This is a genomic window from Bradyrhizobium sp. Ash2021 (genome assembly GCF_031202265.1).
In the GTDB taxonomy this organism is placed as follows: Bacteria; Pseudomonadota; Alphaproteobacteria; order Rhizobiales; family Xanthobacteraceae; genus Bradyrhizobium.
The window spans coordinates 2,839,340-2,896,258 of record NZ_CP100604.1 but is presented as its reverse complement, the minus strand read 5'-3'; the positions used below and the strand labels follow the sequence as shown (position 1 = coordinate 2,896,258).

Here is a 56,919-nt window from a genome sequence, read left to right as displayed (position 1 = left end):
AGCGGGGATGCCGAGCTATCAAATTGCCCATCTCGGCCTCGGATACGTTCCTGAGCACCGCGATATTTTTCCAAGCCTCACCGTACGTCAAAACCTGATGCTCGGCATCAAGGACCCGCGCAAACCCGGCAAATGGCGGCTCGACGACATGCTGCAAATGTTTCCTAACCTCGCGGCGCGTGCGGATACCGCCGCCGGTGTCATGTCGGGCGGCGAGAAGCAGATGCTGACGATGTGCCGCACGCTGATGGGTGACCCTGAACTGATCATGATCGATGAGCCGACTGAAGGGTTGGCGCCCCTCATCGTTCATCAGGTCGGCGACCTGATCGCAGAAATCGCACGACGCGGGGTGGCTATTTTGCTTGTCGAACAGAAGCTCTCAATCGCCATGCGGATATCGCACCGCGTTTACGTGATGGGCCACGGTCGCATCGTTTTCGAGGGAACACCCGCGAATCTGACAAGCAACGCCGCGGTCCGAAAAGAATGGCTGGAGGTTTGAGCTAGACGCCTCGATGCCCGCGAGTAGAGTGGAGTATGAATGCCAGTCATATCAGTCAATGGAATGGAGATCGCATACGACGACAGAGGTAACCGGGACAATCCGGCCATCCTGCTCATCATGGGCCTCGCCACGCAAATGATTGCCTGGCCGGAGGCGTTCTGCGACAGCCTCGCCGCCCATGGCCTCCGGGTTGTCCGCTTCGACAATCGCGATGTTGGGCTGTCGACCAAGTTCGAGGCTGCGCCGCCGGTCGACCTCGGCGCGGTCCTGCAGCGCGTGATGGCTGGCGAGAAAATCAATCCGCCTTACGACCTGACTGATATGGCCGGTGATACCATCGGCCTAATGGATCGCTTGGCGATCGAGAAAGCCCATGTTGTCGGAGCGTCTATGGGCGGCATGATCGCGCAGATCGTGGCGGCAAAACACCCCAATCGCGTAAGAAGTCTGGTTTCCATCATGTCGTCGAGCGGCGACCCCGGTCTGCCGCAGGCGAAGCCCGAAGCGATGACCGCGATCATGCTAGCCCGTCCGGATGGCAGCGACCGCGAGTTGGCAACTGAGCACGGCATGAGGATCTACAGGGCGATCGGCAGTCCGGGCTTTCCGACACCGGACGACGAATTACGAGCCAAGGTCGGCGCGGCCTTCGACCGATCCTACTATCCAGCAGGAGTAGGCCGGCAGTTCGCGGCGATCGTGGCGAGCGGCTCGCGCGTCGAGATGCTCCAGAAGCTTTCCGTTCCGACTCTTGTCCTTCACGGTGCTGACGATCCGCTCGTTCCCGTCGAAGCCGGCCGGCATACCGCAGCCCAAATTCCGGGTTCGACCCTAACGGTTATTCCCGGAATGGGCCATGACATTGCCACCGGCCTCATTCCCATTCTCGTCGAAGCGATCGCCACGCATTGTCGGGCGGCAGATGAACAATCGAACCCGGCAATCATCATGGAGAAGAGCAACTAGCCTTGAGTGCGCAGCCCGACTGGACACCGCGATTGAGGCTCATAAACGGATGGGAGGATACCATGGACAGGTTGTCAGCTCTCGATGCCAGCTTTCTGTACGGCGAAACACCGGAATCTCCAATGCATGTTGCCGGCCTGGCAATCTTCGATCCACCCCCCGCGGATAGCGACGTTTTCGCGGCGTTTCGTGACCATCTCAAGGCCCGGCTTCATCTCGTTCCTTTCTTCGAGCGCAAGCTGGCTTTGACGCCGATCCAGCTCGATCACCCGGTCTGGTTCACGACGACAATCTTGATCTTGACTATCATTTCCGCCACGTTTCGTTGCCGAAGCCAGGAACACGCGGGCAACTCGAGACCCTGGTTGCGCGACTGCACATGATCCTGCTCGATCGCGCCCGACCGCTCTGGCAGTACTATGTGATTGAGGGTCTGGAGAGCGGTGGCTTCGCCATCTACATCAAGATGCACCACGCCGGTATCGACGGCGGCGCGGGCATGGCTGCGCTTCCCGTCATATTCGCTACCTCACCCGATCCCGAACCCGCACAACCGCCCTCCCCGACAGCCAAGGACAGCAGGACTCCCGAGCTCTTCGAGCTGATCAGCGATTCCTACGCGAAGTTTTTCACCCAGCAGCGGGAGTTCTACCAGTCTTGGCCCGATATCGGCAAAGCGATCGCGAAGGTGGGACAACGCGTTACGGAGGATCTGGCGAACCCACCTCGCTTGCTTCCGCTTGCACCGAAAACCCTTCTAAATGCGTCACTGTCGAGCCAGCGATCATTTGGAACCTGCACCATCTCGCTTCGTGAAGTGAAGGCTGTAGCCAAGCTGACAAAGTCGAAGGTGAACGACGTTGTCATGACGATCAGTGCGGGCGCACTGCGCCGTTATCTGGAAACCAGGAGCGCACTTCCCGATGGGCCGCTGATCGCAGCGGTACCGGTTTCGCTGCGAAAGGCCGGCAACGCCGATATGAACAACCAGGTTACGGCGATGCTGTGCAATCTCGCTACCGACATTGCCGATCCGATACGCCGCCTGGAGGCGATCGTCGCCTCATCGACCGATTCCAAGAAGCGGCTCGAGGACATTCGCGACGTCATTCCGACCGATATGACCTGGCTGGGCGCGCCAATCATCATCACCGGCATGGCACGGTTGATGGGAGAAGCCAAGCTTGCCGAGCGACTGCCGGCCATCGTGAACGTCCTGATTTCGAACGTGCCGGGGCCGAGAGAAACGCTCTATTGCGCAGGCGCGAGCATGATCAACTACTTCCCGGTCTCGATTCCATCGAACGGCAGCGTCCTCAATATCACCGTCCAAAGCTATTTGGATAATCTCGATTTCGGGTTGATCGCCTGCCGAACCGCCGTTCCCGACATCGAAAAGCTGGTGGATTTCTTGGCAGATGAATTTGAACGCTTGAAAATCGCAGCGAGCAGAGAAGGGCCAAAGGTGAAAAAGATCGAAATAAAGGAAGCGAAGGCCGCACAGCGGTCGGCCTGAGTCGCGGTGGCCGGCCGTTCCCCGATCGGACGACGCGTTATCGCTTGCGCGACGATCCACGTGGGGTCGAAAATAGAACAATCACAAGGGAGGAAGCCATGGCTGATAGCGTTTATAAACTTATCGAATTGGTCGGCACCAGCACCGAGTCCTGGGAAAAGGCGGCACGGGTTGCTGTAGAACGGGCTTCGCAAAGTCTGCGAGATCTTCGCGTGGCCGAAGTTGTCGAACTCGACATGCAAATCACAGATGGCAAGGTCGAGGCCTACCGGGCGAAGGTCAGGGTTTCTTTCAAATACGAAGGCCAGCAGTAGTTTTCGACGCTGCAAACGTTGCCTCCGGCCGGTTCAATTCGTGAGGCCATCGATTTGCGGATGATGATCGCGGCATTCACGTGCAACGGCGATGAGTGAGCGGACGAATGAAAAAGAAAGATGTTCTCAAGCAGTATACGACACCGATTGGTGCGCCGGCGTTCGTGCAGGGTCCACATCGGTTCAAGCGGCGGGAATACCTTAACATCACCTACCGGACCGACCGCGAGGCGCTCGAAAACCTGGTACCGGAACCACTCGAAATCGATCAGCCGCTGGTTCGGTTCGAAGTAATGAAAATGCCCGACACGACCGGGTATGGCGCCTACGTCGAATGCGGCCAGGCCGCAGTTGTGCGCATGGGCCAGGAGCAAGGCGAATTTCTGTTGGCAATGTATCTAGATAATCTTCCGGCGATCGCCGCAGGCCGTGAACTCAGCGCTTTTCCCAAGAAGTTGGGGTCGGCAAAGCTCTTCGTCGATTCCGATACACTAGTACCTCGACACAGTGATTATGACTCTTTGGATGTAATTGGATAAGCGCGGCCCATTTTGGCGCGGGCTTTTTCGGTTGTGAACATCCATTTGATGCGGGCAGCGGTGGCGTTTCGTTGCTGCTCCCATGCGGCGATTTCGCTGATCAGACGCTTGGGATCGTCGATTCTGCGGTCCAGGCACTGGCCGCGGAGGACGCCGATCTCGATCTCGACCATGTTGAGCCAACTGGCATGCTTGGGGGTGTAGTGGAACTCCAGCCGGCGCAAGATGCGCCGGGCTTCGGCGGGTGCGAATGCCGCATAGAGGGCGCCGGCTGAGTGGGTCGATAGGTTGTCCTGCACGACCCGGATGCACGCGGCATCGGGATAATGGACATCGACCAGTTCGCGCATGCATTGGGCGTAGTCTTCCGCCGCCCGTCGCTCGGTGACCTTGACCTTGCGCCAGGGCCGGTGCACGTCGACGCAGACGAAGAGATTGACGGTGCCGTTGCGGCGGTACTCACAATCGTAGCGTTCGAGTTGACCCGGCTCGGCCGGGATCGGCTGGCGCACCTCACCGATAAGTTGGACCGGGCTCTCGTCGAAGCAGACCACCGGCCGGCCGGGATCGGGCGTTTCGGCATAGAGGTCGAGCACGTCTTCCATGCGGGCAACGTATTCGCCGTCGACCTTTGGAATGCACCACATATCCTTGCGCCATGGCTTGAGGCCGTTTTCGGCCAGCCGCCGCCGCACCGTCTCGCTCGACAGGCTGTTGTGCCCGGTGAGCTTGACCATGGCGTCGGCCAAAAGCTCCAGCGTCCAGCGGGCGCGACCCTCGGGAGGGTTTGCGCAAGCCGTTGCCACCAGCAGGGCTTCCTCCTTGCCGGTGAGCTTGCGCTCTGCCCCAGGGCGAGGCTCCTCGCTCAGCGCCCGTTCCAGATTGCCTTCCACGAAGCGCCGCTTGGTCCGGTACACAGTGGAACCGCCCACTGCCACGGTGCGGGCAATCTCTTCATCGCTGCGGCCAGCATCAGCCGCCAGCAGAATCTGGGCGCGCTTGAGCTTGCGGGCGGCTCGGGTGCCTTTGCTCAACATCACGGTGAGTTCACAGCGTTCGGCTTGGCTCAATTCGACCCGATAACGTAGATTCATCTCGACCTCCCTGTCGGAAGACCGGACGAATCGACAAATGAATCAAAAATCAGGCGCCGCTCGCAGCCCCAGCGATCGAGGCTTCACCGAAAAGCAAGGTCAGTACCTGGCTTTCATCTACACTTACTCGCACATGTTCCGACGCGCGCCCGCCGAGACCGACATGCAGCGCCACTTCCAAGTAAGCCCGCCCTCGGTCCATCAGATGATCGTGACCCTCGAACGAAATGGCCTCATTCGGCGTCAACCCGGCGTCCCAAGGAGCATCCAAATCCTCGTTGCTCCAAACCACCTGCCCATCCTAAATTGGCTCAAAATCAACCAGTCAGAACCACTGTGAGTGTTCTGACTCATTCATTTGCATCCCGCTTTTGCGATGGCGAGCGCTTTTTTGGCTCGGCGGTGCTTTGCGAGGATGGATTTGGCGCTGGCGGTCCACTTGAAGGGCTTTGGGTTTTGGTTTCGATGCTCGATCCACTCGTCAATCGCGGTCTTGAGTTCGGTGACGTCGTTGAAGGTTCCTCGCCGGATGCGCTGGCGAGTGATTTCGGCGAAGAGCCGCTCGACGAGGTTGAGCCAGGAACAGGATGTCGGCGTGAAGTGCAGTGTGAAGCGTTTGTGTCGCGCCAACCAGCGCTTCACGGCCGGCGTCTTGTGGGTGGCGTAGTTGTCGAGGATCAGATGCAGATCGAGATGTGCGGGCGTCTCGCGGTCGATTGTTTTCAGAAACGACAGGAACTCGTCTGCCCGATGGCGTGCCAGACATTCGCCGATGACGGTACCGGCCGCCACATCGAGCGCGGCGAAGAGTGTTGTGGTGCCGTTGCGCTTGTAATCATGGGTCATCGTGCCGGCACGGCCCTTTTTCAAGGGCAAACCCGGCTGCGTGCGGTCGAGTGCCTGGATTTGGCTCTTCTCATCGACGGAAAGCACCAGCGCCTTCTCCGGCGGATCGACGTAAAGGCCGACGATGTCCTCGACCTTCGCGACGAAGTCGGGATCGTTGGAGATCTTGAAGCTGCGCACGAGATGCGGCTTGAGGCCGTGTTCGGCCCAGATGCGCTGCACGCTCGTGTGGCTGATGCCCATTTCTTCCGCCATCGACCGCACGCTCCAGTGCGTGGCATTGGCGGGACGCTCCTTCACGGTCTTCTCGACGACCTTGAGCTTCATGGCAGCGCTGAGCGGCTTTCGGCCAGGCGGCTTGGAGCGGCCTTTGATCAGACCATCGACGCCGGCCTCGGCAAAATAGTCCTGCCAGCGCCAGACGGTGGTCTTCGAAACCCCGACCTCACGCATAATCGCCACGACGCCATGACCGTCCGCCGTCATCAGCACGATCCTCGCTCGCTTGGCGATCTTCTGAGCCGTGTTTCCATCGGTGAGCAGTTGCTCCAGTTCCCTGCGAGCCTTGCGATCAAGTACAATCAAGTCATTTCCCATGCCGCGAGTGAATCATGTTCGCGACAAGTTGGGATTCAAATGTCAGTGACAGAACACTAGTAGGCACCCTGGATTATGGCGTCCTTAGGGTTGCCACCGCCACGATGGGATACAAGCACAAACCACTCGATCTCGAAAAAGCACGCCAGGAAGTCGGCGTTCCGACATTCATGCTCAAGATCTTGCCGGGTTACTCCGGACGGCCGCGCATCTGCGAACTGGTACGCACCCAGATCACCAATGTGACGGTCCAGGGTGCCTGGATCGGGCCTGCCCGACTGCAGTTGTTCGAGCATGCGCTGGCGCCGTTTGCCGATTTGCCTGTGCGCGAGATCATCTCCGCCAGCCACATTCTCACTGACCTGACGTTGTCACCGGCGACACTGATTTACGATTATCTTGCCGAGCCGGCCAACGCCCCCGGCGAAGCAAAATGAAGTGAGCATACCATGAACGAGACCGCTTCTTCGGATGTTCTAGAGCGCTACTCAACAGTTGCCGTCATCGGCGCGGGCGTAATCGGGGCGTCGTGGACCGCGGTTTTTCTTGCACACGGTCTTACGGTAATTGTCAACGATCCGCGCGATAACGTTGAAGCGGTCGTGAATGATTACATTCGCAAAGCCTCTCCGACGCTCAGGGCTTTACGCCTGTCTACCGAAGATCTGACGAGGAAATTGCGTTTCGAGGCCGACCTTGATCGCGCTGTCGCCAGCGCTGATCTCGTGCAGGAGAATGGTCCGGAACGGGTGGAATTCAAGCAGGACTTGTGGGCCCGCATCGAGCAACACGTTCCCGCACACGCGCTGCTGCTCTCAAACGGGAATATCCGCGGACAAGACCGGAGACTTTCGGCGATTTCCCCCTCAAGTTCGGCGATCCGGGAGTCCAGAGACGAAATCGAATGCGCGAAAAGCCGGGATTTCCGGCCTATTCTCGCGTGTCTCGGGGAGCCTGGTCGAACGCCAGACTGACTGGCTGGGGCGGGAGGGATCGAACCTCCGAATGGCGGAATCAAAATCCGCTGCCTTACCGCTTGGCTACGCCCCAACGTACCGTTCAGGGAACGCGTGGGACGACCGTCGCCCAGGTTCCGATCCGGTAACGCCGGTCTATAGGGGGAGTTGAGCCATTTCAACAGCCCGGAGGGTGAAATTCGCTCAAATCGGCCGGGAGGGTTTAACCCGCTATAATGGCGGGTTTTGGCGCCGGAACGCACCGAAAGCGGCCGGCCCCGGGCCGTCGTCCCGGTCCGTCCCGGATTTTGCCCTACGGAGAGTTGAGGGCGCGCCGGTTTCATGGGAAGACGGCGGCCAAATGTTCCGTCGGGAGTAACGCCATGACCTACCGCGCGCCGATCAATGACATCCTGCTCGCCCTCAATCACGGCGCCGGCCTGGAGGCGGCGCTCGCGGCCGGCCATTACGGCGATTTCGACGGCGACATCATCGCCGCCGTGCTGGAGGAAGCCGGCAAGTTCGCCAGCGACGTGCTGGCGCCGCTCAACAAGGTCGGCGACGAACACGGCATCAAGCTCGACGACGGCAAAGTGACGACCGCTCCCGGCTGGCCCGATGCGTACCAGCGCTGGACCGCGGCCGGCTGGAACGCGGTGTCGGGTCCGGAAGCGTTTGGCGGCCAGGGCCTGCCGCTCGCGATCAACGCCGCCTGCACCGAAATCTGGAGCGCGTCGAACGTCGCTTTCGGTCTCTGCCCGCTGCTGACGCTCTCCGCAATCGAGGCGCTCGACGCCCATGGCAGCGAGGAACTGAAGAAGATCTATCTCGAAAAGCTCGTCACCGGCGAATGGACCGGCACCATGCAGTTGACGGAGTCGCAGGCCGGATCGGATGTCGGCGCCTTGCGTAGCCGCGCCGAGCGCGCCCCCGACGGCAGCTATCGCATCAAGGGCACGAAGATCTTCATCACCTATGGCGACCACGACATGACCGATAACATCGTGCATTTCGTGCTCGCGCGACTGCCCGATGCGCCTGCCGGCACCAGGGGCATTTCTCTCTTTCTTATTCCAAAATTCCTCGTCAATGCCGACGGCTCGCTGGGCGCGCGCAACGACATCTATGCGAGCGGCGTCGAGCACAAGCTCGGCATGCATGCTTCCCCCACCTGCACCATGACCATGGGCGACCATGGCGGCGCGATCGGCTACCTGGTCGGCGAGGAAAACGCCGGGATGCGCTGCATGTTCACGATGATGAACCAGGCGCGGCTCGGCGTCGGCCTCGAAGGCGTCGGCGTGGCCGACCGCGCCTATCAGCAGGCGCTGGCCTATGCGCAGGAGCGCCGGCAGGGCCGCGCCGTCGGCAAGGAGGGCAACGGGATGGATCCGATCATCGTGCACCCCGACATCAAGCGCATGCTGATGCAGATGCGCAGCCTGACCGCGGCAGCGCGCTCGATCTGCTACGCCACGGCGGTAGCGCTCGACATTTCCGTGCGCGCCAAGGACGCGAAAGTCCGCGCCGACGCCGCCGCGCGCGGCGCGCTGCTGACGCCGGTCGCAAAGGCCTTCTCCACCGACATCGGCAATGAAGTGGCCTATCTCGGCGTGCAGGTTCACGGCGGCATGGGATTCATCGAGGAGACCGGCGCGGCGCAGCACTACCGCGACGCGCGCATCACCGCGATCTATGAGGGCACCAACGGCATCCAGTCGATCGACCTCGTCACGCGCAAGCTCGCGGCCAATGGCGGCGCATCGGTCTGGGCGCTGCTCGACGAGCTCTCCGCCATCGTCAAGCAGGTCGAGACGTCGAACGATCCCGCCTTCGGCACCACGGGCGCGAAACTGCGCGACGCGCTGGGATCGCTGGAGCGCGCCAGCAAATGGCTGCTGGAGCGCGTCACCTCGGCCCCGAACGATGCGCTGGCCGGTGCGACGCCCTATCTGCGCCTGTTCGGCTCCACGCTCGGCGGCTGCATGCTGGCCGGCGAAGCCCTCGCCGCGCGCAGCGATCGAAACGGCAGCGATCCGCAGCGCTACGTCGCGGTGGCGCGGTTCTTTGCCGAGAACATCACCGTGCAGGCCGGTTCGCTGGAGAAGACGGTGACCGACAGCGCCGACGCGGTGAACGGCGCCGACGCGGTGCTGCTGGGGTAATTTCCTCGTCATTACGAGGAGCCAACGGGTCGCGCGAATGCGCGCCCGATGACAGGCTCCGCGACGAAGCAATCCATTCTCTCTCAACCACAATTTGCGGTGCGAAATGGATTGCTTCGCTTCGCTCGCAATGACGGTCAGTATTCCAGGCATGGTCTCGCGTTCCCGCGGCACTATGCGCCCGAGTCTTGCATGATCGTTTCGCCCCCTGAGAACAGAGGGCGCAGGGAAAGCCGGGTGCGCGCTGCACCCGCGGTCTCGCGTGCAAAATGTGCACAAGAACACGCACACGAGCATACAGGTTCAGCGGAGAGCATCCGGCCTTCCCTGCGCAATGGTTTTACGGCTTACTTCGCGCTCTCCCCGGTGAACGGGCTTTCTTGCCACCGTCGCCCCTGAGAAGCGTTTGCTTCTCAAGAACTTGACGCCAGCGTCGGGGCGTCAGGACCACACGACTTCGCCGTCCGCATCAGCCACGCTCGTCAGTCGCAGCATCCGCGTCCACCGCATCCCACCGCGCGTTTCGTGACGATCGCGAGCCGCCCCTCTTGTCGGGTGAGACGCGCGGAGAAACACCACTGATTTGCCCGACGCGACAAGCGGAATATTTTTTCGAAGGGGGCTGGACAGGTTTTTTTGATTTGCCCGTCGGGCAGATTTTAGCATCAGTCCGTAGTCCGTAGGGGAATTGCACTCGATAGATCGAGGCGGACTCCGTGCGGGCCGCCGGCGAGCGCATTGCATTTCGCTCCGTCGGCGCTACCGGAGGTTGCAGTCTGTTCCAGAACCGGCTGCCTCCGACGGCATCGCACAACCCTTGGTTTCTCCGCTGGAACATTGACACCTGGCTGATTGCAGCCTAGCTTTTTGCCGCCTTCGTGGTCTGTCGGCCGTCAATTGGACGGCATATTGGTCAGGTGATCCAGATGGCATCAGACATTTTTGCAAAGATCGGGGACATCAAGGGGGAATCCCTCGACGACAAGCACAAGGACGAAATCGAGGTGCTGTCGTTCTCCTGGGGTGTGGCAACGACGGCGACCGTTGGTGGTGGCGGTGGCGGCGCCGGCAGGGCGACCTTCCACGATCTTTCCTTCACCCACACCATCGACAAGGCGTCTCCGCAGCTGATGCAGGCGTGCGCGACGGGTACGCACCTGAAGGAAGCCACCATCACGCAGCGCAAGGCGGGAAAAAGCCAGCAGGAATTCCTCATCATCAAGATGAACGACATCATCATCACCGGTGTCTCGCTCGCCGACAGCAGCGGCGGGTCAGGGTCGGAGAACGTGACGCTCGCCTTTTCCAAGATCGACCTGGAGTACAAGCCGCAAAATCCCGACGGGTCGCTCGACGCAGGGGTCCATTTCAAGTTCGACATCAAGGCCAGCAAAGCCGGCTAGGACCGCATTCGACCGGAGACGGGCCGAGGACTGCCCGGACAGCTCATGGAGCCGTCAGAATTATCGACGCATGAGTTGACGCTCGAAGAGGCGGTTTCGGTCGCGATCGTCTTGCAGAAAAGCGAGCAGCTCGCTGCCGCCGGCGAGGTCTACCGGCGCGTGCTCGACACCGCCCCCGATCATCCCCGCGCGCTGCACTATGCCGGCGTGCTCGCCCACCAGCAGGGGCGAAACGAGGAAGCCGTCGCGCTCATCGAACGAAGCGTCGCACTGGTGCCGGATCAGGCGGACTGGCACAGCAATCTCGGCATCGTCTTTCAATCGGACCAAAGGCTGGACCCCGCCATCGACGCGTACCGGCGTGCGATCGAAATCGATCCCGGACACGCCAATGCCCACAACAATCTCGGCGTGCTGCTGCGCGCAGTCGGACGGCCGGTCGAAGCGGAGGCCGCCTATCGCGCAGCGATCCGGGCGGCCCCCGAGCACATCGACGCCTACGCCAACCTCGGCATTCTGCTCAACGGACTGAAGCGAACCGAAGAGGCCGCAGCGTGCTACTGCAAGGCGATCACGCTCCGGCCGAAGCATCCCGAAGCGCGCAAGCTGCTGGCGCTGGCGCACTGCACGCTGGGTGAGGTCGACAAGGCGACCGAGATCCTCGAGCAATGGCTCGAAGAGGAGCCGGACAATCCGGTTGCGCGGCACATGCTGGCGGCCTGCACCGGCCGGGACGTGCCTGAACGTGCGTCAAATGGCTTCATCGAGACAACCTTCGACGGTTTTGCAGCGAGCTTCGAAGCCAAGCTCGCGCGGCTGTCGTATCGCGCGCCGGCGCTGGTCGCTGCCATGGTGGAAGATTGCGGCCTTGAACCTTTGCATCGCCTCGACGTGCTGGATGCCGGGTGCGGAACCGGCCTTTGCGGCGCGCTGATCGCGCCTTTTGCACGCCGGCTGGTCGGCGTGGACCTGTCCGAAGGCATGCTGGCGCACGCAAAGGACAAGAACGTCTACCACGCCCTGATGAAAGCCGAATTGGGCGAATATTTGCGCGACAACAGCGAAGCCTTCGACCTGATCGTGTCGGCCGACACGCTGGTGTATTTCGGCGACCTGAAGGACATCGTCGCGGCCTTCGCGGAAACACTGCGCCCGAATGGGCGTTTGGTGTTTACGCTCGAGCACGCGACCGGAGACCGCGCCGATGCCGGTTACCGTCTGGAGTTGCACGGCCGTTACAGCCATACCCAGGCCTATGTGGAGCAATTGCTGACGTTCTCGGGCCTGCAGTCGAAGATCGTCCCGGCCGAATTGCGCATGGAGGCAGGCGCGCCGGTGGCGGGGCTGGTGATTTGTGCGACGAAGCCGGTTTCAGCTCCGTGACGGCTCCCTGCACGTTCGCGTTCATTTCGAAGGAGACGATTCGAAGATTTCCTGGTTTCGCGGAATTTATTATCGGGCGGCGCTTTGCGCCGAGGCTGACGAAACCTATTTTGGAAAGCCGGACGTCAGCTACGTTTCGCCGGCTCGCAAAGGACGGCCATACCTCAAGGGAAGCACGAAGCGCAACAGTCGCGCAATCGTGTCTTTGGTCGAGCGCGGCGGCAACGTGCGATCGTTCCATGTTGCGGTGGCGGACAAGGCAACGGTTGCCAAGATCGTCACCGATAACGTCTCACACGAGGCGCGGCTGCACACGGACGAAAGCAAGCTTTATCACGGTGCGGATCAGCATTTCGCTTCGCATGAGACCGTGAAGCACAGCGCCAAGGAATATGCGCGCGGCGACGTGAACACGAATAGCGTTGAGGGCTTTTTCTCAATCTTCAAGCGCGGCATGAAGGGCGTCTATCAGCATTGCGACGAAAAGCATTTACACCGCTATCTTGCGGAGTTCGATTTCCGTTACAACCACCGCACCCTGCTTGGCTATAGCGACGGGGAACGCGCGGCCCTTGCCATCAAAGGCGCAGAAGGCAAGCGGCTGACGTATCGTCAACCTCGTTTCAAAGTCATTCCATTTTAAGGCGCGGCGCTTTCTGCGCTGGCGCAAAAAGCGCCTTAAGACTCGGCGCAAGCGGCGAATCACCCTAAAGTAGTTACCCCGGGACGTTGGAAGCGTCCCGGGGCATAAACTTAACCGCCGATGCAGGGCGGTGCGCTAATCGCGCTTTATCTATCGTCGCGTTCGCGATTCACGTCAAGCCTTGCGCGGCCATCAGGGGTCAGTCCGATGGTGGCAGAAGTATTCGCTGGAATAGGCGCTCTTAAGACCGCGTTCGATATCGCGAAGGGACTTAAGGACATCGACGATACCGCCCGCCGCAACGCGGCGGTTATAGAACTTCAGGAAAAGATCCTGTCCGCACAACAATCGCAATCTGCGCTGGTTGAGCGCGTACACAACCTTGAAAAAGAAGTGGCTGGCTTTGAACAGTGGGAAGCTGAGAAGAAGCGGTATGCGCTGACCGACTTTGGAGGGAATTCTTTTGCTTATGCCTTGAAGCCGGAGGCATCCAACGAAGAACCTTCGCATCGCATATGTCCCAATTGTTATGAGAAGCGACAGAAGTCTATTTTGCAGTTCAAGTTTCGTTCGGCTGCAACTGGACGCGACAAATGGCAATGCAGCGGGTGTGACAAAGAATTTGAATTTGGCCATCCGCAACCCTTCCAGCCAAGACGCGTAGTGGTGTGATAAGGCTTGGACTTCCTTTGGCGCAACGCACTACGCTTATTTGGCGGTTTTCTTTTTCGTCACCCGCTTCTTGATGGGCACCTTGATAGACTTTAGCGGCTTTGCCGGCGTGTTGAATGCGCCCTGTAGCGCAGCCTTGAAGCGGCGCTCCGTTTCAGCGCGGCTGTATTGATCGGTTGGTTTTGTCGCCATGTCTCAGCCTTTGTCGGTCATACAGGATAACCACCTTCGGGCGATTGGCGCTGTCGTCGTTAATTGGCAGGCCATCGAGATGGTAATGGAACTGACGATACTCGGACTTTATGAGATAAGCCCTGATCGCGGGCTCGTAATCACCAGCAACCTTAGCTTCCAAAACAAGCTGACGATACTGCGAATCCTGGCATTGCGGGGAGCCGTCGCAGACAAAGCCGAAGCGGACAATCTCGCCAAACTACTGGAACGAATCGAAAAGGCTAGTATCCAGCGCAACGGGATAGTTCACGGCCTTTGGGGATCTAGTCCAGTTCAAGGGTTGGCAGAGCGAAAAGCAATCCGTGTGCGCGGCCGACGCTTGTCCGCGGTCTCTGAAAAGGTTCCGCTGTCGGAAGTTGAGGGTATCGCGCGCAATCTTTTAGATTTGCGTTTTGATCTGTCGGCCTTGGCAGTGCGTATCGGCGTGCGCCCTGAACTTACGGCGCGCGCGCCGGTCGGATAGCTGTCGAGAAGCGCCCAAATATCTTCAGCCACAGTGATTTGCTTGCGTGCGCTCATACGCAATCGAAAGCTCCAAATGATACGCCGTCAAGCGAATCGAAAAAGCGCCGCCACATACTAGCACTGGGCCTTGGGGTTGCAGGTATATAATTAGGAATATCTTCTTAGATACGGCAGAGCGAAATGGTACGGGCTTTTCGGTTTGATTTGCATCAAATCGGGAGGCCGTTGCCGCCAATAAATTGACAGGCAAAAGACGGCGGCGGCGTTGGCGCGACTGCGGCTTCACGGAGGAAGCGGAGACATGACCGAGATCACCCAGTTCATGGTCGTGCCGTGCGACTACGTCGATGGCGAGATCGTGGCCGGCGATCCCATCAGCTGCGCGAGCCCCGCCGAGGCGATCCAGCGCGCGCAAGGGCTCTGGAAAACCTTTGGCCATGCGGGTGCGGTCGCGTTCAGCCGCACCAGCGATTTCGAGATCGGCATGTTCAACGTCAGGAAAGTGCTTCGGCGATTTGGACACGTGCCCAGCGAATATTGATGTCCGGCTACCGCGCACCTCGCTACTGGGCGTTCAGAATCGTAGGATGGGTAGAGCCAACGGGTCGCGCGAATGCGCGCCCGATGATAAACTCCGCGAAACCCATCGCCTTCACTGCATCTGATGGGTTTCGCTGCGCTCTACCCATCCTACAGGCTACTGGATACAGACGGAGCCCGGAATGCCCCGGAGTCCGGGAACTCCGCCAACCGTAGCTGCGTCTCCTACCCCTGAGACCGTTCGGTATGTGCAAAACCTATATCGGTTTCGGACGGCCAGCTTTGACCTGGAGCAAATGACCGCAAATCTACTCAGGCGCCGTCAGTTTGACGATGGGTGAGGCCAGCTGCTCGAGCGTAACCACCTCGCGCAGAAATTGTCGGAGCGGCTTGGCGTTGGGAAAGCCGCCCCAGAGCGCCCCTGCCGGAACGTCACGCATCACCGAGGATCTCGCCGCAAGCCGGGCGCCGCTTCCGACAGTGATGTGCTGGCGAATACCGACGCGGGCGCCGAGCACGACGAAGTCTCCCAGGGTGACGCTGCCACTCAACCCGGATTGACCGGCGATGATGCAATGACGACCGATAACAACGTTGTGGGCGATCTGGACGAGGTTATCGATCTTGGTCCCCTCGCCAATAACCGTATTGCGAATCCCGCCGCGATCGACCGTCGTCCCCGCCCCGATCTCGACATCATGTTCAATCGCGACAATGCCGACCTGCGGCACCTTCAGATGTCCGGTGGCGCCCATGATGAAGCCGAACCCGTCCTGGCCGATGTGGCAACCCGGATGAATAATGACCCGATCGCCAATGATCGCATTCGTGATCGAACTGCCTGGACCGATCGAACAGTTCTGTCCGATCCGGACGTCCGGCCCAATGACGGCGTTGGCCCCGATCAACGTTCCAGCGCCGATGCTGGCCCGAGGTCCGATGACAGCACCGGGATCAGCGGTCACACCGCGCGCGAGTCGGGCGGAGGCATGGACGGATGCGTTCGAGGCGATTCCGTCGGTCTCGAACAGCGACGCCGGCCGCAATGTATGAGGATGGAGTTCGCGCGCCACCAGCACGAAGCCTTTATAGGGCTCCGATGTCAGCAATACGACCAGTCCGCTCGGCACAAGAGACTGGAAATGCTGGTTTATCAACACGGCGCCGGCCCGCGTCGAGGTCAGCGCCCCGGCAAATTTCGCGTTATCCACAAAGGTCAGGTCGCCCGCCTCTGCAAGGTCGATCGGCGCGACATTCGTCATTCGCTGTGCGTGGTTTGTGACACCCTGAAGCTCGGCGCCGGTCAAGGCCGCAATCTCGCCTACCGTTAGCCCGGGTGAGTGACGTACGAATTGCGGCTCGGTCAAATCATTCATCCCGGTAACGCGATCCGCAGCATCGCCCAGCCGACGAGAGCATGAGTTGCGTCCCGGAGCAACGTCGCAGATCGATCAAGGCGGAAGTCCGTCGGGGCGCATGAGGCAATGACGGAGTCCCGCGTGACCGGCGATCGTAGCAATTGTGGCACGATCATTTCCGGATGTTTCCGCTTGAAGCACGCGGGGTGAGTTAGGGCGAAGCCGTAACCCGCCAAAATACATTGCGACAGGTTTCGCGGAGTTCATCACCGGCGCGCATTCGCGCGACCCGCTGGCTCTGCCCATCCAGCGAGTGTTGCATTCACCCCAGCGGCTTCAGCCCTGCCTCGATCGCCGCGCGGCGCGGTTCGAGGAATGGCGGCAGCGCCAGTTTTTCGCCGAGCGTGTCCATCGGCTCGTCGGTGGCGAAGCCCGGGCCGTCGGTCGCGATCTCGAACAGGATGCCGTTGGGCTCGCGGAAATAAAGGCTGCGGAAATAGAAACGGTCGATCTCGCCGCTATTGGGCACGCGAAGCTCGGTCAGCCGCTGCGTCCAGGCGTGATACTGCGCCTCGTCCGGCGTGCGGAACGCGACGTGATGCACGCCGCCGGCGCCCTGCCGCGCCACCGGCAAATCCTTAGCCCCGATCAGATGCAGTTCGGCGGCCGGACCGCCCTCGCCCATCGCAAACACATGGACCTGCGCGTTCGCATCAGGCGCGGCATAATCGCGCAGGCGGCGCATGTTCATGACCCCGGTCAGCACGTCAGCGGTCCGCGCCAGGTCGTGCACGTTGAGCACGATCGGACCGAGCCCGCGAATCTGGTGCTCGGCCGGCACCGCGCTGCGCTCCCACGGCGCGGCCGGTCCGACCCCGCCATCATCGACCAGCACCAGCCGCTGGCCCTCGCCATCCTCGAACGGCAAGGTCAGCCGGCCGTCGACTTCGACGATATCGCCGCTGTGCCCGCCCGCCTGTTTCAGCCTATCCCGCCAGTAACCAAGGCTGTTTTCGCCCGCGACGCGCAGGCCGGTGCGCGAAACGCTGTTGCTTCCGCGCCGCTCGGGGGCGGCCGGAAAATCGAAAAAGGTCAGGTCGGTCCCGGGGTTGGCTTTGCCGTCGGCGTAGAACAGATGGTAGGCGCTGACGTCGTCCTGATTGACGGTCTTCTTCACCAGCCGCATCCCGAGCAGGCCGGTATAGAACGCCAAATTCTCGCGCGGCTTTGCGGAAATCGCCGTCACATGGTGAATTCCGGCCAGCTGCATTGCATAATCCTTTAAGGTTGTTTCCCCGAAAAACCGGGCGCGGGCAGTTGGGCCTTTGCAGGGATCATGTAGGATAGCAGCTGATGACTCGCCAGCGGCGCCGTCGCCGCATGTTTCAGGGACAGCTGCATGACCGCGCATGTCATAGTCACCGACGAAGCCGCCGCGCGCGTGATCCGGCTGCGCCGGCCCGAAAAGAAGAACGCGATCACGCAGGAAATGTATCGCGAGATGAGCGATGCGATCGACAAGGCGCAGAACAATCCGAATATCCGCTGCATCATCATCACCGGCGGCTCCGGCGTGTTCACCGCGGGCAACGACATCGAGGATCTCCTGCACGAGGGCACCTCCAGGACCGACCCGCCGCGCGCCTCCAACCTGGTCAAGTTTCTTTATTCGCTGGCGCACAACGTCAAGCCGATCGTCGCGGCCGTGGACGGCGTCGCGATGGGCATCGGCACCACCATGCTGTTCCACTGCGATTACGTGCTCGCCAGCAAGACCGCGACGTTTTCGACGCCCTTCAGTAATTTCGGCCTGGTGCCGGAGGGGGCATCGAGCCTGCTGATGCCGCGCAGCATGGGTCAGCAGCGGGCGTTTGCGATGCTGGTGATGGGGCGCACCATGACGGCCGACGAAGCGCGCGTCGCCGGCTTCGTCAACGTCGTGGTGGCGCCCGGCCATGCGGAGGTCGAGGCGCGCAAGGTGGCGCGCGAGATCTGCGCACTGCCGGCGGAAGCGGTGGCGATTTCGCGGCGGCTGTTGAAATTGCCGCCCGAGGACGTTACCCGCCGGATCGATCAGGAGAACCATCTGTTCACCGAGCGGATGCGTTCCACCGAGGCGATCTCCGCCTTCCAGGCGTTCGTCGCACGCACGAAGGAGTGAACGGCTGCGTCGCAAAAATGTTGTGCCGCCGCTCCATGGTCACGTCATGAGATGCTTCCGCCTTGCGCTCCTCGTCGCCGCAATCCCGTCGCTCGCCGCCGTCGCCACCGCCCCCTGCGACGCCCAGACCGCCGCGCCGGTCGAATTGCGGATTCTCGCGATCAACGATTTTCACGGCAACCTTCGCCCGCCGCCGGGCGGAATCAGAATCGCCGATCCCAACGACCGGACCAAGAAGATCATGGTGCCCGCGGGCGGCGCCGAACGTATGGCGACGCTGGTCAATCAGCTCCGCGAGGGTCACAGCAATACGATCTTCGTCTCGGCCGGTGACCTGATCGGCGCGAGCCCGTTCCTGTCGGCGATGTTCCACGATGAGCCGACCATTGAATCGCTGTCGATGATGGGGCTGGCGCTTTCCTCCGTCGGTAATCACGAATTCGACGAGGGCAAGGACGAGTTGCTGCGGATGCAGAACGGCGGCTGCCATCCGGTCGACAAGTGCCAGGGGCCGCACCCCTTCCCCGGCGCCAAATTCCACTATCTCGCCGCCAGCACGATCGACACCGGCACCGGCAAAACGGTGTTTCCGCCTTACGAAATCAGGACGTTCGAGGGCATCCCGGTCGCCTTCATCGGCCTGACCTTGAAGGGCACGCCGAACATCATCTCGCCGGTGAGCGCGGCCGGGCTCGAATTCCGCGACGAGGCGGACACGGTGAACGCGCTGGTCCCGGAATTGAAGGCGCGCGGTGTCGAAGCCATCGTGGTGCTGATCCATGAAGGCGGCACGCCGACCGGCGACTACAACGAGTGCCCGGGCATTTCCGGCCCGATCGTCGACATCGTCAGGAAATTCGATCGCGCCGTCGATGTCGTGGTCTCCGGCCATACCCATCAGGCCTACGTCTGCGAGATCGACGGACGGCTGGTCACCTCGGGCGACAAATACGGCACGCTGGTCACCGCGATCGATCTCAAGCTCGATCCGGTTACGCGCGACGTCGTCAGCGCCAAAGCCGACAACACCATCGTTCGCACCGCGACCCTTGCCAAGGACGCCGAACAGACCGCGTTGCTCGAAGCTTACGACAAGGTCGCAGCACCGCTCGCCAACCGTCCGGCAGGTTCGGTGACCGACACGCTGTCGCGCGTCCCCAACAACGCCGGCGAGAGCCCGCTCGGCGACATCGTCGCCGATGCGCAGCTGGCCGCGACCAGCGCGGGGGCCAACGGCGGCGCCGTGATGGCCTTCACCAATCCGGGCGGCGTGCGCACCGACATCGCCCGGAAAGAAGACGGCCGGGTCACCTACGCCGATATCTTCGCGAGCCAGCCGTTCCGCAACCAGCTGGTCACGCTGACGCTGACCGGAAAACAGATCAAGGACATGCTCGAGCAGCAATGGCTTGACCCGAAACGGCCGCGGATTCTGCAGATCTCGAAAGGATTCGCCTACGCCTGGGACAGCGCCAGGCCGGATGGCGATCGCATCCTCGCCGATCGGATGTCGCTGAATGGGACACCGATCGATCCCGCGGCAAGCTATCGCGTGACGGTCAATAATTTCCTCTCCGTCGGCGGCGACGGCTTTACCGTGTTCAGGGACGGAAAGGCGCCACAGTTCGGCGTCTACGATGTCGATGCGCTGGATATCTATTTCCGCATCCATAGTCCGGTCGCGCCCGCCGCGGCCGATCGGATCGTCCGGATCAACTGACCCCGGCGCGCGCGGCCCGCCCGGGGCTCTTTCCGAGCGGCTGATGACCGCCTAGATTAGCCGCTCCTCGCACGGGCGTTTCGTACGCCGGGATCACGCATGACGCTTCTTCTGACCCATCCCGCCTCTCTCGACCATCTCACGCCGCCGGGACATCCGGAGCGGCCCGACCGGCTGCGCGCGGTTGGCGAGGTGCTGGCGGAAGACCGCTTCAGTCCGCTGGTGCGCGGCGAAGCGCCGGAAGGCAACCTCGATCAGGTCATGCTCTGTCACGACGGACACTATGTCGAGGAACTCCGGCATATCGCGCCTTCGAGCGGCCTGATCTATCTCGACGGCGACACCTCGATGTCGCCGGGCACCTGGGAAGCGGTGATGCGCGGCGTCGGCGGCGCGGTCGCCGCGACCGACGCCGTGATGTCGGGGACCCATCACAATGCGTTCGTCGCCGTCCGCCCTCCCGGCCATCACGCCGAGATCAACAAGCCGATGGGCTTCTGCTTTTTCGACAACGTCGCCATCGCCGCGCGTCACGCCCAGCGCAAATATGGCATCGGCCGCGCCGCGATCGTCGATTTCGATGTCCATCACGGCAATGGCACCCAGGATATCTTCTGGGCCGATCCGACCGTGATGTATTGCTCGACGCACCAGATGCCGCTGTTTCCCGGCACCGGTGCCTCCGGCGAGCGCGGCGAGCACGACACCATCGTCAATGCGCCGCTGGCCTCCGAGGACGGCGGCCCAAAATTCCGCGCCGCGTTCGAAAACCTGATTCTGCCGCAGTTGCAGAAATTCGGCCCCGAACTGATCATCATCTCCGCCGGCTTCGATGCGCATTATCGCGATCCGCTGGCCTCGCTCAATCTGAGGGCGGAGGATTTCGGCTGGGTCACCCGCAAGCTGATGGATCTCGCAGCGACCAGCGCCGGCGGCCGGGTTGTGTCGGTGCTGGAGGGCGGCTACGACCTGCAGGGGCTGAAAGAGTCGGTTGCCGCGCACGTCACCGCATTGATGGGCGCGTGAAACCCCGCCACAATACGCCCGTAAAAATTCGCTTGATTCTATGCCGGGAAGAGCATGATCCGGACCTGGAAGGCCTCGTTAGCGCAAAGTGGGAACCGGTTTTCCCTCGCGACAAACGCGAAAGCGTTTGCGCGGAGATCATGCTCCAACTGAAGAGATCGCATCCGGGAACGAAATATGGCCGAAAACACCCAAGTGGACGTCAAGAAGCTGAGCTTCGAGCGCGCGATCGAGGAGCTTGAAACGATCGTCAAGCGGCTCGAGGACGGCAAGGTGCCGCTGGAGGAATCGGTCGCGATCTATGAGCGCGGCGAGGCCCTGAAGCGGCGCTGCGAGGAACTGCTGCGGCAGGCCGAGGCGCGCGTCGACAAGATCACCACCGACGCCTCGGGCCAGGTGACCGGAACCGAGCCGCTCGACGTTCAATAGCGCAGGCCGCGCTGCAACAGTCGAGAACATTCGGCGAATCCAGCGTCCGCCATCCCCGACGAGGGCCGAAATAGCTCTTGGCGCGTTCGATGGGCTGCTATAGTCCCGCCACCACCCCGGGGGGACTACGTGCGCGTTCAGCACCGACACATCATCTATATTCAGGGATACGATCCGCGCGGCCTCGCGCAATACTACCGCATGTTCCGGACCGAACTGCGGAAATTCGGCCGGCTCTATCAGCTTTCGGCCACCATCAGCCGGCCCAAGGTCGCAGCCGATGACGAGATCGCGTCCTGGACGATCGAGACCAAGGCGGACGACTGGCAGACCCACACCGCTTACGACTTCCTGCAGTTCGAGGACTTCATCCAGCGCGACCTCGCCTCCCCGATCTGGCGCACGGTGTTCCACTCCGTGTGGATCTACTGGCGGCTGGTCTTCAACGGCACCATCGCGCGGTTCACCAGGGCGAACTGGCGGTTTGCGACCTTTATCACCTACCCGCATTTCGTGCTGCTGTTAGAGGCCATATGCGCCGCAGGCATCGCCTTTGTGTTCCAGAAAGGCCTCGACGCGCTCGGCATCCCCGGGCTTATCAGCATTGCGGCCGCGGCCGCGATATTCGTGGCCCTGCTCGGCACCGTCCTGAAATACACCGAAAACAGCACCTATGTGCTCTATCTCCTGTCCGACTGGATCTGGACCTGGGAATTCTCGCACCGTCAGCGCCCCGAATGGGACCAGCGCATCGACCGCTTCGCGCAGCATCTGGTCGACGTCGCGCGCGCCAGCGAGGCGGAAGAAATCGTCATCGTCGGCCACAGCTCCGGATCGTTCCTGGGAACTGAAATGCTGGCGCGCGCGCTCAAGCTCGATCGCGCCTTGGGGCGTCATGGCCCGCGCCTCGTGCTGCTGACGATCGGCGGAAATTTCCCGATCGTCGGGTTCCATGCTGCCGCACAGGGTTTCCGCGATCATCTCAGGCTGCTGGCGGTCGAACCGTCGATCGACTGGATCGACTGCCAGGCGCGCAAGGACGTGATGAACTTCTACCAGTTCGATCCGATCAAAAGTCACGGCATCGATGTCGGGAGCGCCGGACGCAACCCTACCATCGTGCCGGTCCGTTTCCGCGACATCGTCAAGCCCGACCATTACGAGAGCTTCCGCTGGCAGTTCTTCCGCGTGCATTTCCAGTTCGTCATGGCCAACGAACGGCCGAACGCCTACGATTTCTTCATGATCGTCTGCGGACCGATCCCCCTGAGCGAACGCATGGCTGCCCCCGACGCAGCGCTGGCGATCGCAACCGGCGACCAGGCTGCCCGCGAATGCGGCTGGAAAATGATCGAAACGGCCACAACCGTGGCTTCGGATGCCGCCGAATTGGGCGAGCTGGAACCTTCGGCGCGCCGCAGCGGTTAAAAAATCGAGATTATTCAAACCTTCCTCGGGGAACCCGCCGGTTTCGCGGGTTGGCTTTGGCTGCCGCTTTGGTGTAAAGCTTGCAGTTCTATGGGCTGTTGAGAGCAGCCTGCCGCTGATTTCCGACGGCAGTAAGCACTTCAAAAGCCTAAGAAAACTGGCCGGGAAGGGTAAAGCGACCCACGTGATGCATATCACATGGTTCGATCCGGAGTGCATCCAGGCGTTCAAATCAGGCACCGGCCTGCCGAGATGGCACCCGGTGTCTGGATTTTTCACTGCGCGGTTAATGCGCAACCCATCTCGCGTTGGGCCGTTCGTCCCGACATGTAAAATTGGAATATCGCTGTGACCACATTCAGTAAAACGCCGCTTCTCGACACCATCCGCACGCCCGACGACCTTCGCCGGCTCAAAATCGAGCAGGTGCAGCAGGTGGCCGACGAGCTGCGTCAGGAGACCATCGACGCGGTTTCCGTGACCGGCGGCCATTTCGGCGCCGGCCTCGGCGTGGTCGAGCTGACCACCGCGATCCATTATATCTTCGACACCCCGCGCGACCGCCTGATCTGGGACGTCGGCCATCAGGCCTATCCGCACAAGATCCTGACCGGCCGCCGCGACCGCATCCGCACGCTGCGCACCGGCGGCGGATTGAGCGGTTTCACGAAGCGCACCGAGAGCGACTACGATCCGTTCGGCGCCGCGCACTCCTCGACCTCGATTTCGGCCGGCCTCGGCATGGCGGTGGCGCGCGACCTCTCCGGCGGCAAGAACAACGTCATCGCCGTGATCGGCGACGGCGCGATGTCCGCGGGCATGGCCTACGAGGCCATGAACAACGCCGGCGCCATGAACTCGCGGCTGATCGTCATCCTCAACGACAACGACATGTCGATTGCGCCGCCGGTCGGCGCCATGAGCGCGTACCTGTCGCGGCTCTATTCGGGCAAGACCTACCGCACGCTGCGCGAGGCGGCCAAGCAGATCAACAAGCGCCTGCCGAAGATCATCGCCAACCGCGCCAACCGCGTCGAAGAATATTCCCGCGGCTTCATGATGGACGGCGGCACGCTGTTTGAGGAACTCGGCTTTTATTATGTCGGCCCGATCGACGGCCATAACCTCGACCATTTGCTCCCCGTGCTGAAGAACGTTCGCGACATGGAGACCGGCCCGATCCTGGTCCACGTCGTGACGCAAAAAGGCAAGGGTTACGGTCCGGCGGAAGCGGCAGCCGACAAATACCACGCCGTGGTCAAGTTCGACGTCGCCACCGGCGCGCAAGCCAAGGCCAAGCCGAACGCGCCGGCCTACCAGAACGTGTTCGGCCAGAGCCTGGTCAAGGAAGCCGAGAAGGACGAAAAGATCGTCGCCATCACCGCGGCAATGCCGTCCGGTACCGGCGTCGACATCTTCAACAAGGCGTTCCCGAACCGCACCTTCGACGTCGGCATCGCCGAGCAGCACGCGGTGACCTTCGCCGCCGGCCTTGCCACCGAAGGCTACAAGCCGTTCTGCGCGATCTACTCGACCTTCCTGCAGCGCGGCTACGACCAGGTGGTCCATGACGTCGCGATCCAGAGCCTGCCGGTTCGTTTCGCGATCGACCGCGCCGGCCTGGTCGGCGCCGACGGCGCCACCCATGCAGGTTCCTTCGACAACGCCTATCTCGGCTGCCTGCCGAACTTCGTCATCATGGCCGCCTCCGACGAGGCCGAACTGGTGCACATGGTCGCAACGCAAGTCGCTATCAACGATCGCCCGAGCGCGGTGCGCTATCCGCGCGGCGAAGGCCGCGGCGTCGAAATGCCCGAGTTCGGTGTGCCCCTGGAGATCGGCAAGGGCCGCATCGTCAAGCAGGGCAACAAGATTGCGCTGCTGTCGTTCGGCACCCGTCTGGCCGAATGCGAAAAGGCCGCCGACGAGCTCGCCGCTCACGGCCTTTCCACCACCATTGCCGACGCGCGCTTCATGAAGCCGCTGGATGTCGAGCTGGTGCTGAAACTGGCGCGCGAGCATGAAGTTCTGCTCACCATCGAAGAGGGTTCGATCGGCGGGTTCGGTTCGCATGTCATGCAGACGCTGGCGGAGCACGGCATGCTCGACGGCGGCTTGAGGATGCGTGCCATGATCCTGCCCGACGAGTTCATCGACCACGATTCGCCGAATGCGATGTATGCCCATGCCGGCCTCGACGCCAAGGGCATCGTCGCCAAGGTGTTCGACGCGCTCGGCAAGGATTACAAGGCCGAGACGGTCAAGCTCGCCTGACACCGGCGGCGCTTCGGTTGCGATTGAATCGGAACCGAAGCTCAAACTTTTTTGATGCGTATTCTTGACGCGAACCGGATTCCACCCCCGGATCAGTCCGAGGGCATGCTTCGCTCGAAAACGCGATGGGCCATGAAAATCTATCTGGCAGGCCCCGATGTGTTCCTGCCGGACGCGCTTGAGATTGGACGGCGCAAAGCCGAGATCTGCGCGCGTCACGGGCTGATCGGACTTTATCCGCTCGATAACGCGGTCGACGTGTCGACCCCTGAGGCCTCGCTCACGATCTTCAAAGCCAATGAGGCAATGATGGAGGCGGCCGACGCCATCATCGCCAATTTGACGCCGTTTCGCGGCCCCAGTGCCGACGCAGGCACCGTCTACGAACTCGGCTACATGGCGGGCCGCGGCAAGCTGTGTCTCGCCTACAGCAACGACCCCTCGTCATACAAGCAGCGCGTTGCGCGCCGATATGACGTAAAAACATCGCCCGATGGCCGCCTGATCGACCCGGAGGGACTGACGGTGGAAGATTTTGGCCTGCCCGACAATCTCATGATGATGCACGCGCTCGATCTGCACGGTTGTCCGCTGGTCGCGCCAAAGATCGCGTCTGCGGATCTCTGGCATGATCTCACCTCGTTCGACGCCTGCGTTCGCCTCGCCGCGGATCGCGCAACAAGCAAATCGGACCGAAATTGACCAACAAGCGCGAAATCGAGCCAACTCCCCGCAAGCGCGCCGACGTCGTGCTGGTCGAGCGCGGCCTGTTCGAAAGCCGGGCCCGGGCGCGGGCGGCGATCGAGGCCGGCGGCGTGGTCGCCGACGGCAAGCCGGTGCTGAAAGCCTCGGAAACCATCGCCGCCGATGCGGAATTGTCGGCGCAGCCCGCGCATCCCTATGTCTCGCGCGGCGGCGTCAAGCTTGCGGGCGCGCTGGAGCAATATCCCATCGACATCGAGAACCATGTCTGCCTCGACGTCGGCGCATCGACCGGCGGCTTCACCGAAGTATTGCTGGCGAACGGCGCCAGCCTCGTCTTCGCCGTCGATGTCGGTCACGGCCAGCTGCATCCTTCGCTGCGCAATCATCCCCACATCGTCTCCATGGAAGCGACCGATATCCGCAGTTTCGAGGGCAAGCGCCTGCCCGCCCGGCCCGACATCGTCGTCATCGACGTCAGCTTCATTTCACTGAAAGCCGTGCTGCCCGTGGCATTGTCGCTGGCGGCCGCACCGATGAGTCTTCTGGCGCTGATCAAGCCGCAATTCGAGGCGTCGCGAAAGCATTCCAAGCACGGCATCATCCGCAATGCGATGGTGCATCAGGAAATTTGCGACGACATCACGGCGTTCGCGGCTTCGCTCGGATGCACCGACATCCAGGTGTTTCCGTCCTCGATTACCGGCGGCGACGGCAATATCGAATTCTTCCTCGGCGCGCGCCGTGGCTGAGCACCTCGTCATCGATCATGTCGGTCATTTCGGCGACGGCGTCGTGCGCGCCGGCGGCGAGAATTTGTATGTGCCGTACACGCTTGGCGGCGAGACCGTCGAGGTGGCGCCGGTACCGGGCCATCCCGACCGCCGCCGTCTGCTGCAAGTCGAGCACGCAAGCCCGGAACGGATCACGCCGTTCTGTCCGCACTTTGCCATCTGCGGCGGCTGCGCGATCCAGCATTGGGAAAGCGGGCACTACCGTGCCTGGAAGCGCAATCTGGTGGTCGAGATGCTGGCGCAGGCGAAGCTCGATTGCGAAGTTCATCCGCTGATCGACGCCCACGGCCTCGGCCGGCGGCGCGTCACCTTGCACGCGCGGATGGGGACGCACGAGGTGCTCAAGGTGGGCTTTTCGGCGGCAGGTTCCCACGACATCATTCCGGTCGACCGCTGCCCGATCCTTAGCCCCGGCCTCGACGGCGCGCTCGATGCGGCATGGGCGCTGGCCGAACCGCTGATATCGACCGGGAAGCCGCTCGACATCCAGATCACGGCGACCGACACCGGCCTCGATGTCGACGTGCGCGGCTCCGGTCCGGTACCCACCAAAACCATCGCGACGTTATCGCGCGTGGCGGAACAGCATCGCCTGGCGCGGCTGACGCGCCATGGCGAACTGGTGCTGATGCGGACGCCACCGGCGATCACGGCAGGCACCGCGCAGGTGATCCTGCCGCCGGGCTCGTTCCTGCAGCCCACCGTCGCCGGTGAGGAGGCATTGGCCGCGCTGGTGGCGGATCATTGCGTGCGCGCCAAATATATCGCCGACCTGTTTTGCGGGGTCGGACCGTTCGCGCTTCGCCTGGCCCGGAAGTCGCGGATCGCGGCCTTCGACAGCGACGCCGGCGCGGTGGCCGCGCTGCAGAAGGCGGCGGCATCGACTTCGGGATTGAAGCCGCTCAAGGCGGAAGCGCGCGATCTGTTCCGGCGGCCGCTGATGCCGCAGGAACTGCGCGACTACGACACCGTCGTGTTCGATCCGCCGCGGCAGGGCGCGCAGGCGCAAGCAACCCAACTCGCCGCCAGCAAGGTCGCGACATTGGTCGCGGTGTCCTGCAACGTCGCGACCTTCATACGCGACGCAAAAATCCTGATCGACGGCGGCTATACAATCGAAGGCGTCACTCCGGTCGACCAGTTTCGCCACACCCCGCATGTCGAGCTGGTGGCAAGGTTCGCGCGCAAGCGCTGAACGCGAGCGAAGCCAGAGCGTGATGGCGTTCCGTTTACCTCGCCCCGCTTGCGGGGAGAGGTCGAAATTCGCGATAGCGAATTTCGGGTGAGGGGGACCATCCGCGAGTCCGAATGCGCGGATAGAGCCCCTCACCCCAACCCTCTCCCCGCAAGCGCGGGGCGAGGGAGAAGAGAGACCTTCCCCGTATCAATTCCTGAAATCCAACCCGATGTCGAGAACGCTGACACTATGGGTCAGCCAGCCGATCGAGATCAGGTCGACGCCGGTGGCGGCGATCGACGGCGCGGTGGCGGGCGTGATGCGGCCGGAAGCTTCCGTCACCGCGCGGCCGCCGACCATCGCGACCGCCTTGGTCAGGGTTTCCGGGTTCATGTTGTCGAGCAGCACGGCATCGACGCCGTGATCGAGCGCCTCGCGGAGCTGGTCCAGCGTATCGACCTCGAGTTCGATCTTGATGAGATGGCCGACGCCTTGTTTGGCGCGCTTCAACGCCTCGGTGACGCTGCCGGCGATCGCGACATGGTTGTCCTTGATCAAGACCGCATCGTCGAGACCGAACCGGTGATTGCTGCCGCCGCCGACCCGCACCGCGTATTTCTCGATCGCGCGCAAACCCGGCGTGGTCTTGCGCGTGCAGACGATGTCGGTCCTGGTGTCACGGACCGCCGCCACAACGCTTGCGGTTGCGGTCGCGATGCCGCTGAGGCGGCACAGCAGATTCAGCGCGACCCGCTCCGCCGTCAAAATGCCGCGCGCCGGGCCGGAGATGGTGGCGATCACATCGCCCGGGGCGAGCGCTGCGCCATCGCCACGTTCGACACGCATCTCGATCGCCGGATCGATCAGCTGAAAGGCCAGCCGCGCCAGATCGAGGCCTGCGACCACACCGGGCTGCCGGGCCACCAGGACCGTCGTCGCGCGGTGCGCCGCCGGTACGATCGCATCGGTGGTGAGATCGCCGGCCCGGCCGAGATCTTCAAGCAGCGCCATGCGAACCAAAGGCTCGATCATGACCGTCGGGAGCGGCGAAGGCGTCATGATGTTTCCTTAAATCAGATGACCGGGTCGGGAACGAAGTCCCTCGCCGCCTCGAGGGCATCATCGAGGCGCAGCGTCGATCGCCGCGCGGTGTCGGCGTGTTCGGGAAAATCGGTGCGGGCATGCGCGCCGCGGCTTTCCCGGCGGCGCAGGGCTGACATCACGATCATCAGGCCGACGATCGCGGGATCGCTTGCCGCCTGGTGCGAGACCGCGAGCGGATAGAGCGCCCGAGCCGCCGCGCGAAGGCCGTCGGCATCGCGCAAGACGCCGGCGGCCCGCGACAGGATCGGACGAACCGAAGCTGCATCGCTGCGGATGGCGCTGCCATCGGGCAGCCGCGGCTGGCGCCGCCTGGCCGACGCCGATGCGGCGATATCCTGCGCGACCCAGCTGCCGCACACCGCCGCTTCAAGCAGCGAATTGCTGGCGAGCCGGTTGGCGCCGTGCAGGCCGGTGCAGGCAACCTCGCCGCAGGCCCAGAGCCCGTCGACCGACGTCCGCCCGCGCGGGTCCACGGCAATGCCGCCCATGTGATAATGCGCGGCGGGGCGGATCGGGATCGGCTGCGTGACCGGATCGATCCCGGCTTCGCGGCAAAGTGCGGTGATGGTCGGAAAACGTCGCGCGACGTCCAACCCTGCGACGTTCCGCGCGTCGAGAAACACCCGGTGTCCGGCCGCCAGATGCCGCCACACCGCGCGCGCCACGACGTCGCGCGGCGCCAGCTCCGCGCCGGGCTCGTTCGCCATGAAGCGGTCGCCGCGCTCGTCGACCAGGATCGCGCCCTCGCCCCGCACCGCCTCGCTGATCAGTTTGAGCGGAAAGGATTGACTGTCGAGCGCGGTCGGGTGGAATTGAATGAATTCGAGATCGGCCATGGCGGCGCCGGCGCGGGCGGCCAGCGCGATGCCCTGGCCAAAGGACGCGGCGGGATTGGTGGTGTGCAGGAACAGCCCGCCGATGCCGCCTGTCGCGATCACGACGCGATCGGTGGCGAACACGACCGGTCCCTGCGCGGTCTCGCAGAGAACCCCGCGCACGGCGTTGTCGTCGACGATCAGGCGCCGCGCGGCCGTCGCCTCGCACACGGTGAACGACGGCGTCTCGTCAACCTTGCAGGCCAGCGCGCGGATGATGTCCCGCCCGGTCCCGTCGCCGCCGGCATGGACGATGCGGCGCCGCGAATGCGCGGCCTCGAGACCAAGAAGGATGTTGCCGCCGGCGTCGCGGTCGAATTCGACGCCGAACCGCACCAGTTGCTCGATCGCCGCCGGCGCCGACGCGAGAATGGCGGATGCGACCGCCTCGTCGCAAAGCCCGTCGCCGGCGGCCAGCGTGTCCTTGAGATGCAGCGACACGTCGTCGTCAGCGCCGAGGCTGGCGGCGACGCCGCCTTGCGCGAGTGTGCTGGAGGCCTCAAAACCGAGCGGCGCCATGGTTACGAGCAGCACCGGTTGCGGCGCCAGCGCCAGCGCGGCCGTCAATCCGGCGAGGCCGCCGCCGATGATCACGGCCGCGCCGTCGGTATCGTGAATGGCTGTCATTTTACCTCCAGCATCCGCTCGACCGCGAGGCGAGCGCGCACGGCGATGCCGTCGTCAATCGTGACCCGGTGCTGCATCGTCTCCAGCGCATGGCGGATATTGCCAAGCGTGATCCGCTTCATGTGCGGGCAGAGATTGCAGGGCCGGATGAATTCGAGATCGGGGTACTGGATCGCGATGTTGTCGCTCATCGAGCATTCCGTCAGCAGCACCACGCGCGGCGGGCGCTGTTTGGCGACATAGGAGGATATCGCCGCCGTGGAGCCGGCAAAATCGGCCTCGGCCAGCACCTCCGGCGGACATTCGGGATGCGCGAGCACGACGATGCCCGGATGATTTTCGCGCAATTGCCGCACTTCCTCGGCGCTGAAGCGCTCGTGCACCTCGCAATGCCCGGTCCAGGTGATCACCTTGACCTTGGTCTCGGCGGCAATGTTCCTGGCGAGATATTCGTCGGGCAGCATGATGACGCGCTCGACGCCGAGCGACTCGATCACGGCCCGAGCATTGCCCGACGTGCAGCAGATGTCGGATTCGGCTTTCACCGCGGCCGACGTGTTCACGTAAGTCACGATCGGGACGCCGGGATAGCTTTGCCGCAACAGCCGGACGTCTTCGGGCGTGATCGAATCCGCCAGCGAACAGCCGGCGCCGCGATCCGGGATCAGCACCGTCTTGGACGGATTGAGCAGTTTGGCGGTCTCGGCCATGAAGTGAACGCCGGCGAGCACGATGACATCGGCTTCGACAAGCATCGCCTCGCGCGCCAAAGCGAGACTGTCGCCGACGATATCGGCCACGCAGTGGTAGATCTCGGGCGTCTGGTAGTTATGCGCGAGTATAACCGCGTTGCGGTCCCGCTTCAGCGCGAGGATCGCATCGATATCGCCTACGAAGGCCGGCCATTCGATCGCGGGGATCGCATGGCTTACTTTTGCGTAGAGCTGATCTGAGCTGAATAGTTCCATTGCCGGCACCATAGGTTATACTCCAATCGAGTACATGCCTTATGATGATATTGAGTATAAGCCTTGTCAAGTGGCAATCGGCAATTTGCTCCCGGTGATGGCGCGTTCGGCGAATACCGCGCGGCGGAACCGGAACAATTTTGCCGGACGGCCACCGGTGTCGAGGCTCATTTCGCCAGTCTCCTCAACCAGTTCCTGCCCTTCGATCAGGCGGCGGAAATTCTGCTTGTAGAGCAGCCGTCCGGCCAGCGCCTCGATGCAGCGCTGCAATTGCAGCAGTGTGAACGTCTCCGGCATCAATTCGAACACCACCGGATGGTATTTGATCTTGGCCCGCAGCCTTGCAATGCCGGTGGCCAGAATCCGGCGGTGATCGAGGATCATGGCATGGCCGGGAGCAGCGACGGTCTCCTTGTCAGGCACCGGCGCGGAAGCACGGCCGCGCAACGCCTCCGGAATCAAACCCGCCTCGTAGAGAAGTTCGTAGCGCTGCAGAACGAGATCCTCGTTCCAGGCATGGTCGTCGAACCCGAACAGCATCGCCGCGCGTTGCCGGCGCACCAGCCGCGCGGCCTTGTCCGGCGTCGCCGACACAAAGGCCATCAAGCCTCGCCGCAGCGTTTTCTCGATCAGCGGCGGAGGCCCGAGACGATGATCCTCCCAGGGGAAGTAGTCATACCAACTGCGCCAGCTTGCCTCATGTTCGCCGGCGGCCGGCTGCTCACGCGTGAGGCCGAGATAGCTGACGGAAATGACGTGCCTGGCGGTGACGCCGGCGCGATCGCGGTCGGCGAAGGTGTACAACTGCTCGACATAGCCCAATGGCAGCCGGGTTTGCCGCTCGACCCAGGCGCGCAACCCCGACTGCAGCGAGCGATGCGCCAGTTCGAACGGGCCGGAAGGCAGCGCGGACTGATCCTGGATCGTCAGCACACGCGGTTCGCCCGAGGTCACGGCCACCAGTACCGCGACCAGTTCGGCCGCAATGCCATGTTCGGATGGAGCCTTCGCGCGAATCATTTCCGCCCTGGATTTGGTACGGTCACGATGATCCACGGTCCCGCCATCGACGGCAAGGGCGCGATCGCGCGAAAGCCGCACGCGATGCCTGGTTCGGTCAGGCAGCGCGCCGGCTCTCGCTCAGTTCGTGATATGCGCCGTGGTCACCGCGTGATTGAACATGGCGTTCAAGGCAGCCGTGATGTCGGCGGGGGTGTTGGCGGTGTAGAAGTAGCTGCCCGCCGCGTCGGCCGGCGACGAGCAGTCCGACAGGCTCTTCGCGATGCCCGTGGTCGCGGTGCCGATGTTCCAGTTGGCGTAGTCGTCTTCGTCGCCGGCAAAGGATGTGTTCACCGGGTTGATCGGCTGGTAGGGAATATAGAGCACGGAAACGATGATGCCGCGGCTCTTGAGAGTCGTGCAGATGCCGGGGTAGGCGTTGACAGTGTCAGATAGCACGGTGGCGTGGTTGCTGCCGTGCCAGTTGCCGTTGGGAACGTCTTTGTACTGGTTGTCTTGAGCGCCGTCGGTGACGAGAAAGACGTAAGGCTGCGTATTGTTCGAGGCGCTGCCGTTGCCGACGCTGGCGATCAGGTTGTTGATGCTGTTGAGCGCATTGTCGATATGCGTGCCGCCCGAGCCAAGATTTACGTTCAAATTGGTATCAAGCTCCGTGGCGAGATTTGCGGCGGCATAATTGATGGTGCCGGGCGTCGTAGAACTGCCGTTGATAGTTGAGGTCAGCGGGGCATAGCTCTTGTCGATATCCTTGATGAAGGGGTAGAGCCCGATCCGGAATTGATTGGTAACTATCTTCTTCTTTTGGGCCAGGGCGAGCAATCCGTCCACGCCGTTCGCGGCCACCGTAGCGTTCAAGGCAAAGCCGACCGCGTCGAGGCGCAACTGGATGCAGTTGTCGGTGCCCGCGGTCGGGCAGGACGAAACCGGCGGTAGTGCAGCATTCAGCGAATTGGGCAGGCCGGAAACCATCGTAGACGGTAGCTGCCAATACTTGTTGTAAAGAGGCGAATTCTGGTCCTGGTTTTTATAAAGATACTTTCCTTGTGGACTTTGCAGCGTGAGGAGATTTGTGTATCCGCTCGGGCTCACGCGCGAAATCAGATAGCCGAGACAGTAGCCGTTCGTTGGGTATCCTTGGGTCCCGCTGTCCGTGCACGGGCCATTTTGCTGCGAAAAATGGCAGGCCAAGGTACAGCCGGTCGGATATTGTGCATAGTTATCCGGGCTGAGGTACTGCAACCGCTTGGCTTCGGCCGTTGTCGACGGCAACCCCATCGATCCCGAAACGTCCAGCGCCAGGTAAAAATCGAGATAGGGCGGCAGCGAGGCGCTCGATTTCGAGACGCCGGTCACCGTCAGTTTTTGAAACCCAACCACCCTCATAAAGTTGGTCGGCACGTCGGCACTGAACGTGACGCTGGAAGCCAGCTTGATGCCGGTCTTTGTGACAGTGCTGGTACGGGTCAGATTGTTGTAACCGGTGATCGAGCCCACGTTGCCGTCAAAGACGTTGTTGGCCTCGGTGACGCCGGCCGTAACCGAGCCATCGCCCGTCATTGCCGCGGCCGCGGTGAACCCGGCCGAGTTCTTGGAAAGCGAGGCAACACTGGCGGCGTCGGCCGCGGATTGCAGCTTCGCCCTCATCCTGGTCGCCATCGAGTAGTCGACCGCGCAACCCATCGCCGAGATCAGCGGTACCACCGCGATCCCGAAAATCATCGCGACATTGGCGCGTTTATCCCTGCGGAAACGGACGATCAGGCGAAAGAAACTACGCATGTGAGGGGCCTATCCGGTTTTGAAATCCGGCAATTTTTACCGCTAAAGAATTAAGCGTGGCTTATCGCGATCGACGAAAGACGGATGATTGCCTAAGGAAATGGCACACTGTATTGCCATGGCGAACATCATGCCGATCCGTTTCGCCTTTCGGCATGCGATCCGGCGAGCCCCCGCCGCAGGTTGCGGCAGCTGGTGCCGGCGCCGCCAAAGGCGATCGTTCCGGCCTTCAGGACATGCTGCCGAGGAGAAATTCGGAGCCCTGTCATATTCATTTTACGGTCGGATTTGTATGGATAGACGTAAGGGTCGGGAGGTTAACCAAATCGGAATCGACGTCGCTTCGCGGAAATCGCCGGATCGTCTATTGCAACTGCGAACGATTCGCATAAGCGCCGATGAAGAACGGCGCCTCTCCCGGCTACGGCTTTTGACGCGATCATCGGCAACTCCGGACGGAGGAAATCGATTGCTTCATTTCCTTGCCGGCAGCGCGCCGACATGATTGCGGTGATGCCTGCGCTGCAAAAAATTCACACGATGAATCGCCGCGGCCGACCCTGGAAGGACGTATTCGCGGACGCCGGGCTCGATCGGGCTCGCACGCGACAGCCGTGCAGTCACGGCGGACACGATGACGATGACGAATTCTGGACAAGGCGGCAGTGATGACCCTTCAAGAGATTCTGTCGCCGAGATTGGGGCAGGCGCTGCGGCCCAACGTCTGGGACGCCGTCGCGCTGGTGCTCGTGATCGGCGCCATGGTGCTGATCGTCTATGGCGGCGAGCAGACCGCCCTTCCCTTGTCGGCGCTAGATGTTGATCCGGTAACGCTCGATCCGGCGCATCTGCCGGCCTATGCGTTGCGGACGACCATGCGGATGCTGCTCGCCATCGTCTGCTCGATCATCTTCACCTTCATCTATGCGGCCCTTGCCGCCAAGAGCCGCCGCGCCGAGATGGTGCTGATCCCGCTGCTCGACATCCTGCAGTCGGTGCCGATCCTCGGCTTCCTCACCTTCACCGTGGTGTTCTTCCTGAATCTGTTCCCCGGCCAGGTGTTCGGCGCCGAACTCGCCTGCGTGTTCGCGATCTTCACCAGCCAGGCCTGGAACATGACGTTCAGCATGTATCAGTCGATGCGCAATGTCCCGAAGGACCTGGAAGAGGCGTCGCAAAGCTTTCACCTCAGCGGATGGCAGCGCTTCTGGCGGCTCGACGTCCCCTTCGCCATGCCGGGCCTGATCTGGAATACGATGATGTCGATGTCGGGCGGATGGTTCTTCGTGGTGGCGTCCGAAGCGATCACGGTCGGCAACACCACGGTCACGTTGCCGGGTATCGGCTCCTATGTCGCGCTGGCCATCAAACAGCAGAATCTCGCCGCGATCGGCTACGCCCTCCTGGCCATGTTTCTCGTCATCCTCGCCTACGACCAGTTGCTGTTTCGCCCCGTGGTGGCCTGGGCCGATAAATTCCGCTTCGAGCAGACCGCCTCGGCGAGCGCGCCGGCATCCTGGATGCTCGACCTGTTTCGCCGGACGCGCGCGTTTCGCGTCCTGACTTACCCGTTCGCGGCGCTCAACAAGGCCATCTCGAATTTGCACATCGGGCTTCCAGGCCGATTCAAAACGGCAACGAGACGCGGCCGCCAACCGTCACGCATCGTCGACGCCGTCTGGCTTGCCATCGTCATGGCATGCACCGGCGACGCGGCCTGGCGGATCTATCGATATCTCTCGGCGACGTTGGGCCCATCGGACCTGTTCAGCGCCGTCGGATACGGCTTCATTACGCTGGCGCGTGTGATCGTGCTGATTGCGCTGGCGACCCTGATATGGGTGCCGGTCGGGGTCTGGATCGGACTTCGGCCGAAATTGGCCGAGCGAATCCAGCCGCTGGCGCAGTTCCTGGCCGCGTTTCCCGCCAACCTTGCCTTTCCGGTCTTTGTGGTGATGATCGTTCGCTACGGCCTGAACACCAACGTCTGGCTCAGCCCGCTGATGATCCTGGGCACCCAGTGGTATATCCTGTTCAACGTCATCGCAGGCGCCAGCGCGTTCCCGACCGATCTTCGGGAGGCTGCCGGCAGCTTCCATCTGAAGGGATGGCGATGGTGGATCAAGGTCATCCTGCCCGGAATTTTTCCGTACTACATCACCGGTGCGATCACCGCGTCGGGCGGGTCATGGAATGCCGCCATCGTCGCGGAGGTCGCAAGCTGGGGCGACACCCATCTGACGGCTACCGGCCTCGGCGCCTATATAGCGACGGCGACCGAGACCGGCGACTTCCCCCGGGTCGTCCTCGGCATCGCCATCATGTGCGTGCTGGTGACGCTCTTCAACCGGCTGTTCTGGAGGCCGCTCTATGCCTTCGCCGAACGCCGTCTTCGCCTCGGCTGATCAGGAGAAACCGATGCTCGATCAACTCAATCAGGCCAGCCTGCTCGACATCCGCGGCGTCTGCCGGTCATTTCCGAAAGGCAGCGGCGAGGAATTGCTGGTCCTCGAAAAAGTCGATCTGACGCTCCATTCCGGCGAAATCGTCGGCCTGCTCGGGCGGTCCGGCTCGGGCAAGTCGACGCTGCTGCGGATTATCGCCGGCCTGATCGCGCCGTCGTCGGGCGATGCCAAATGCCGCGGCGAGACGATCATGGGACCGCCGAACGGCGTCTCGATGGTGTTTCAGTCGTTTGCGCTGTTTCCCTGGCTAACGGTTCTGCAGAACGTCGAACTGGGACTGGAGGCGCTTGGAATCGACAGCGTCGAACGCCGCACGCGCGCTCTGGCGGCGATCGACCTGATCGGTCTCGACGGCTTCGAGTCCGCCTACCCCAAGGAATTGTCGGGCGGGATGCGCCAGCGCGTCGGATTTGCGCGGGCGCTGGTGGTTCATCCGGACCTGCTCTTGATGGACGAGCCGTTTTCGGCGCTCGACGTGCTGACCGCCGAGACGTTGCGTACCGACATGGTCGATCTCTGGATCGAAGGCCGGTTGCCGATCAAGTCGGTGCTGATGGTGACGCACAACATCGAGGAAGCGGTATTGATGTGCGACCGCATTTTGGTCTTCTCGTCCAATCCCGGCCGGATCGCGGCCGAGATCAGGGTCGACCTGCCGCACCCGCGCAATCGTCTCGATCCGGCATTCCGGCAGCTGGTCGACAGCATCTATGCCCGCATGACGCAGCGCGCGGAGGCCAAGACGCCGGCCATCGAGGGCATCCCCGGCAGCGGCGTCGGCATGATCCTCCAGCACGTCTCGTCGAACGTGCTATCGGGCCTGATCGAGACGCTCGCGGGACCACCCTATGCAGGGCATGCGGACCTGCCGGTGCTCGCCAACAGCCTGCAACTCGAAGCCGACGAAATATTCCACCTCGGCGAATCTCTGCAATTGCTGAGATTTGCCCAGCTGAGCGAAGGCGACCTCATGCTGACGGACGCCGGCAAGCGCTTTGCCCATCTTGAAACCGACGCCCGCAAGAAACTGTTCGCCGAACATCTCATCAACTATGTGCCGGTGATGGGCCTGATCCGCCGCGTCCTCGACGAGCGGCCTTCGCACTCGGCGCCGGTTGCGCGCTTCCGCAACGAGCTCGAGGACTACATGGCGGAAGATCAGGCCGACGAAACGCTCAAGACCATCGTGTCGTGGGGACGTTACGCGGAACTGTTCGCCTATGACGAGCAGTCGGAACTGTTCAGCCTGGAAAATCCGCACTAGCTGGGGTGTGGACTCATTAGCACGCAGCCAGATGCGGATTGATGCGAGCTTGATGAAGGCCGCCCTCTAACCATGTAGCAATCGCGGGTCCTGCGAGAACCAGTATCCTTGAAGGTTCCATGAGAGTACTTTGCGAGACAGGGCAACGGAGGCAATAAACATTGCGCGCAACAATCGCGTCAATCGTCGCCATGCCGTTTATATTTTCTCGGGCAACGGCATTTGACACTCGAAAACCAGGAGCCCTGATTGTCGCAATACAAGTTGATAGTTTGCAGGGAATGCGATTGGCTATTGCCACAACTCCGGCTTTATCCAATGAAGTAACTTGATCGCCCGGAAGGCTGTTTGCTGTCGGGCAATCAAATTTCTGTTCTGGACGGTACATTGATCGAAAATCCAGCAACCACTGCTGCCGAGGCAGCGCGACAAGCTCCGCAGGGTAAGCTGCAAACGCTCGGTCTGTCGGCGCTCGGTATCGTATTCGGCGATATCGGGACCAGCCCTCTTTATACGTTCAAGACCATTCTCGGCGCCACCGAAGGCCCTCCCGACGCAGATATTATCCTGGGCGCGCTTTCGCTCGTGCTCTGGACTCTCTTCATCATTACAACGGTCAAATATGTCTCGTTCGCTATGCGCGTCGACAATGACGGCGAGGGTGGCATTCTGGCCTTGATGGCCTTGTTGGGAGTTAAGAAGCAACGGCGGCCTACCATCGTGGCGGTCGGCCTGTTCGGGGCGGCCCTGATCTACGGTGATGGGGCGATTACGCCGGCGATTTCGGTGCTGTCGGCACTGGAGGGCCTGAACATGGCGACTCCGGTATTTCAGTCCTATGTTGTTCCCGCCGCGGCGGCGATTCTGCTCGCGCTGTTTGCCATCCAGTCACGGGGAACAGCAGCGATTGGCTATTATTTTGGTCCAATAATGCTGCTCTGGTTTGTCGCCCTCGCGTTGATGGGAATTTCAGGCATTGTCCAGCATCCTTCCGTGTTCGCCGCGCTCAATCCTGTCTACGGTCTGTCGTATCTGTTCTCACATGGGGGCACCGGCTTTCTGGTTTTGGGCGCGGTGTTTCTCTGCGTCACCGGCGCCGAAGCTCTCTATGCTGATATGGGTCATTTCGGCAGGGGCCCCATTACACTGGCATGGTTCGCGGTCGTCTTCCCCAGTCTGATCCTCAACTATGCCGGGCAGGCGGCGCTGGTTCTTGAAGGTGTCCCGACGGACGGCAATATTTTCTTTCGGCTTTGTCCCGGGGGGCTCCTGATTCCGCTCATCGCGCTGGCGACAGTAGCGACGATCATTGCCAGCCAATCGATCATAACGGGCGCTTTCTCGATGACACGGCAGGCAATCCAGCTCGGCTGGCTGCCAAGGCTGCGGATCAAGCAGACCTCATCGGAAGGTTACGGCCAGATTTACGTCGGTGTCGTCAACTGGCTGCTGATGTTCGTAACTCTCGGGCTCACAATCGGGTTTGGCAAATCCGACAATCTGGCGGCTGCCTACGGCATCGCGGTTTCGCTGACGATGCTGATGACGTCGGCACTGCTTTTCATTGCGATGCGCGAGGTCTGGGGCTGGAGCATGTTAGCTGCCGGCTCTGTTGCAGCCTTCTTTCTCATCGTCGATAGCGCCTTCTTCCTTGCTAACCTGACAAAGATTGCCGAGGGCGGATATGTGCCGCTTATCCTGGCTATCTCTGTGTACGGCTTGATGTGGATCTGGCATCGCGGAGCGGCGGCCGTGATGGCCCGAATGCATGATTTTCTGATCCCGGTCCCGGAATTCATGAAGGATATTCAATCCAAAGGCATTCCACGCGTTCCCGGCACGGCCGTGTTCCTGACCCGGACCGAGCGCGATACGCCGCCGGTCATGGCCTGGCACGTCAAGCATAACCGTGCATTGCATGAGCATCTCTTCGTACTGCGCGTGGAAATCCAGTCGGTGCCGTGGGTCGCGGCCGGCAACCGCATGACAATCGACGAAGTCGCGCCAAATTTCTGGCGTGCGGAAACGCGTTTCGGCTTCATGGAGCGCCCGCATATTCCGGAACTGCTTACGGCCGGCAAGGCGCTGGGATGCACCATCGACCTCGACGACGTGACCTATTATGTGGGCCATGAGACGGTGGTCGGCCGCGAAGACGGCATGGGCTTGCCTGCCTGGCAGGAGCGGTTCTTTGCCGTGATGGAGCGCAACGCCGTCCATGTTAGCGACTTCTTCAGCCTCCCCAGCGATCAGGTCGTTGAGATCGGGCGACAGGTTTCAATTTAGACACCACGACAAGGTTTTGCGCGGCGCGAAACCGGCTGCCCCTCCCATCGAGCCGCCAACCAAGTTCGATCTCGTCATCAATCCCAAGGCTGACCAAGGCCAACGTCCGCCGACCACCTTGCCTGCCCTACGCTGGCAACGGACTTATCGCCCCCAGCGGTCCTGCCAGATCTTCTCGCCGATCAGGCAGCTGACGCGCGGCTCCTTCTCGGCCACCGGCACGACCTTGTGTTCCGGGGTGCGGCCCGCGACTTCGAGCAGCAGCTTGGTGCGGATCGCCTCCTTGAACTTCTCGCGGTCCTTGATCGCCACCACGAAGGAACCGGGGCCGCCGATCACGCAGTCCTCGTAATAGAAGTCGAGATTGTCGATATCCATGGTGGAATAGGACGGCTCCTTCACCATGATCGGCAGGCCGTTGATGACGATGCCCTTCTCCAGCGCGGCATCGCGCGCCTGCACCACCGGGCCGCCATTGTTGTTGGGACCGTCGCCGGAAATATCGATCACGCGCCGGATGCCCCGATGCGGATTCTCGTCGAACAGCGGCATCGCGAAATTGATCGCGCCCGAGATCGAGGTGCGCGACGCCCGGCGGATCGGGGTTTTCATGATTTCGTTGGCGACGGCGTCCGCGGTTTCGGGGCCGTCGATCACCCGCCACGGGATGATGATCTTCTGGTCGCTGGACGCCGCCCACTCGAAATAGGTCACCGCGATCTTGCCGTTCGGGCCGGTCTTGAGCGCCTGCAGGAACTCCTTGGAAACGAGGGCCTGCGCGTAACCCTCGCGCTGGATCGCCAGTTCATCCATGTCCATCGAATAGGAGACATCGACGGCGAGAGCCAGTTCGACATCGACGGAGGGCGTGGCTTCCTTGTCGGCCAATCGATGGCCCGGCTGCACCGCCGGGCGCGGCGCTGCCACGCCGGCGACATCGCCGCCGGCCAGCACGCCCGCGACAAGCACAGCCCCGATCGAGACATACCAGCGCATAGCGGCCCTCCCGTCGTCTGGCCGCAATGGTGACATGCAAGCCAGGCTTCGAAAAGCGGGAAGATGGGCCGTCCCTACACATTCAAGTCACCTGCAAGTCACCTGCAAGTCAATCGGCTTGCCTTAATTTCGACGAGGCTTCGCCATCGCCGCCGCTGTTCCGCCGAATTGAACCAACCGCAGCGCCGGGCACACTGAGAAGAGCCGGTTCGATGCGCAGGATTTTCCATGAATAAGACAGCCTTTCGCCGCAGCCTTGCGGCCCTCGGAATTGTCGCCCCAATGCTGCTGATGACGGCCGGCGCGTCAGCCGAGACGTCGCAGCAACGCGACTGGTGCTACGGCAAGGGCGACGTCACGCCGGAGATGCAGATCTCGGGCTGCACGGCTTTCCTGCTCAGCGGCCATCATGCCGATGCGGCGACGGCCGATGCGTACAACAACCGCGGCGTAGGGCATGCGGCCCGGGACGATTGGGTTCGCGCGTTGTCCGACTACTCGACCTCGGCCCGGCTCGACCCGACCGTGGCCTCGACATTCTATAATCGCGGCCTCGCCTACCTGCACACGCAACATTTCGATCAGGCGATTGCGGATTTCGACCAGGCGATCAAGCTCGATCCTGCGCTGGCCCAGGCCTTCAGCGATCGCGGCATCGCCTATCGCAACAAAGGCGAGTATGACCGCGCCATCGCCGACTACGATCAGGCGATCACACTGAACCCGAAATACGCAACCGCGTTCAACGGTCGCGGCACCGTGTATTACCACAAGAAGGATCTCGATCGGGCCATCGCCGATTTCTCCGAGGCGATCCGGCTCAACGCCAAATCCGTCCGGGCCTTGAACAACGGCGCCCTGGCTTACTACGACAAGCAGGATTACGAGCGCGCGGTCGCCGATTACGACACCGCCATCGGCCTCGATCCGGAAACGCCGCTGGCGCTTTACGGCCGCGGCCTCGCCAGGCTGAAGCGAAACGACGGCAAAGGCGCTGAAGCCGACATCGCGGCGGCGAAAAAGCTCGACCCCGGTGTGGTCAAGGATTTTGCCGCCGTGATCGCACGATGACCCCGATCTCGCCCAGGGCCTGAGGCCTGCCGGGGCGACCGGCTTTGCGGCGTTGGCCCTGTCATGCGATACAAGTCCCCGGAATCGGAGGGCATCATGGTTCGTAGCGGCATCGCGGCTTGCGCATTACTGCTGGCCGTCTCAAACGGGGCCAAAGCGGAAACGCCGGCCGAGCGCGGCAACTATCTCGTCAACACCATCATGGCCTGCGGCAACTGCCATAGCCCGCGCGATGGTGAAGGCAAGCTGATCGCCGACCGGGCACTGTCCGGTGGCCTCTCTTTCACAACGCCGGCCTTCGACGCCACCGCGCCGAACATCACGCCCGACGCCGAGACCGGAATCGGAAGCTGGAGCGATGCCGAGATCAGGCGCGCGCTGGTCGAGGGCATACGCCCGGACCATGGCCATCTCTCCGGCGCTGCGCTGGCCGCGATCATGCCGGCCAATTTCTACAAGGCGCTGCTGCCGGACGATCTCGATGCCGTCATCGCCTATTTGCGCACCGTCAAGGCGGTCCGGAATCAGGTCCCCGATCCCGTCTACAAGGTCCCGGTGCGTCGCGATCCCTATCCGGACGCCGATGCGGGTTTCAGTAAATCCATGTTCGTCGATCCGGTCCGGCGCGGCGCCTATCTCGTCACCATCGGCCATTGCATGGAATGCCACTCGGCATGGTCGCGCGGCGTGTCCGATTTCAAGACCGGCCTTGGCCGCGGCGGCAGGGTTTTCCCGCTGCGCGAGGGCTCGCCGGATGGTACCGCAAGCAGCACCGCCGCCAACATCACATCGCATCCAACGGCCGGTATCGGCGCGTGGACCGACGCTGAAATCGTCCGGGCTGTTACCGAAGGCGTCGCGCGCGACGGACGGCCGCTGAAGCCGCCGATGGCTTATGGCTATTACGCGGCGCTCAAGGGCTCTGATTTGGCCGATATCGTCGCCTATTTGCGCACCGTGCCGCCGCTGCAATGACGGACTGCAAAACCGCCGGTTCCACGGCCGGCAGGAAGGCGATATTCTCGTCGAACAACCGCAAGGCGCCAGGAGGTGCCTGGAATGCCCGAGACCGTCGTCACGCCGAAAACCAGGGTCAAGACCAAGACCGAACGGCCGCGCCTGCACAAAGTCATCCTCGTCAATGACGACTACACGCCGCGCGAATTCGTCGTTACCGTGCTGAAGGCGGAATTCCGCATGACCGAGGACCAGGCCCACAAGGTCATGATAACGGCGCACCGGCGCGGCGTCTGCGTGGTTGCGGTCTTCACCAAGGACGTCGCCGAGACCAAGGCGACGCGCGCCACCGATGCTGGCCGCGCCAAGGGCTATCCGCTGCTGTTCACGACCGAGCCGGAGGAATAGCGCGTTCGGGCGCGGCCCGAATCGCGTGCAGCGAAATCCGCGACGGACGCTGCGCTGCCGACCCCAAAGCTTTCTTGGCAACGACCACTTTACGTATCCGTTATTTGTCTTTACCACTCATGATAGACGTTCGCTGACCGAGAAACAGACCCGCAAGGCCATCATACCGCACGCCGCCGCTGACGATCCGCGGCCTTCACCACCGACATTGTCGAGACCAACGCAACACGCACGACCGGCGCCGGTCGCCGGAAGCTATCTGCTGCCGTTCACAGGGGGAACAAAATGGCCATGAAGAAAATCGTCGCGACCACATTGCTGCTGATCTCGACGCCGGCGATGGCCGGCACATATATCGCTCCTGTCGTCCACGTCGCCCCGATCGTTCATGTCGCGCCGGTCGTTCATGTCGCTCCTGTCGTTCGCGTCAATCCCGCCATTCGTACCAATACGGTAGTGAAGCCCGTCGGCCAGCCCGTCCTGCATCAGCATCATCATCCGCGGCCACAGCCCGTCGTCGTGTATACCGCTCCCCAAAATCAGAAATGTGTGGAGCAGAAACCCGGCTCGAAGGAATGCGCGAAGAAGTGAGCGGCGGCCGCCGGCGTCAGCTCGCCGGCGTTTCGTCGACCAGGCCGTAGACCCGCGCGGCCTTTGAAAAGCCGGCAACCGGAAACTCACCGAGGTCGCTCCAGCCGCCCCGGCAGATGCCGGCAAAACCTTCCGACGCCACCACGGTGCGATGGAGGCGGCTGGCGATCTTTTCCAGCCGCGCGGCGAGGTTGACGGCCGGGCCGATGCAGGTGAAGTCGAGCCGGTTGCCGCCGCCGATGTTGCCGTACAGGATTCTTCCGACATGCAGGGCGACGCCGAAGCGAAAGCGTTCGACGGCTTCGCCAATCGGATAATGCATGTCCGCGACGCTGGCGCGGGATTCGTGGGCGGCTTCGAGCACGCGCGAGCAGACCTGCTGCTCATCGCCGACATATTCATCGATCGGAAAAACCGCGAGCAGCCCGTCTCCCATGTATTTCAGGACTTCGCCGCCATGCGCGCGGATCGCGGCTACCTGGCAGTCGAAATAATTGTTCAGGATGTCCACGATGGTCTCGGCCGGCAACCGGTCCGACAGCGCGGTAAAGCCGCGCAGATCGGACAGCCAGATCGCGGCGTTCATCGTCTCGGTGTGGCCGCGCCTGATCTGGCCGCCAAGAATCCGCTCGCCGGCGCGGTTGCCGACATAGGTATCGAGCAGGCTTGCGGCGGTACGCGTCAGACTGAAGATTTCGATCACGCGCGCCAGCGGCGTCACGACCTGCCGTAGCGCCGCCAATTGTTCATCCGTGAATCCACCCGGCTGCTTGGTGGTCCAACTCGATGCGTTGACCGTTCCATTGATGAATGGCAGCGGCATCGCAACGTAATCCGTTACACCCTCGGCGCGCATTTCCTCGACGATCGGGAAGCGCTTGCTCGCGGGATCGTCGATGCGGGCGCGAACCTCCAGCCCCTGCTGAAACACGATGATCAGCGGGCTGGTGCGGAAATCCGGCGACTCCAGAATCTTGTAATCGACCGTGCCGAGCTCGACCTCGGCGCCCGGCTTCCAGATGAAATTGCGCCCGTAAATATCTGGATGCAGGGTGCGAACGAAGATGCCGACACGCCAGAGCGGCAGGCCTGCCGCAACCATCCGCTCGCAGGTTTCGGCCATGAACCTGCTGGGGCTGGCTGCGGATCTCCCGCCGTCGATCAGCCAGTCGGTCAGCTTCTGCAGTTCTGATGCATTCATGACGCCGGTATTTGCCGCGCAAGTGCCGCGCGCGTCAAGACGACCGGAACGCTTGACGTTGCGGCAATGCAGCCCGTTAGCCGACCTGGCCGCGATGCCGCAACAGATGATCCGCCAGCACGCAGGCCATCATGGCTTCCCCGACCGGCACCGCGCGGATGCCGACGCAGGGGTCGTGACGGCCCTTGGTCATGATGTCGGTGTCGGCGCCCTTGCGATCGACGGTCTGGCGCGGGGAGAGGATCGACGAGGTCGGCTTGACGGCAAAGCGCACCACCACCGGCTGGCCGGTGGAGATGCCGCCGAGCACGCCGCCGGCATGGTTCGACAGGAAGCGCGTGCCGTTATTGCCGGTCCGCATCTCGTCGGCGTTCTCCTCGCCGGATAATTCCGCAGCGCCGAAGCCGGCGCCGATCTCGACGCCCTTCACCGCGTTGATGCTCATCATCGCCGCGCCAAGCTCGGCATCGAGCTTGGCGTAGATCGGCGCGCCAAGGCCGGGCGGTACGCCTTCGGCGACCACTTCGATGACCGCGCCGATCGACGAGCCGTTCTTGCGGATGCCGTCGAGATAGCTTTCGAAGAACGCAGCCTTGTCCTTGTCCGGGCAGAAGAACGGATTGCGCGCGATCTCGTCCCAGTCCCATTTGTCGCGGTCGATCTTGTGCGGGCCCATCTGCACCAGCGCGCCGCGCACCTTTACATCAGGCAGGATTTTTCGCGCGATGGCGCCGGCCGCGACCCGCGTCGCGGTCTCGCGCGCCGACGAACGGCCGCCGCCGCGATAATCGCGCAGGCCGTATTTGGCCTCATAGGTGAAGTCGGCGTGGCCCGGACGGAACTTGTCCTTGATCTCGGAATAGTCCTTCGAGCGCTGGTCGGTGTTCTCGATCAGCAGCGCGATCGGCGTTCCCGTCGTCACCTGCACGCCGGTCTCGGGATGCGCCATCACGCCGGACAGAATCTTCACCGCGTCGGCCTCCTGGCGCTGGGTGGTGAAGCGCGACTGGCCCGGACGGCGGCGGTCGAGATCGTGCTGGATGTCCTCTGATGTCAGCGGGATCAGCGGCGGGCAGCCATCGACCACGCAGCCGATCGCGATCCCGTGGCTCTCGCCAAAGGTCGTGACCCGGAACATATGGCCGAAGGTGTTGAAGGACATTTTGAGCTCGATATCGCCGGATAGGGCTGTGTGGTAACGCGCGCGCCCCCGGCGGTCAAACCCACCGTCATTCCGGGGCGATGCGAAGCATCGAGCCCGGAATCTCGAGATTCCCCGACGTGCAACTGCACATCTGAGGTTCGCCCTTCGGGCGCCCCGGAATGACAGCGCAAGCCTTAACTATACTTCTGCAGTCCCCCATCGCGGAACACATAGACCGCGCCCTGCTCGATGGTCAGGTCGGCCGCGCTGAGCGGCGTTTCGATGCCGAGCGCCACCATCAGCGCCCTCGCCGTGCCGCCATGCGCCACCGCGACGGTGTCGGCCTGCAGCGAGGCATACCAATCCTGCATTCGCGCCTGCACCGCAACATAGCTTTCGCCGCCCGGGGGAGCCACCGTCCATTTTTCGCTCTGGCGCCTGGCGAACAGTTCGGGGTCGGCCACCTGCATCTCGGGCAGCGTCGAGCCTTCCCATCGGCCGTAGGCGATTTCACGCAGGCGGTCGTCGAGCGCGTAACCGGCGAGCGGCAGCTTCAGTTCGCGGCGCACCAGCTCCATGGTCGCGCGGGCACGGATCAGCGGACTGGCGACGAACGACAGCGAGGATTTGCTGCGGCCATCGCGCGCGAACAGACCGGCGAGGATGTTGCCGGCCTCCGCGGCCTGCTTGCGGCCGAGATCGTTCAGGGGAATATCGAGTACGCCCTGCAGCCTGCCTTCGGCATTCCACGACGTCTCGCCATGGCGAATGTAATAGATGATGGGCGCAGGCATCGGACGTGCGGCTATTCCTTGCCGGGCGAGAGCGAGATATCCGGCGCTTCGGGGCGTTTCATGCCGAGGACATGATAGCCGGAATCGACGTGGTGCACCTCGCCGGTGACGCCGCGCGACAGATGCGAAAGCAGATACAGCGCGCTGTCGCCGACTTCCTCGATGGTGACGTTGCGGCGCAACGGCGCGTTGATCTCGTTCCACTTCAGGAGGTAGCGGGAGTCGGCAATGCCGGCAAACGCCAGCGTCTTGATCGGCCCGGCCGAAATCGCGTTGACGCGGATATTCTTCTCGCCGAGATCGGCGGCGAGATAGCGCACGCTGGCCTCCAGCGCCGCCTTGGCGACGCCCATCACGTTGTAGTGCGGCATCCATTTCTCGGAGCCGTAATAGGTCAGCGTCAGGATCGAGCCGCCGTCGGTCAAAAGCTTTTCGGCGCGCTGCGCAATCGCCGTCAGCGAATAGCAGGAGATCAGCATGGTCTTGGAAAAATTGTCGGCGGTGGTCTCGAGGTAGCGGCCGTCTAGCTGGTCCTTGTCGGAGAATGCGATCGCATGCACCACGAAGTCGATCTTGCCCCATTTCTCGCCGAGCAGATCGAACGCGGCGTCGATGGTTGCGGGATCGGTCACGTCGCAATGACCCAGCAGGATACCGCCGAGCTCTTTGGCCAGCGGCTCGACCCGCTTCTTCAGCGCATCGCCCTGCCAGGTGAGCGCGACCTCCGCACCGGCTTCCCGGCATGCCTTGGCGATCCCCCAGGCGATCGAGCGGTTGTTGGCGACGCCGAGGATCACTCCGCGCTTGCCCTGCATCAGACCTGAATTATGCGGCATCCGGTTTCCAATCACGCTCTCATCAGGGTTTGGAGGTACACCAGCACTCCAGCGGGGTACAGCCCAAATCCGCCCCGGTTAACGCTGTTTTCCGCAGGCCGCGATCACAGGAATAGATGCGCCATTTGGGTGTTATGTTGGGTAAGGCGTTCGCGCCGGACCAAGCAGAAGATCTGGTGCCAATGACCGCGTTTCGTCAAAGTGTCGAAGCCATGATTCCGGCGCTCCGCCGGTACGCGCGCGCGCTCGCGCGCGACGCCGATATCGCCGACGATCTGGTGCAGGATACGCTGGTGCGGGCGCTGCGGTCGGAACGGCTGTTTCTCGGCGGTGACGTCAGGAGCTGGCTCTACACCATCCTGACCAACCTCAACAAGAACCGGCGGCGATCGCTGGCGCGGCGGCCGCAATTCATGCCGCTGCTCGACAACAACCCGGACGCCAGCGGCACCGAGGCCGAAGGACGCGACATCGCCCGCGCACTGGCGACACTGGTGGAAGAACAGCGTTCCGTGCTGCTGCTGGTGATGCTGGAAGGATTGAGCTACCGCGAGGTCGCCGACATTCAGGGCGTCCCGATCGGTACCGTAATGTCCCGGCTTGCCCGCGCGCGGGCTCATGTGAAAGCGTCGCTTGAGGGCGAGCGCACCGCGCTGCGGCGGGTGAAATGATGGAAGCGCAATGGCAGGCGTTATGCATGGCAGAGGCCGGACTGAAGGAACGTCAGTTTTAGGGAGCGTTGGATTCAGGCGCGTTGGATTTTTTCAATTTTCGATCAAGACTGGACAGAGACGACAATGACCGATCCCAATATTCCCGTCACCGAAGACGAGCTGCATGCTTACGTCGACGGCGAGTTGCCGGCGGAACGGCGCGGCGACGTCGAGGCGTGGCTGACAACGCATCCCGACGATGCCGCGCGGGTGCAGTCGTGGCGCGCGATGGCCGAAGCGCTGCACGCGCGTTACGATTCGGTCGCCGACGAGGCGGTGCCGAAGCGGCTCGAGATCGAGCGGTTGGTGCGACAGCCGCGCCAATGGGTCTACGGCGCAATCGCGGCGACGCTGGCCGCATTCATCGCCGGGGGCGGCGTCGGCTGGATGGCGCACGGCGTCGCGGCGGCGCCCTCGACGTTCCAGAGTTTCACGGTGGATGCGCTCGATGCGCACCGGCTCTATGTGGTCGAGGTCCGTCATCCCGTCGAGGTGCCCGGCAGCGAGCTCACGCATCTGCAGCAATGGTTGACCAAGCGCTGCGGCTGGGACGTGCGCGCGCCTGAACTGGCCGCCGCGGGATTGAAGCTGGTCGGCGGGCGGCTGTTGCCGGGCCCGACCGGGCCTGCATCGTTCCTGATGTATGAGAGCGCCTCGGGCGAACGCTTCACGATCTACACCGCGAAGGCGGACTCCGCGGCGGCGCAGATGCGATACTCATCGCAGGGCAACGACGGCGCGCTGTTCTGGGCCGATCGCGGCGTGGCCTATGTGGTGAGCGGCGTCAGCGACCGGGGCCGGCTGACCCAGATCGCGCAATCGGTCTACGACCAGATGGAGAAGGCCGGAGGCTGACTGATCGCGTGTTCGCGCGCAATGACGTCGGTTACGTCAAAACGATGGCATTCTGATTCAACCAGAGCGGATCAGGCCGGCAGCTGTCACCCCAGTCCAAATTCTGACATCGAAAATCTGGAATCAAGACATCGACGCGTCTCATTATCGCACTGGGTGATCACGCGAAAATGAGTAGCGCTCGATCCGCCGATCGGCGCAAGCGGCCTCGATTGGGGTTTTGTACCGCGCTGGTCCCCCTTTCGAGGCCGCCCATTTTTTAACGGGCTCTTTTTTGCTCAGCCGAGATCGCTGCGCGGATTATAGGGGTGTCCGTCGCGCCACTTCTGCATCAATGCCTCAAGCTCGGCATCGTTCCCGTCGGGCAGGATGATACGGGTCGTGACATAGAGGTCGCCCGCGCCGCCCGGCTTCGGCAGGCCCTTGCCCTTGAGGCGGAACGTGCGGCCGCTGGAGGTGTTTTTCGGGATCGACAGTTCGACCGCGCTGCCGAGCGTCGGCACGCGAACCTTGCCGCCAAGCACGGCTTCATACAGCGTGATCGGCAGATCGACGCGCAGATCGCTGCCGTCGACCTTGAAGAACGGATGTGTCGCGATGCTGACCGTGATCAGGAGATCGCCGGGGGGATGGCCATGCGCCGTCTCGCCCTGCCCCTTGAGCCGGATCTGCTGACCGGCCACGACGCCAGCCGGGATTTTGACATTGAGTTCCTTGCCGTTCGGCAACCGGACGCGCTTCTCCCCGCCCTTGACCGCCTCCTCCAGCGACACCGTCATGGCGACGCTGAGATCGAGGTCGAGCCCGATCCCGCCGGTGTCGAACTCAAACGGACTGCTTCGGCCGGCCCGCGCGCCGCCCCGGGCGGCCCCGCCGCCGAACATGCTGTTGAGGATGTCCTCGAACCCCGCGCCGCCCATGCCGCCGGGGCCGCCGCCGGTGCGGAAGGTATGGGATTCGAACCCGCCGCCGGCCGCACCGGCGCGGCCACGCGGGTCGCCGCCGGGAAAGCCGCCACCGGGAAAGCCTTGGAAGCGCGGCTTGCCCTCGGCGTCGATTTCGCCGCGATCGAACTGCTTGCGCTTGGCCTCGTCGCCGATGATCTCGTTGGCCGAGTTGAGCTCGGAAAAACGCTCCGCGGCCTTCGGATCGTTCTTGTTGCTGTCGGGGTGATGCTTCTTGGCGAGCTTGCGATAGGCGCTCTTGATCGCCGCAGCGCTGGCGCCCCGCTGCACCCCCAAGACCTCATAGGGGTCGCGCATCCGTCACGTCTCCTTCACGGGAAAATCAAACCTGAAATGGACGGGCAATTCGCCCGCTTTGGCTTCATCTGGGGTCTCAGTGGCATTTTTGCAACTGCCGTGGAACGCTTTTGGAGAGTTCTCAACCCTGCTTCCAAGGCTTTAGCGTATGAATTTCCCAACGGCCATGGCTGGATTTACAGGCGGCGCCCTGCAGCCACCTTTCCGCACGGCCGTTGACGTAGCTGGCCAGGAAATCCCGGCAGGTCCGGCCGTCCTCCGCGGAATAAGCCTCGGCCAGCGGCGTCACCGAGCCGCGGGCGCCGGTCTCGGGGTTCTCCCAGGGCTGGCTGGAGTCCTTGTCGCCCTTGGTCAGGACGTCGGAGGCGGCATTGCGCGCAAAGGCAAGATCGCTCTCGGTCGGCGCCGGCGCGCGGGCGGGTGCCGTCCCGAGCGAACCGGTGACCTCGTTGTCATCGATCTTGGCAAAGGCGGCATCCGGGCGCGACAGGCTGCAGCCGCCTGAGCCAACGCCAATTAGAATCAGTGTCATCACCGCGCCCGCCGGCCGGATCGCCGATAGGCCAATGCGTCCCCATGTCCTATATAGGGCGAGCCTATAGTGGGACTGCAACGCGCTCTCGGACGCGAACGGACGCAACTCTGGACTCCCGACATGACCGACACAACCTCCATCAAACACCCGACACCGTTAACATCGGGTGATTTTACCGCCGCCGCGGAACCGTTTGCGCTGTTTGGCGAGTGGTTTGCGGAGGCGGTGAAGTCCGAGCCCAACGATCCCAACGCCATGGCGCTGGCGACCGTCGACGCCGATGGATTGCCTGATGTCCGCATGGTGCTGATGAAAGGCTATGACACCGACGGTTTCGTGTTCTACAGCCATATCGCGAGCCCAAAGGGCCGCGAACTTGCCGCAAATCCTAAAGCGGCTTTACTATTTCACTGGAAATCGCTGCGCCGTCAGGTCCGCATCCGCGGCAACGTCACGCCGGTGACGGACGCCGAAGCCGACGCCTATTTCGCCACAAGGCCGAAGCAGGCCCAGATCGGCGCCTGGGCCAGCAAGCAGTCGCAGCCGCTGGAAAGCCGGTTTGCGTTCGAACAGGCGATCGCGCTGGTCGCCGCCAAGCATATGATTGGCGAGGTGCCGCGCCCGCCCGGGTGGAGCGGCTGGCGCATCGCGCCGACCCGCTTCGAGTTCTGGCACGACCGTCCGTTCCGCCTGCACGACCGCATCGAATTCCGCCGCGATGCTCCGGCCCAAGGCTGGACGAAAGTCCGGCTCTACCCCTGATCTCGAAAGACTGAAGCCTCCATGCCCTCTTCATCCAACGCGCCCCGACGCACGCTGCTGCTGACCGGAGCCAGCCGCGGCATCGGCCATGCTACTGCAATCCGGTTCTCCAGTGCCGGCTGGCGTGTCATCACCTGCTCCCGGCACGCCTTTCCGGAAGTATGCCCATGGGGCGCCGGTCCGGAAGATCACATCCAGGTGGACCTCGCCGACCACGCCGACACCACGCGGGCGATTTCTGAAATTCGCCAGCGAATCGGGACCGGCGAACTGCATGCGCTGGTCAACAACGCCGCGATTTCGCCGAAGGCCGCGGGCGGCGGGCGGCGGGCGGCTCGGCACCATGGATACCGACATCGATACCTGGAGCCACGTTTTCCGCGTCAATTTCTTCGCGCCGATCATGATGGCCCGCGGGCTGATGGAGGAATTGAAGGCCGCCAAGGGGTCGGTGGTGAACGTCACCTCGATCGCAGGCTCCCGCGTTCACCCCTTTGCCGGAGTGGCTTACGCGACCTCGAAGGCGGCGCTGGCGTCGTTGACGCGTGAAATGGCATCCGACTTCGGCCGTATCGGCGTCCGCGTCAATTCGATCGCGCCGGGCGAGATCGACACCTCGATCCTGTCGCCGGGCACGGAGAAGATCGTCGAACAGCAGATCCCGATGCACCGCCTCGGCACACCCGACGAAGTGGCGAAGATCATCTATGTGCTCTGCACGGAAACCAGTTCCTACGTGAACGGCGCCGAGATCCACATCAACGGCGGCCAGCACGTTTAACCGCTAGCCGCGCCACACCGTCATTGCGAGGAATGCCGCCGCCCAAACACGCGCCGTCATACCCCGCGAAAGCGGGGTATCCAGTACGCTGCGGCCTTTCGCCTCAATCAACAACGTCTCTGGAATACTGGATCACCCGCTTTCGCGGGTGACGACAGCCGGGCGAATTCAATCCGCGTAAAATTTCCGCGTTATCCCGCGCAGACGCGGCGCCTCGATGTTGAACGCGCTGGAACATTCGTCTTCGTTCTCGCCGTCCAAAAGCGCAGCACCGCAATGCCGGCAAAGCCGGGCCGCGATCGCCTGTGCCTTGCCGGCGGCGCGGTCCTGTTGATAGCGCGCAAACTCAATGACGTTGCGTCCTGACATTGTGACTCTCTCAACCATTGTGTCCTCGCGACCTGAGGCAGGCGTTATCGCAGACAAGTTTGGCTCAATCGTTCAGCGCAATGTTCAAATTTTAGCGGAGGAATTGGGGCAGGTTCCATTCCCTAACCACAGCTTTACGTCGCTGCGTATTGGGGATGAAGATCGCTTAACGCATGCGGCATCCACGCCGCCTCACAGCCACTTCTTCCATTTGAACAGAAGATACGGCACCACCGCCGCGGCCACCATCAGCACCAGCGCGTAGGAATAGCCGTGCGCCCATTCGAGCTCCGGCATGATCTTGAAGTTCATACCGTAGATCGAGGCGATCAAAGTCGGCGGCATCAACACCACGGCCATGACCGAGAACAGCTTGATGATGTTGTTCTGCTCGAGATTGACGACGCCGAGCATGGCATCGAGCACGAAGGTGATCTTGTTGGAGAGATAGGAGGCGTGATCGGTCAGCGAAGCGACGTCGCGCTGCATGGTCTTGAGCTGCTCGCGCATGTCCTTGGACCATTTCATGCCTTCCATGACCGCCGACAGGAAGGTGACGACGCGACCGATCGAAACCAGGCTTTCGCGGACTTTCGAGGTCAAATTCCCCTGCCGGCCGATCGCGATCAGGATCTGCGAATATTGCTTGGCGTGGCCGTGACGCTCGCTTTCGGGCTCGAAGATGTCGTGGGAGACCTGATCGACGTCGGCGCCGGCGCGTTCCAGGATGTCGGCGCAGCGGTCGATCACCGCGTCGAGCAATTCGATCAGCACCATTTCGCCGGTGATGCCGGGCGAGCATGCCCGCGCCAGCTTGTTCTCGACCAGCGCGAACGGTTTCGGTGCGTCGTAGCGCACCGTCACCAAACGATGGCCCGCGAGGATGAAGGTGACCGCCGTGGTCCGGGGCATGTCGGTGTCGGACTGGCACATCAGCGTCGCGGTCATGTAGCGCGCGCTGTTCTCGATATAGAGGCGGCTGGAAATCTCGATCTCCTGCATGTCCTCCCGGGTCGGAACCGCGATCCCGGCCAGCTTCTCCACCGCGTGATCCTCCTCGGCGGTCGGCTTGACCAGGTCGATCCAGACCGCATTTTCCGGCAAGGCGGCGGAATCGGGGGAAGCGACTTTCTTGAGCGAAAACTCGGAGGGGACGTACACTGAGAACATAGGCAACTCCGAAAACGGGGCGACGGTCTTTGGTTTGGACGCGTTTTCCTTACGCGAACCGGTACCCACTTCGCGCGAGAACGCCAGGGGGCCACCCAGCAGGACTAAACGCGATTCTGGCAAGCGCTTGATGACCGGCGCATCGACCGCCGCCCCATATTTTTATGGCCGTGGGGTGGCGGCGGCATGGCTACGATTCGGCAGCAGCCTTACCTCTGCCCAAAAATCAACCGTATTCCGCAAAACTTGCGGCAAAAAAGCCACAGCTGGCGTCTCGCAGCGCGGAACGGGCGTCTAAGCACTGGAATTGTGGCCAGTTTCAACGATAATGAGATTAATGGAATCGTCGCGATTGAGGCGCAGAATTGCCGCCGCGAACGCAGGACTTCGATTGGAAGTGAACATGTCGTCGCTCAAAGTTACGTTGGGACTCCTGGCCGCCGGCCTGATGCTGTCGGGGTGCATACAGGGGGCGACCTATGAGGCGACCAACACAAATAATTTCAAACCGCGCGACAAGGAACTGCTGGCCAAGGTCTCCTATGTGAAGACCCCGGTGCCGGAAGCTTTCCGGCGCGCGATCGTCGACTATCACCGCAAGGAAGCCCCGGGCTCGATCGTGGTCGATTCCGACAACCACTATCTCTATCTGGTCCAGAAGGACGGCAAGGCGATCCGCTACGGCATCACCGTCGGCGAAGAAGCCATGGCGTGGTCCGGCATCGCCAAGGTCGGCAGCAAGACCGAGTGGCCGGCCTGGCATCCGACCAAGGGCGAAATCGAACGGCTCGGTGTTCCCACCTTCGTGGCGCCCGGACCGGACAATCCGATGGGCTCGCGCGCGCTCTATCTCTACTCGGGCGGCAAGGACACGCTGTTCCGGATTCACGGCACCAACCAGCCGGAATATATCGGCGCGTCGATTTCCTCGGGCTGCATCCGCATGACCAACGAGGACGTGATCGACCTCTATGATCGCGTCGGTCTTGGCACGGTCGTGGTGGTGCTGGAGCCAAAGCACGGCGACTCGCCGTTCAATTCGCAGATGGCGCTGCAGGGCGGCGGCAGCAGCGTCCAGTAAGCGTCCGATGTGACGAAATCAAAAGCGCCGGTTTTGCCGGCGCTTTTTTGTTGCCGGCTTGGAGTTAGACACGGGCCTGGACTCGGGTTCGGGATCGACCGCATCGGATTTCGTGTCGTCCGGTTTCGCGGCATCGGGCTTGGCCGCTTCGGATTTGGCGGCGACCTCGCGCGGCGGCGCCTCTTCCGGACGCTCGGCCGGCAACAGCGGCGCGGTCTGCGGCAACGGATCGTATACGTTCCATTGGCAGATCCGGTAGTTGTTGCGCCGCTCCATCAGATCGAGATGGATGTGGTCCTCGTGGTACCAGTCCGACCCCGGGCCCAGCACGGTCGGGAACCGCCCACAGGCCGAATGCAGCACGGTTTCGCGAAAGTCCCGCGGCACGGTGCGATCGGTCAGCGAGATCGATTGGCCGTTGGCGAGCTTGAAGGCGCGCACGTCGAGCGCATTGGCGCGGCCATGTTCGGACAATTGGGCGCCGACGACGCGATTGCGGCCGCGGCACTCGAAGGAATCGAAATTGTCGAGGTCGGAGATCGTGCTGCCGAGGCCTTGCGCCAGCGGCGCGATGTCGGTGCGGATCCAGTCGGCAATCGCCGTCGCCATCTTGCAACGCAGGATCGCCGCCGGCTTGACCGAAACCTGCCGCTTGTCCGGCAGCACGATCGCTTCCAGCCGCACCAGATCCTCGCCGCCGCAGCCGCCGGCGCCGTGAATGTCGGGAATGCTGGGGGCAATCGCAATGTCCTCCGTCAGCGCCAGCCGGCAGGCAGAGGGTGTCGGCGCGGCAGGGGCAGCCTGCTCGGCCGGTTTAGACGGCCCGGCGGGGGCCGGCTTCTCGGCCGCGGGCAGACCGGGCTCGGGCGTGTCAGGCTCCGCCCCAGGTGCCTCGGCCGGGCGTGGCCGCGGCAGCGGGACCGCCAGCCGGTGGACGGTGCCGCGCAGCTTCACCGGGCCGCTGCCGAACAGGTCCCACGGCGCCGGCACCGGCCTTCGCGCGGCCGCGGCCGGTCCGACACCGGCGCCAAGCCAAAACACCGCGGCAGCGGTAACCATTGCCGCCGTGCTGCGGCCAAAGGCGCCATTAGCCCA

The 56,919-nt window shown here is 62.6% G+C and carries 53 protein-coding genes, 1 tRNA gene and 3 pseudogenes (2 of these 57 only partly in view); 36 read left to right on the top strand and 21 right to left on the bottom strand.

What is annotated here, in order from left to right; genetic code table 11:
* From NL528_RS13970 to NL528_RS13945, 5 genes and pseudogenes are all read left to right on the top strand, one after another.
* On the top strand, positions 1-505 hold the 3' portion of the coding sequence (locus NL528_RS13970; RefSeq protein WP_309183229.1) for an ABC transporter ATP-binding protein. 191 nt of this gene lie to the left of the window's left edge; 505 of the gene's 696 nt are visible here — the last part of the coding sequence; its start codon lies off the left edge, out of view; it ends in the stop codon at positions 503-505.
* A 39-nt stretch (positions 506-544) separates the two neighbouring features.
* Positions 545-1,474, top strand: coding sequence for an alpha/beta hydrolase (locus NL528_RS13965; protein ID WP_309183228.1), 930 nt, complete (start codon positions 545-547; stop codon positions 1,472-1,474).
* A 62-nt stretch (positions 1,475-1,536) separates the two neighbouring features.
* Positions 1,537-2,990: pseudogene (locus tag NL528_RS13955) on the top strand (wax ester/triacylglycerol synthase family O-acyltransferase).
* A 98-nt stretch (positions 2,991-3,088) separates the two neighbouring features.
* On the top strand, positions 3,089-3,304 hold the full coding sequence (locus tag NL528_RS13950; RefSeq protein ID WP_309183225.1) for a dodecin family protein: 216 nt from the start codon (positions 3,089-3,091) through the stop codon (positions 3,302-3,304).
* Positions 3,305-3,411: 107 nt separating this feature from the next.
* Entirely contained in the window at positions 3,412-3,843 is a 432-nt protein-coding gene (locus NL528_RS13945) for an acetoacetate decarboxylase (RefSeq protein WP_309183224.1), read from the top strand.
* Here NL528_RS13945 and NL528_RS13940 read toward each other — a convergent pair.
* Positions 3,816-4,937, bottom strand: a complete 1,122-nt coding sequence (locus tag NL528_RS13940) for an IS630 family transposase (RefSeq protein WP_309183223.1) — start codon at positions 4,935-4,937, stop codon at positions 3,816-3,818. The genes NL528_RS13945 and NL528_RS13940 overlap by 28 nt on opposite strands.
* Before the next feature lie 37 nt (positions 4,938-4,974).
* Between NL528_RS13940 and NL528_RS13935 the strand changes: the two genes are divergently transcribed.
* Positions 4,975-5,277, top strand: coding sequence for a helix-turn-helix domain-containing protein (locus tag NL528_RS13935; protein ID WP_309183222.1), 303 nt, complete (start codon positions 4,975-4,977; stop codon positions 5,275-5,277).
* Positions 5,278-5,291: 14 nt separating this feature from the next.
* On the opposite strand, the gene NL528_RS13930 is transcribed toward NL528_RS13935, so the two are convergent.
* Entirely contained in the window at positions 5,292-6,380 is a 1,089-nt protein-coding gene (locus NL528_RS13930) for an IS630 family transposase (RefSeq protein ID WP_309183221.1), read from the bottom strand.
* 14 nt (positions 6,381-6,394) lie between these two features.
* On the opposite strand from NL528_RS13930, the gene NL528_RS13925 reads away from it, so the two are divergent.
* On the top strand, positions 6,395-6,817 hold the full coding sequence (locus NL528_RS13925; RefSeq protein ID WP_309183220.1) for an acetoacetate decarboxylase: 423 nt from the start codon (positions 6,395-6,397) through the stop codon (positions 6,815-6,817).
* Between the two features lie 12 nt (positions 6,818-6,829).
* Complete coding sequence (locus tag NL528_RS13920; RefSeq protein ID WP_309183219.1) at positions 6,830-7,354, top strand: 3-hydroxyacyl-CoA dehydrogenase NAD-binding domain-containing protein; 525 nt, start codon at positions 6,830-6,832, stop codon at positions 7,352-7,354.
* 1 nt (position 7,355) lies between these two features.
* On the opposite strand, the gene NL528_RS13915 is transcribed toward NL528_RS13920, so the two are convergent.
* Positions 7,356-7,430: transfer RNA gene (locus NL528_RS13915), tRNA-Gln, on the bottom strand.
* A gap of 289 nt (positions 7,431-7,719) precedes the next feature.
* On the opposite strand from NL528_RS13915, the gene NL528_RS13910 reads away from it, so the two are divergent.
* The 5 genes and pseudogenes from NL528_RS13910 (at position 7,720) to NL528_RS13890 (ending at position 13,602) form a co-directional block, all read left to right on the top strand.
* Positions 7,720-9,501, top strand: coding sequence for an acyl-CoA dehydrogenase (locus NL528_RS13910; RefSeq protein WP_309183218.1), 1,782 nt, complete (start codon positions 7,720-7,722; stop codon positions 9,499-9,501).
* Positions 9,502-10,427: 926 nt separating this feature from the next.
* Positions 10,428-10,904 (top strand): type VI secretion system tube protein Hcp, encoded by a 477-nt coding sequence (locus tag NL528_RS13905; protein WP_309183217.1) that lies wholly within the window; start codon positions 10,428-10,430, stop codon positions 10,902-10,904.
* Between the two features lie 45 nt (positions 10,905-10,949).
* The gene (locus tag NL528_RS13900) at positions 10,950-12,287 is read left to right on the top strand and encodes a tetratricopeptide repeat protein (RefSeq protein WP_309183216.1); all 1,338 of its coding nucleotides are present in this window, start codon (positions 10,950-10,952) and stop codon (positions 12,285-12,287) included.
* Between the two features lie 91 nt (positions 12,288-12,378).
* Positions 12,379-12,930: pseudogene (locus NL528_RS13895) on the top strand (IS1595 family transposase); the annotation flags it as partial.
* A gap of 207 nt (positions 12,931-13,137) precedes the next feature.
* A complete protein-coding gene (locus tag NL528_RS13890; protein WP_309183215.1) occupies positions 13,138-13,602 on the top strand; it encodes a hypothetical protein in 465 nt (154 codons plus the stop codon).
* Between the two features lie 36 nt (positions 13,603-13,638).
* Here NL528_RS13890 and NL528_RS13885 read toward each other — a convergent pair whose 3' ends face one another.
* Entirely contained in the window at positions 13,639-13,794 is a 156-nt protein-coding gene (locus tag NL528_RS13885) for a hypothetical protein (protein WP_309183214.1), read from the bottom strand.
* Between the two features lie 85 nt (positions 13,795-13,879).
* On the opposite strand from NL528_RS13885, the gene NL528_RS13880 reads away from it, so the two are divergent.
* Together NL528_RS13880 and NL528_RS13875 are read left to right on the top strand one after the other, a co-directional pair.
* Positions 13,880-14,299, top strand: a complete 420-nt coding sequence (locus NL528_RS13880; RefSeq protein ID WP_309183213.1) for a hypothetical protein — start codon at positions 13,880-13,882, stop codon at positions 14,297-14,299.
* 303 nt (positions 14,300-14,602) lie between these two features.
* Positions 14,603-14,842 carry a hypothetical protein gene (locus NL528_RS13875; protein ID WP_309183212.1) on the top strand — a complete coding sequence of 80 codons (240 nt, stop codon included), beginning with the start codon at positions 14,603-14,605 and terminating at the stop codon, positions 14,840-14,842.
* 307 nt (positions 14,843-15,149) lie between these two features.
* Here the strand turns inward: NL528_RS13875 and lpxD are convergent, their stop codons facing one another.
* Both lpxD and NL528_RS13865 read right to left on the bottom strand, forming a co-directional pair.
* Complete coding sequence (gene lpxD / locus NL528_RS13870; RefSeq protein ID WP_309184892.1) at positions 15,150-16,208, bottom strand: UDP-3-O-(3-hydroxymyristoyl)glucosamine N-acyltransferase; 1,059 nt, start codon at positions 16,206-16,208, stop codon at positions 15,150-15,152.
* A 313-nt stretch (positions 16,209-16,521) separates the two neighbouring features.
* A complete protein-coding gene (locus NL528_RS13865; protein WP_309183211.1) occupies positions 16,522-17,469 on the bottom strand; it encodes a ring-cleaving dioxygenase in 948 nt (315 codons plus the stop codon).
* 129 nt (positions 17,470-17,598) lie between these two features.
* On the opposite strand from NL528_RS13865, the gene NL528_RS13860 reads away from it, so the two are divergent.
* The 9 genes from NL528_RS13860 to NL528_RS13820 all read left to right on the top strand — a co-directional run bounded on the left by NL528_RS13860 (position 17,599) and on the right by NL528_RS13820 (position 27,928).
* On the top strand, positions 17,599-18,360 hold the full coding sequence (locus tag NL528_RS13860; protein WP_309183210.1) for an enoyl-CoA hydratase-related protein: 762 nt from the start codon (positions 17,599-17,601) through the stop codon (positions 18,358-18,360).
* Between the two features lie 46 nt (positions 18,361-18,406).
* Entirely contained in the window at positions 18,407-20,080 is a 1,674-nt protein-coding gene (locus NL528_RS13855; protein WP_309183209.1) for a bifunctional metallophosphatase/5'-nucleotidase, read from the top strand.
* A gap of 99 nt (positions 20,081-20,179) precedes the next feature.
* Positions 20,180-21,106: a histone deacetylase family protein gene (locus NL528_RS13850; RefSeq protein WP_309183208.1), complete on the top strand. Its 927-nt coding sequence runs from the start codon at positions 20,180-20,182 to the stop codon at positions 21,104-21,106.
* Positions 21,107-21,283: 177 nt separating this feature from the next.
* Positions 21,284-21,535 carry an exodeoxyribonuclease VII small subunit gene (locus tag NL528_RS13845; protein ID WP_074279853.1) on the top strand — a complete coding sequence of 84 codons (252 nt, stop codon included), beginning with the start codon at positions 21,284-21,286 and terminating at the stop codon, positions 21,533-21,535.
* A 129-nt stretch (positions 21,536-21,664) separates the two neighbouring features.
* Positions 21,665-22,963, top strand: coding sequence for a hypothetical protein (locus NL528_RS13840; protein WP_309183207.1), 1,299 nt, complete (start codon positions 21,665-21,667; stop codon positions 22,961-22,963).
* Between the two features lie 348 nt (positions 22,964-23,311).
* Entirely contained in the window at positions 23,312-25,237 is a 1,926-nt protein-coding gene (gene dxs, locus NL528_RS13835; RefSeq protein WP_309183206.1) for a 1-deoxy-D-xylulose-5-phosphate synthase, read from the top strand.
* Positions 25,238-25,369: 132 nt separating this feature from the next.
* Positions 25,370-25,939, top strand: coding sequence for a nucleoside 2-deoxyribosyltransferase (locus NL528_RS13830; RefSeq protein WP_309183205.1), 570 nt, complete (start codon positions 25,370-25,372; stop codon positions 25,937-25,939).
* On the top strand, positions 25,936-26,691 hold the full coding sequence (locus tag NL528_RS13825; RefSeq protein WP_309183204.1) for a TlyA family RNA methyltransferase: 756 nt from the start codon (positions 25,936-25,938) through the stop codon (positions 26,689-26,691). The genes NL528_RS13830 and NL528_RS13825 overlap by 4 nt, the downstream gene beginning before the upstream one ends.
* Positions 26,684-27,928, top strand: a complete 1,245-nt coding sequence (locus NL528_RS13820; RefSeq protein ID WP_309183203.1) for a methyltransferase — start codon at positions 26,684-26,686, stop codon at positions 27,926-27,928. The genes NL528_RS13825 and NL528_RS13820 overlap by 8 nt, the downstream gene beginning before the upstream one ends.
* A gap of 189 nt (positions 27,929-28,117) precedes the next feature.
* On the opposite strand, the gene nadC is transcribed toward NL528_RS13820, so the two are convergent.
* The 5 genes from nadC to NL528_RS13795 all read right to left on the bottom strand — a co-directional run bounded on the left by nadC (position 28,118) and on the right by NL528_RS13795 (position 34,223).
* A complete protein-coding gene (gene nadC, locus NL528_RS13815) occupies positions 28,118-28,969 on the bottom strand; it encodes a carboxylating nicotinate-nucleotide diphosphorylase (protein ID WP_309183202.1) in 852 nt (283 codons plus the stop codon).
* Between the two features lie 14 nt (positions 28,970-28,983).
* A complete protein-coding gene (locus tag NL528_RS13810; RefSeq protein ID WP_309183201.1) occupies positions 28,984-30,516 on the bottom strand; it encodes an L-aspartate oxidase in 1,533 nt (510 codons plus the stop codon).
* Positions 30,513-31,484 (bottom strand): quinolinate synthase NadA, encoded by a 972-nt coding sequence (gene nadA, locus NL528_RS13805; protein ID WP_375144010.1) that lies wholly within the window; start codon positions 31,482-31,484, stop codon positions 30,513-30,515. The genes NL528_RS13810 and nadA overlap by 4 nt, the downstream gene beginning before the upstream one ends.
* A gap of 66 nt (positions 31,485-31,550) precedes the next feature.
* Positions 31,551-32,504, bottom strand: a complete 954-nt coding sequence (locus tag NL528_RS13800) for a hypothetical protein (RefSeq protein ID WP_309183199.1) — start codon at positions 32,502-32,504, stop codon at positions 31,551-31,553.
* A gap of 120 nt (positions 32,505-32,624) precedes the next feature.
* Positions 32,625-34,223 carry a Tad domain-containing protein gene (locus NL528_RS13795; protein WP_309184891.1) on the bottom strand — a complete coding sequence of 533 codons (1,599 nt, stop codon included), beginning with the start codon at positions 34,221-34,223 and terminating at the stop codon, positions 32,625-32,627.
* 728 nt (positions 34,224-34,951) lie between these two features.
* On the opposite strand from NL528_RS13795, the gene NL528_RS13790 reads away from it, so the two are divergent.
* From NL528_RS13790 to NL528_RS13780, 3 genes are all read left to right on the top strand, one after another.
* Positions 34,952-36,688 carry an ABC transporter permease subunit gene (locus NL528_RS13790; protein ID WP_309183198.1) on the top strand — a complete coding sequence of 579 codons (1,737 nt, stop codon included), beginning with the start codon at positions 34,952-34,954 and terminating at the stop codon, positions 36,686-36,688.
* A gap of 13 nt (positions 36,689-36,701) precedes the next feature.
* Positions 36,702-38,012 carry a nitrate/sulfonate/bicarbonate ABC transporter ATP-binding protein gene (locus tag NL528_RS13785; protein ID WP_309183197.1) on the top strand — a complete coding sequence of 437 codons (1,311 nt, stop codon included), beginning with the start codon at positions 36,702-36,704 and terminating at the stop codon, positions 38,010-38,012.
* A gap of 387 nt (positions 38,013-38,399) precedes the next feature.
* A complete protein-coding gene (locus NL528_RS13780; protein WP_309184890.1) occupies positions 38,400-40,298 on the top strand; it encodes a KUP/HAK/KT family potassium transporter in 1,899 nt (632 codons plus the stop codon).
* Between the two features lie 144 nt (positions 40,299-40,442).
* Here the strand turns inward: NL528_RS13780 and NL528_RS13775 are convergent, their stop codons facing one another.
* On the bottom strand, positions 40,443-41,294 hold the full coding sequence (locus NL528_RS13775) for a DUF1194 domain-containing protein (protein ID WP_309183196.1): 852 nt from the start codon (positions 41,292-41,294) through the stop codon (positions 40,443-40,445).
* Positions 41,295-41,522: 228 nt separating this feature from the next.
* Here NL528_RS13775 and NL528_RS13770 point away from each other — a divergent pair, with 228 nt between their 5' ends.
* The 4 genes from NL528_RS13770 (at position 41,523) to NL528_RS13755 (ending at position 44,321) form a co-directional block, all read left to right on the top strand.
* Positions 41,523-42,365 carry a tetratricopeptide repeat protein gene (locus NL528_RS13770; protein ID WP_309183195.1) on the top strand — a complete coding sequence of 281 codons (843 nt, stop codon included), beginning with the start codon at positions 41,523-41,525 and terminating at the stop codon, positions 42,363-42,365.
* A 96-nt stretch (positions 42,366-42,461) separates the two neighbouring features.
* On the top strand, positions 42,462-43,340 hold the full coding sequence (locus NL528_RS13765; protein ID WP_309183194.1) for a c-type cytochrome: 879 nt from the start codon (positions 42,462-42,464) through the stop codon (positions 43,338-43,340).
* Between the two features lie 84 nt (positions 43,341-43,424).
* Positions 43,425-43,730: an ATP-dependent Clp protease adapter ClpS gene (gene clpS, locus NL528_RS13760; RefSeq protein WP_074279839.1), complete on the top strand. Its 306-nt coding sequence runs from the start codon at positions 43,425-43,427 to the stop codon at positions 43,728-43,730.
* Between the two features lie 285 nt (positions 43,731-44,015).
* A complete protein-coding gene (locus NL528_RS13755) occupies positions 44,016-44,321 on the top strand; it encodes a hypothetical protein (protein WP_309183193.1) in 306 nt (101 codons plus the stop codon).
* 16 nt (positions 44,322-44,337) lie between these two features.
* Here NL528_RS13755 and NL528_RS13750 read toward each other — a convergent pair whose 3' ends face one another.
* From NL528_RS13750 to fabI, 4 genes are all read right to left on the bottom strand, one after another.
* Entirely contained in the window at positions 44,338-45,522 is a 1,185-nt protein-coding gene (locus tag NL528_RS13750; RefSeq protein ID WP_309183192.1) for an adenylate/guanylate cyclase domain-containing protein, read from the bottom strand.
* Between the two features lie 76 nt (positions 45,523-45,598).
* Complete coding sequence (aroC, locus tag NL528_RS13745; RefSeq protein ID WP_309183191.1) at positions 45,599-46,684, bottom strand: chorismate synthase; 1,086 nt, start codon at positions 46,682-46,684, stop codon at positions 45,599-45,601.
* 176 nt (positions 46,685-46,860) lie between these two features.
* Entirely contained in the window at positions 46,861-47,460 is a 600-nt protein-coding gene (locus tag NL528_RS13740; RefSeq protein ID WP_309183190.1) for a histidine phosphatase family protein, read from the bottom strand.
* Positions 47,461-47,471: 11 nt separating this feature from the next.
* Positions 47,472-48,296: an enoyl-ACP reductase FabI gene (gene fabI / locus NL528_RS13735; RefSeq protein WP_309183189.1), complete on the bottom strand. Its 825-nt coding sequence runs from the start codon at positions 48,294-48,296 to the stop codon at positions 47,472-47,474.
* Positions 48,297-48,478: 182 nt separating this feature from the next.
* On the opposite strand from fabI, the gene NL528_RS13730 reads away from it, so the two are divergent.
* Together NL528_RS13730 and NL528_RS13725 are read left to right on the top strand one after the other, a co-directional pair.
* Entirely contained in the window at positions 48,479-48,967 is a 489-nt protein-coding gene (locus NL528_RS13730; protein ID WP_074280304.1) for an RNA polymerase sigma factor, read from the top strand.
* Between the two features lie 126 nt (positions 48,968-49,093).
* Entirely contained in the window at positions 49,094-49,864 is a 771-nt protein-coding gene (locus NL528_RS13725; RefSeq protein WP_309183188.1) for an anti-sigma factor, read from the top strand.
* Between the two features lie 278 nt (positions 49,865-50,142).
* Here NL528_RS13725 and NL528_RS13720 read toward each other — a convergent pair whose 3' ends face one another.
* On the bottom strand, positions 50,143-51,126 hold the full coding sequence (locus NL528_RS13720) for a DnaJ C-terminal domain-containing protein (protein WP_309183187.1): 984 nt from the start codon (positions 51,124-51,126) through the stop codon (positions 50,143-50,145).
* Positions 51,127-51,247: 121 nt separating this feature from the next.
* On the bottom strand, positions 51,248-51,658 hold the full coding sequence (locus NL528_RS13715; protein WP_309183186.1) for an RT0821/Lpp0805 family surface protein: 411 nt from the start codon (positions 51,656-51,658) through the stop codon (positions 51,248-51,250).
* A gap of 123 nt (positions 51,659-51,781) precedes the next feature.
* Here NL528_RS13715 and pdxH point away from each other — a divergent pair, with 123 nt between their 5' ends.
* Together pdxH and NL528_RS13705 are read left to right on the top strand one after the other, a co-directional pair.
* A complete protein-coding gene (gene pdxH / locus NL528_RS13710; RefSeq protein WP_309183185.1) occupies positions 51,782-52,423 on the top strand; it encodes a pyridoxamine 5'-phosphate oxidase in 642 nt (213 codons plus the stop codon).
* A 21-nt stretch (positions 52,424-52,444) separates the two neighbouring features.
* Positions 52,445-53,204: pseudogene (locus NL528_RS13705) on the top strand (SDR family NAD(P)-dependent oxidoreductase).
* 168 nt (positions 53,205-53,372) lie between these two features.
* Here NL528_RS13705 and NL528_RS13700 read toward each other — a convergent pair.
* Together NL528_RS13700 and NL528_RS13695 are read right to left on the bottom strand one after the other, a co-directional pair.
* Positions 53,373-53,573 (bottom strand): hypothetical protein, encoded by a 201-nt coding sequence (locus tag NL528_RS13700; RefSeq protein WP_309183184.1) that lies wholly within the window; start codon positions 53,571-53,573, stop codon positions 53,373-53,375.
* Positions 53,574-53,765: 192 nt separating this feature from the next.
* A complete protein-coding gene (locus NL528_RS13695) occupies positions 53,766-54,743 on the bottom strand; it encodes a magnesium transporter CorA family protein (protein ID WP_309183183.1) in 978 nt (325 codons plus the stop codon).
* Positions 54,744-55,146: 403 nt separating this feature from the next.
* On the opposite strand from NL528_RS13695, the gene NL528_RS13690 reads away from it, so the two are divergent.
* The gene (locus NL528_RS13690) at positions 55,147-55,824 is read left to right on the top strand and encodes a L,D-transpeptidase (protein ID WP_309183182.1); all 678 of its coding nucleotides are present in this window, start codon (positions 55,147-55,149) and stop codon (positions 55,822-55,824) included.
* A gap of 18 nt (positions 55,825-55,842) precedes the next feature.
* Here NL528_RS13690 and NL528_RS13685 read toward each other — a convergent pair whose 3' ends face one another.
* On the bottom strand, positions 55,843-56,919 hold the 3' portion of the coding sequence (locus NL528_RS13685) for an extensin family protein (RefSeq protein ID WP_309183181.1). It continues 33 nt past the right edge of the window; 1,077 of the gene's 1,110 nt are visible here — the last part of the coding sequence; its start codon lies off the right edge, out of view; it ends in the stop codon at positions 55,843-55,845.

Excerpts from the sequence above, each read along its gene's own strand:
- NL528_RS13785 (WP_309183197.1), top strand. The coding sequence starts at position 36,702 with ATGCTCGATCAACTCAATCAGGCCAGCCTGCTCGACATCCGCGGCGTC.
- NL528_RS13935 (WP_309183222.1), top strand. The coding sequence starts at position 4,975 with ATGAATCAAAAATCAGGCGCCGCTCGCAGCCCCAGCGATCGAGGCTTC.
- NL528_RS13910 (WP_309183218.1), top strand. The coding sequence starts at position 7,720 with ATGACCTACCGCGCGCCGATCAATGACATCCTGCTCGCCCTCAATCAC.
- clpS (WP_074279839.1), top strand. The coding sequence starts at position 43,425 with ATGCCCGAGACCGTCGTCACGCCGAAAACCAGGGTCAAGACCAAGACC.
- NL528_RS13905 (WP_309183217.1), top strand. The coding sequence starts at position 10,428 with ATGGCATCAGACATTTTTGCAAAGATCGGGGACATCAAGGGGGAATCC.
- NL528_RS13890 (WP_309183215.1), top strand. The coding sequence starts at position 13,138 with ATGGTGGCAGAAGTATTCGCTGGAATAGGCGCTCTTAAGACCGCGTTC.
- NL528_RS13800 (WP_309183199.1), bottom strand. The coding sequence starts at position 32,504 with ATGATTCGCGCGAAGGCTCCATCCGAACATGGCATTGCGGCCGAACTG.
- NL528_RS13755 (WP_309183193.1), top strand. The coding sequence starts at position 44,016 with ATGGCCATGAAGAAAATCGTCGCGACCACATTGCTGCTGATCTCGACG.
- NL528_RS13810 (WP_309183201.1), bottom strand. The coding sequence starts at position 30,516 with ATGACAGCCATTCACGATACCGACGGCGCGGCCGTGATCATCGGCGGC.
- NL528_RS13965 (WP_309183228.1), top strand. The coding sequence starts at position 545 with ATGCCAGTCATATCAGTCAATGGAATGGAGATCGCATACGACGACAGA.
- NL528_RS13880 (WP_309183213.1), top strand. The coding sequence starts at position 13,880 with ATGGAACTGACGATACTCGGACTTTATGAGATAAGCCCTGATCGCGGG.
- NL528_RS13940 (WP_309183223.1), bottom strand. The coding sequence starts at position 4,937 with ATGAATCTACGTTATCGGGTCGAATTGAGCCAAGCCGAACGCTGTGAA.
- NL528_RS13750 (WP_309183192.1), bottom strand. The coding sequence starts at position 45,522 with ATGAATGCATCAGAACTGCAGAAGCTGACCGACTGGCTGATCGACGGC.
- NL528_RS13860 (WP_309183210.1), top strand. The coding sequence starts at position 17,599 with ATGACCGCGCATGTCATAGTCACCGACGAAGCCGCCGCGCGCGTGATC.
- NL528_RS13950 (WP_309183225.1), top strand. The coding sequence starts at position 3,089 with ATGGCTGATAGCGTTTATAAACTTATCGAATTGGTCGGCACCAGCACC.
- NL528_RS13795 (WP_309184891.1), bottom strand. The coding sequence starts at position 34,223 with ATGATTTTCGGGATCGCGGTGGTACCGCTGATCTCGGCGATGGGTTGC.
- NL528_RS13720 (WP_309183187.1), bottom strand. The coding sequence starts at position 51,126 with ATGCGCGACCCCTATGAGGTCTTGGGGGTGCAGCGGGGCGCCAGCGCT.
- NL528_RS13715 (WP_309183186.1), bottom strand. The coding sequence starts at position 51,658 with ATGACACTGATTCTAATTGGCGTTGGCTCAGGCGGCTGCAGCCTGTCG.
- NL528_RS13845 (WP_074279853.1), top strand. The coding sequence starts at position 21,284 with ATGGCCGAAAACACCCAAGTGGACGTCAAGAAGCTGAGCTTCGAGCGC.
- aroC (WP_309183191.1), bottom strand. The coding sequence starts at position 46,684 with ATGTCCTTCAACACCTTCGGCCATATGTTCCGGGTCACGACCTTTGGC.
- NL528_RS13930 (WP_309183221.1), bottom strand. The coding sequence starts at position 6,380 with ATGGGAAATGACTTGATTGTACTTGATCGCAAGGCTCGCAGGGAACTG.
- NL528_RS13775 (WP_309183196.1), bottom strand. The coding sequence starts at position 41,294 with ATGCGCTGGTATGTCTCGATCGGGGCTGTGCTTGTCGCGGGCGTGCTG.
- nadC (WP_309183202.1), bottom strand. The coding sequence starts at position 28,969 with ATGACGCCTTCGCCGCTCCCGACGGTCATGATCGAGCCTTTGGTTCGC.
- NL528_RS13875 (WP_309183212.1), top strand. The coding sequence starts at position 14,603 with ATGACCGAGATCACCCAGTTCATGGTCGTGCCGTGCGACTACGTCGAT.
- NL528_RS13690 (WP_309183182.1), top strand. The coding sequence starts at position 55,147 with ATGTCGTCGCTCAAAGTTACGTTGGGACTCCTGGCCGCCGGCCTGATG.
- NL528_RS13740 (WP_309183190.1), bottom strand. The coding sequence starts at position 47,460 with ATGCCTGCGCCCATCATCTATTACATTCGCCATGGCGAGACGTCGTGG.
- NL528_RS13920 (WP_309183219.1), top strand. The coding sequence starts at position 6,830 with ATGAACGAGACCGCTTCTTCGGATGTTCTAGAGCGCTACTCAACAGTT.
- NL528_RS13855 (WP_309183209.1), top strand. The coding sequence starts at position 18,407 with ATGAGATGCTTCCGCCTTGCGCTCCTCGTCGCCGCAATCCCGTCGCTC.
- NL528_RS13765 (WP_309183194.1), top strand. The coding sequence starts at position 42,462 with ATGGTTCGTAGCGGCATCGCGGCTTGCGCATTACTGCTGGCCGTCTCA.
- nadA (WP_375144010.1), bottom strand. The coding sequence starts at position 31,484 with ATGGAACTATTCAGCTCAGATCAGCTCTACGCAAAAGTAAGCCATGCG.
- NL528_RS13790 (WP_309183198.1), top strand. The coding sequence starts at position 34,952 with ATGACCCTTCAAGAGATTCTGTCGCCGAGATTGGGGCAGGCGCTGCGG.
- NL528_RS13725 (WP_309183188.1), top strand. The coding sequence starts at position 49,094 with ATGACCGATCCCAATATTCCCGTCACCGAAGACGAGCTGCATGCTTAC.
- NL528_RS13830 (WP_309183205.1), top strand. The coding sequence starts at position 25,370 with ATGAAAATCTATCTGGCAGGCCCCGATGTGTTCCTGCCGGACGCGCTT.
- NL528_RS13945 (WP_309183224.1), top strand. The coding sequence starts at position 3,412 with ATGAAAAAGAAAGATGTTCTCAAGCAGTATACGACACCGATTGGTGCG.
- NL528_RS13770 (WP_309183195.1), top strand. The coding sequence starts at position 41,523 with ATGAATAAGACAGCCTTTCGCCGCAGCCTTGCGGCCCTCGGAATTGTC.
- pdxH (WP_309183185.1), top strand. The coding sequence starts at position 51,782 with ATGACCGACACAACCTCCATCAAACACCCGACACCGTTAACATCGGGT.
- NL528_RS13700 (WP_309183184.1), bottom strand. The coding sequence starts at position 53,573 with ATGTCAGGACGCAACGTCATTGAGTTTGCGCGCTATCAACAGGACCGC.
- NL528_RS13865 (WP_309183211.1), bottom strand. The coding sequence starts at position 17,469 with ATGCAGCTGGCCGGAATTCACCATGTGACGGCGATTTCCGCAAAGCCG.
- NL528_RS13695 (WP_309183183.1), bottom strand. The coding sequence starts at position 54,743 with ATGTTCTCAGTGTACGTCCCCTCCGAGTTTTCGCTCAAGAAAGTCGCT.
- NL528_RS13925 (WP_309183220.1), top strand. The coding sequence starts at position 6,395 with ATGTTCGCGACAAGTTGGGATTCAAATGTCAGTGACAGAACACTAGTA.
- NL528_RS13850 (WP_309183208.1), top strand. The coding sequence starts at position 20,180 with ATGACGCTTCTTCTGACCCATCCCGCCTCTCTCGACCATCTCACGCCG.
- NL528_RS13730 (WP_074280304.1), top strand. The coding sequence starts at position 48,479 with ATGACCGCGTTTCGTCAAAGTGTCGAAGCCATGATTCCGGCGCTCCGC.
- fabI (WP_309183189.1), bottom strand. The coding sequence starts at position 48,296 with ATGCCGCATAATTCAGGTCTGATGCAGGGCAAGCGCGGAGTGATCCTC.
- NL528_RS13900 (WP_309183216.1), top strand. The coding sequence starts at position 10,950 with ATGGAGCCGTCAGAATTATCGACGCATGAGTTGACGCTCGAAGAGGCG.
- NL528_RS13885 (WP_309183214.1), bottom strand. The coding sequence starts at position 13,794 with ATGGCGACAAAACCAACCGATCAATACAGCCGCGCTGAAACGGAGCGC.